Here is a 56,807-nt window from a genome sequence, read left to right as displayed (position 1 = left end):
GGCCCCTGCCGAGCGCTGGCTGGGGCGCCTGCGATTCCTGATTGCCGGGTTGATCGCCCACATCGTCGCCACCTACGCCAGCGAGGGATACCTGTACTGGCAGATCCAGGAGGCGATGATCTCACCGCGCTACCTCAACGCCCGCGACATCGGCGTCAGCTACTTCGCCGCCGGCATCGTCGGCCTGCTGAGCTATCACATCGCGCGGCCGTGGCGCTGGATGTATGTGTTCATCGCTCTCGTTTATTGCGTGGGCGCAGTGGTGATCACGCCGGAGTTCACCCCGGTCGGGCACCTGGTCGCACTGTTCGTCGGGTTCGCCTGTTACCCGCTGGCCCGTGGCCGCCCCGGGTCCCCGGTGGATCCGATGCGGCTACTGGACCTTTGGCGCTTCCGCCATCCGCCGACACCGGTTGCGTAAGGTGAGGACGTGGCGCTCGACGACCAGGACATCCGCCGGCTCGGCCGCTGCGTCGAGCTGGCCCGCACCGCATTGAACGCCGGTGACGAGCCGTTCGGCTCGATCCTGGTCGACGAAGACGGCACGGTCTTGTTCGAGGATCACAACCACGTCGCAGGCGGAGATGCCACCGCTCATCCCGAACTCGCGATCGCACAGTGGTCAGCCGCCAACCTCTCCCCCGACCAGCGGGCCCGCGCCACCGTCTACACCTCCGGCGAGCACTGCCCGATGTGCGCCGCTGCACATGCCTGGGTTGGCTTGGGCCGCATCGTGTTTGCCGTCGCGGGCGCGCAGCTGGGCCAGTGGCTCGCCACGTGGCAGGCGCCGCTGCCGCCCGTGGCGACGCTGCCGATCACGACGATTGCCCCACATTTGACGGTGGATGGCCCCGCATCTGGGTATCAGGACGAGATGAAGTCTCTGTACAAGGCGAAGTTCGCGCCATGATCGACTGGGTGCGCCACGCGATCTGGTGGCACGTCTACCCGCTCGGTTTCGTCGGCGCCTTCCCAGCCGCCGAACCGCCCGGTCCTGGCGAACACCGGCTCCGCCGCATTGTCGACTGGCTCGACCATGCCGTCGAACTCGGCACATCGGGAATCGCGCTGGGTCCCGTCTTCGCCTCCCGCACGCACGGGTACGACACCACCGATCACTTCCGCATTGATCCGCGACTCGGTGACGACGCCGACTTCGATCACCTTGTCGCCGAAGCACATCGGCGTGGACTGCGGGTCCTCCTCGACGGTGTGTTCAACCACGTGGGAACGGAATTCGAGCATTACCGGCGCGCCGTCGAGGGCACCGACCCCGACGCACGGTCGTGGTTTCGCGGCCGCCCCGGCCACTTCCACACCTTCGAGGGCCACGGCGAGCTCATCACTCTCAACCACAAGAGCCCGGCCGTCGTCGACTACACAGTCGACGTGATGAGCCACTGGCTGGCCCGGGGCGCCGACGGCTGGCGACTCGATGCCGCGTACGCGGTGCCGGAGACATTCTGGGCCCAGGTGCTCCCGCGGGTCCGCGAAGCCCATCCCGACGCCTGGTTCGTCGCCGAGGTGATCCACGGCGATTACGCCGCGTTCGTCGACGGTTCCGGTGTCGACTCGGTGACTCAGTACGAACTGTGGAAGGCGATCTGGAGCAGCCTCAACGACGGCAACTTCCACGAGCTGGATTGGGCGTTGCAGCGCCACAACGATTTCCTGGCCCGGTTCGCGCCGCTGACGTTCGTCGGCAACCACGACGTCACCCGGATCGCCAGCAAGCTGGACCGGCCCGAGCAGGTGGCCCACGCCCTGGTCCTGCTGTTCACCACCGGCGGTGTCCCCAGCATCTACGCCGGTGACGAACTCGGCTATCGCGGTGTCAAGGAAGAACGGGCCGGCGGCGACGACGCGGTCCGTCCCGAGTTCGGGTCGCCACCCGTCCCGTTGGATCCCGCCGGGCGCGAGACCTGGAACCTGCACCAGTACCTGATCGGCCTGCGCCGACGCAATCCGTGGCTGCACGAAGCGAAAACCACTGCGCTGCAACTGGACAACCGCGGCTATGCCTACGAAACCCGCAACGGTGACGACGCCTTGATCGTTGCACTCAACATCGACGACTCGCCGATGGAGCTGCCGGTCGCCACACTCATCGGCGGGCAGGCCCGGCTGGTGGGCGGCACCGCGGCACCGCCCGAAGAGCTCGTCGACGCTGTGGTGATCCCGCCCCAGGGCTGGCTGGTGCTGCGCCCGCTATAGCAGCTCCAGCGTCCGGTCGTCCCGCTCCCCGCCGTAGAACGCGTCAAGCACCGCCACGAAATCAGCGTTGTCGTCGGTGGCGTGGGCGAACAGCGTCATCGAGGAGCGCACCTTGAGGTTGTCCGGCCAGCCGAAGATGTCCTCGATCGAGCGGCCTTCGATCGCCACGGCCAGGCGCGCACACTCATGTAATCGCGGGCCGAGCACCGGGTGCGCCAGGTAGGCCTGCGCTTCGGCAAGCGAATTGATGCCGAAACGCTTTGCGGTGGAACTACTTCCGAGCGCAGCGAGCTGCGGAAAGATGAACCAGATCCAGTGGCTGCGCTTGGCACCGGCCCGCAACTCGGCAAGCACCTGGTCATACACGCGATCCTGGGCGTCGACGAAGCGCTGCAGTTCGAAGGGGGCCATGCCTCCACTGTATCGTTGCCGCGGCGTGACCTTAGCGTTATCGGCGTCGGTTCAAAGCCGTTGCGGTACTGACGATCCCGAGTCCCGCGCGTCGCCTGATCGTTAGCGAACCGCGATATGCCACACCGCCGCGCGTGCCGAGTTCGCACTACGCACCGTGATTAGCTGCCAGAGCACAGCACTTCTCCACTGTGATACACGTACGAAAGGTGATGGTTTCCGTCATGAAGATCGTCGATAAGTTGCGAGGCACTTGGTTGCGCCGCGTGGCCGCAGCCTTCGTGGCCGCACTCGCTCTGCCCGGCCTGATCGGTGTCGTCGGCGGGTCGGCGACCTCGGCCGCCTTCTCCAAGCCCGGACTCCCGGTTCTCTACCTCGATGTCCCGTCCGCCGCAATGGGACGCAATATCCGCATCCAGTTCCAGGGCGGCGGCCCGCACGCGGTGTACCTCCTCGACGGCCTGCGTGCGCAGGACGACTACAACGGCTGGGACATCAACACCCCGGCGTTCGAGTGGCTGTACGGCTCGGGCCTGTCGACCGTCATGCCGGTCGGTGGACAGTCCAGCTTCTACACCGACTGGTACCAGCCGTCGCAGGGCAACGGGCAGAACTACACCTACAAGTGGGAAACGTTCATGACCCAGGAGCTGCCGGCCTACCTGGCCGCCAACTACGGCGTGGACCCGAACGGCAACGCCGTCGTCGGTCTGTCGATGGCCGGTAGCGCCTCGCTGACCTACTCGATCTACTACCCGCAGAAGTACACCTACGCCGCATCGCTGTCCGGCTTCCTGAACCCCTCCGAGGGCTGGTGGCCGATGCTGATCGGTCTGGCGATGAACGACGCGGGCGGGTTCAACGCACAAAGCATGTGGGGTCCGTCGTCTGACCCGGCGTGGCGTCGCAACGACCCGATGGTCAACATCAACCAGCTGGTCGCCAACAACACCCGGATCTGGATCTACTGCGGCACCGGTACGCCGTCCGATCTCGACACCTCCGGTGGCGGCGGCAACCTGATGGCTGCCCAGTTCCTCGAAGGCTTCACGTTGCGCACCAACAAGACCTTCATGGACAACTACCTCGCGGCTGGTGGACGCAACGGCGTGTTCAACTTCCCCGCGAACGGCACGCACAGCTGGGGCTACTGGGGACAGCAGCTGCAGCAGATGATCCCGGACATGCAGCGGGTTCTGGGGGCAACTCCTTCCGCCGGCTGATCCACCCCGAACAACAGCGAGCCTGTCGCCACCCCCCCGGCGGCAGGCTCGCTGCTTTGTGTGCGTGGTCTGCCATCCACCGAGCGTCACTCCAGAGTCGCGGTCGACGCCCAACGTGACGCTGGGTGACGTTGGGCGCAGGACCCGGGGGAACAAACTGGAACCAGTCAAGGTTGAGTCGGTCAGACTGAACTTTGGAGGATTGATGGCTGAAGCCAAATCTGTGCCGGTCCTGTTTGTCAGCGAGCCGATCGTGCTGCCGGGAATGGTGGTGCCGATCGAACTCGACGACGCCGCGCGCGCCGCGGTGGACGCGGCGCAAGCCACCCCGACCGGCAAACTGTTGATCGCGCCACGACTGGACGATCGCTACCCCACCCACGGCGTCATCGCGTCGATCGTTCAGGTGGGCCGCATTCCCGGCGGTGGCGCCGCTGCCGTCGTGCGCGGTGAGAGCCGCGCCCACATCGGATCCGGAACCACCGGGCCGGGCGCCGCGCTCTGGGTCGAGGTCGACGAGATAACCGCGGCCGAGGCAGACGAGGACACCAAGACACTCGCCGCGGAGTACAAGAAACTGCTGCTGGCCATGCTGCAACGCCGTGAGGCGTGGCAGATCGTCGACGTGGTCAACAAGATCACCGACCCGTCGGCGCTGGCCGACACGGCCGGCTACGCGTCGTACCTCTCCGACGTCCAGAAGCGTCAGCTGCTGGAGACCGAAGACGTGGCCGCCCGCCTCCAGGTCCTGATCGACTGGACGTCAGAGCATCTGGCCGAGGTCGAGGTCAGCGACAAGATCTCGCAGGACGTCCGCGAGGGCATGGAGAAGACGCAGAAGGAGTTCCTGCTGCGCCAACAGCTCAACGCGATCCGCAAGGAACTAGGCGAAGGTGAGCCCGACGGATCCGATGACTACCGCGGGCGCATCGAGGCGGCCGACCTGCCGGAGAAGGTCCGGGAGGCGGCGTTGCGCGAGGTCGGCAAGCTGGAACGCTCCAGCGAGCAGAGCCCGGAGGGCGGTTGGATCCGCACCTGGCTGGACACCGTCCTGGACCTGCCGTGGAACACCCGCACCGAGGATTCGACCGACCTGAAGGCGGCACGGGAGATCCTGGATGCCGACCACCACGGGCTGGATGACGTCAAGGACCGCATCGTGGAGTACCTGGCCGTGCGCTCCCGTCGCGCCCAGCGCGGTCTGCAGGTCGTCGGCGGCCGGGGCTCCGGCGCGGTGATGGTGCTGGCCGGGCCTCCCGGTGTCGGCAAGACGTCGCTGGGTGAATCGGTGGCACGGGCGTTGGGCCGCAAGTTCGTTCGCGTCGCCTTGGGTGGCGTGCGCGACGAGGCCGAGATCCGCGGGCACCGGCGCACCTACGTCGGCGCGCTGCCGGGCCGGATCGTCCGGGCGATCGGTGAGGCCGGTTCGATGAATCCGGTCGTGCTGCTGGACGAGATCGACAAGGTCGGCTCCGATTACCGGGGCGATCCGTCGGCCGCGCTGCTGGAGGTCTTGGACCCCGCGCAGAACCACACCTTCCGCGACCACTACCTGGACCTGGATCTGGACCTGTCCGACGTGGTGTTCCTGGCCACCGCCAACGTGATCGAGAACATCCCGTCGGCCCTGCTGGACCGCATGGAGTTGGTGCAGATCGACGGCTACACCGAGGACGACAAGGTGGCCATCGCCCGCGAGTACCTGCTGCCCAGGCAGCGCGACCGCGCGGCGCTGACCCCCGAGGAGGTCACGGTCACCGACGAGGCGCTGCGCAAGATCGCGGCGGACTACACCCGGGAGCCCGGTGTGCGGCAGTTCGAGCGGCTGTTGGCCAAGGCCCTGCGCAAGGCGACCACCAAGCTGGCCGCCGACGACACCGCCTTGACCATCGATGAGCCGGATCTGGTTGGCTACCTTGGCCGTCCGCGGTTCACCCCGGAATCGGCGGAACGCACCGCCGTGCCGGGCGTGGCGACCGGACTGGCGGTGACGGGCCTGGGCGGCGATGTGCTCTACATCGAAGCCGGGTCGACCGACGGTGAGCCGAGCGTTCAGCTGACCGGTCAGCTGGGCGATGTGATGAAGGAGTCCGCGCAGATCGCGCTGTCCTATGTCCGCAGCCACGCCGAGCAACTCGGCGTCGATCCCGCGGCGCTGAACCGCAAGATCCACGTGCACGTGCCGGCCGGCGCGGTGCCCAAGGACGGTCCGTCCGCGGGTGTCACGATGGTGACCGCGCTGGTCTCGATGGCCACCGGACGACAGGTCCGTTCGGACGTCGGGATGACCGGCGAGGTCACCCTCAACGGCCGGGTACTGCCCATCGGCGGCGTCAAGCAGAAGCTGCTGGCCGCGCAACGGGCAGGCCTGTCAACGGTTTTCATCCCGCAACGCAACGAGGCAGACCTGGACGACGTCCCGGCCGAGGTGCTCGAGGCGCTGACGGTGAAGCCGATGACGGATGTCGCCGACATCGTCGCGCAGGCCTTGGAGCCGGCCACCGAGGCGGCCACCGCCGCGGCCTGACCGCGACAAGACACAAACTCGGGCTGATTCGCCAGAATCAGCCCGAGTTTGTGTCTGCTCGGCGTGGTAGGAAAGCGCATGGCCTACGACGAAGATCTCGCGAACCGCCTGCGGGAACTGCTCGCCATCGAACACGGAGTCGACGAGAAGCGCATGTTCGGCGGGGTGGCGTTCCTGATCAACGGCAACATGGCCGTGTGCGCCAGCGGGCAGGGCGGCCTGATGGTCCGGGTATCGCCGGACGACACCGCCACCCTGCTGCAACGGGCGCACACCGCACCGATGATCATGGCGGGGCGGGAAACTCGCGGCTGGATCCGCATCGGAGACGCCGGCGTGCGGACGAAGCGTCAGCTCCAGACCTGGACGGCCCGCGGCGTCGACTACGCGAAATCCCTGCCCTCGAAATAGTGCCGGAATAAATCCCGGCGAGCCGGGCTTGTCGCGTGCATGACCCATCCCGTGCGCGTCGCCGTGCAGATTCAGCCCGCCGATACCCCTGACTACGCCACCTGGCGGCGTGCCGTCCTACACGCCGAGGACATCGGCGTCGACGTCATCTTCGGCTACGACCACTTCCACGCGCCGTTCATCGAATCGATCGCCGACGCGAAACCGGTGCTGGCGGCCACGCAGCCGGACGTCAACAACTTCGAGGGCTGGACCGCGCTGGCCTCCTGGGGCGAGATCACCACCCGGGCCGAGCTCGAACTGTTGGTGTCGGGGATGGGTTACCGCAATCCGGACCTGCTCGCGGACATGGCACGCACCGTCGATCACATCAGCGGCGGCCGTGCCATCCTCGGCGTCGGCGCGGGGTGGTACGAGAAGGATTACACCACATACGGTTTCGATTTCGGGACGGTCAAATCCCGGGCCGACGCCTTCGACGAGGGTCTGCTGCGCATCGAGCGACGGTTCGGCCTGCTGCAGCCGGCGCCGCTGCGCAAGATCCCGATCCTGATCGGCGGATCCGGCCCCAAGCGCACCCTGCCCGCCGTCGCACGCCACGCCGATATCTGGCACACCTTCCTTCCCCTCGACTCGTATCGAGAGGCCAGCGCCCGCGTCGCCGAGCTGGCCGCCGGCTTCGGACGCTCCGACAGTGACATCGAGCGCTCGACCTTCTGGACCGATCCGCAGTCGGCAGACGACTATCTGGCCGCCGGCGCGACGTTGTTCCACACCGAGGTCCGGGCATCCGACGGCAGGTACGACCTGAGCACGGTCGAGAAGATGATCGCCTGGCGGGACACCAAACGCTGAGAATGTCTGACGCCACAATGACACGTCGTTTCGTCGGCCCACTGGACGGGTATCGCCTGGCAGATGGATGATGCGGAGGCCAGGCGGCTCATTCAGCGTCTGCGTCAGCACGCGGGCAGAACCTATGCCGCTGAAGCGGGAATCACCTTGCGGGACACCCCGATGCCGCTGTTTCAGCTGTTGGTGCTGTGCCTGCTGGCCAGTAAACCGATCGACGCCGCGATTGCGATGCACGCCGCCCGGGAACTGTTCCGGGCCGGATTGCGCACACCACGGGCCGTGATGTCGGCCAACCGGCAGACCATGATCGACGCGTTCGCCCGTGCCCACTACGTGCGCTACGACGAGAGTTCGGCGTCGCGGTTGACCGAACTGGCGACCAGGGTCAATGACGACTACCGCAACGACCTGCGCATCCTCGCCCGCGTGACCAAGCCCGATGTGAAAAGTGCCAAGCAGGCGCTCAAACAGTTCACCGGAATCGGGGACACCGGATCGGACATCTTCCTGCGTGAGGTCCAGGACGTCTGGCCGTGGGTGCGGCCCTACTTCGACAAGCGCTCACTGGACAGCGCCGAACAACTCGGCCTCCCCCGCGATCCCGACAAGCTGGCTTCCCTCACCGGGCGGGCGATCGCCCCGCTCGCCGCGGGGCTGGTGCGGGTGTCTCTGGACGACGACGTGCGGCAGCGCATCGCCGGCTGACGCGTGACGGTCCGGATCGGCACCTCGGGGTGGTCGTACGATCACTGGGACTCGGTGCTGTACCGGCCGGGGCTGCCGGTCGCCAAACGGCTGGCCCGTTACGCCGAAGTGTTCGACACCGTCGAACTCAACGCCAGCTTCTACCGGTGGCCCAAGGACGCGACCTTCGAGGGCTGGCGGACCCGGTTGCCCGACGGGTTCACCATGACGGTCAAGGTGCACCGCGGGCTGAGCCACTACCGCCGCCTGAACAATCCCGAGCCCTGGATCGACCGGCTGGAACGCTGCCAGCAGGCGCTGGGCGACAAGCGGGAGGCGGTGCTGATCCAACTGCATCCCGACCTCGAGCGCGACGATGCCCGCCTGGATCACTTCCTGTCGCTGGTCCCCGACTGGATCCGGGTGGCCATCGAGATGCGTCACCCGTCCTGGGACGACCCGCAGGTCTACGAGCTTCTGGAGCGCCACCACGCCGCCTACGTGGTGATCAGCGGGCCGGGTATGCCGTGTGTGCTGCGCGCCACCACCGATCTGGTCTACGTGCGAATGCACGGCCCCGACACCGCGCCGATCTACGCCGGGGACTACTCCGAGGACGACCTGCACTGGTGGGCCGACCGGATCCGCGAATGGCAGGACCAGGACCGGCGGGTCCTGGTCTATTTCAACAACGACGGCCAGGGGCACGCCGTCCGGAATGCGCTGCGGTTGCGTGAACTACTCGGCGGGTGATTCGAGCAGTCTTCTTCGCGCCGTGGCGAATTCGGTGTCGGTGAGGTCACCGCGGTCGCGCATGGTCTTCAAGGTCTGCAGCCGTTCGGCCAGCTCGGGCGGCAGGTCCTCCGGCTGCGGCGCGGCCCGGACAATGGGCTGGTCCTCGATGATTTCGACGAGCTGCGGGCGGGCCGGATCGATCCGCACCGCCACTCGATCGTCGGCCTCGGGCAACTCACCCAAGGTGAATGTGGCGGCCACGCGGGCCTCGTAAGGTGTTGCGCCGTCGACGCGTTCGACCCGCAGCCGCAGCACGCGGCGGCTGGCATCCTTGTTGACCACCACGTTGAGCGTCGGTCTGATGACCTCCAGCACGACACCGGTGGCGGCCACGCCGGCGCTGCGCAGCTGATCCACCCGAGACACCGAGACAATCAGCCACGCCGCGTAACCGAGGACGACCATGCTCCACAGCACCAGCCACCACACCGACAGCGGGGTCGTCCAGTCGGCCGCCCACGGCACCGTCGATGCGATCACCCAGCCGAGCAGTGCCGGACGCGGTGACCGGCGTGAAATCGCCAGGAACACAACGAACTGCGCGACGTATCCGCCGAGCCAGACACCGAGCACCCAGCCTTTGGCCGAGCCGGCACCAGCATGGTCGAGCAGCCGCGTGGCGATCAGCGCCGGGGCGGCGATCAGCACCCACCACAATGCCGAGAGCGCCGCTATGGTCCGCCACATCACCGGGCCACGGTATACGCCCGTCACACCGGCACCACGTCGCAGGCAGGCTCCAGCACGGTGACCAGCCCCGCCGAGGCGTCGACCCGGACCCTCATGCCGGTGCACAACCCGGTGGCGACCCCGGCGACGAACGGCACACCGAAGTCAGCGGCGAACACGCTCACGTCGGCCAGCGTGGCGCCGCCGTCGGTCAGCACTGCGGCGGGTGTGCCCAGCAGCGCCACCGCGTCGATGTCGGCGCCTGCGACGACGGCGATGTCCTCAGCGCTCAAACCGGCGTCGGCGGCCGAATCGACCACCCGAACGGTGCCTTCCACGACGCCGGGGCACAGTCCGGTTCCGTGCAGTTCGTCGCCGACCTGCGCGGGTTCTGCCGCCGGGACCGTCGTCCAGGCACCGTCGATGACGGCAGGCAGTCGCACGGCCTGCAACCGCTCACGTTCGGCGATGCGACGTTTTATACGCAACCTGGCGTCCGCGGGTACGGCCAGCGCCTCATCGACGGTCAGCGCGAAGACGTCGTCGAGCACCGCGATCTTGTCCGCCGCAACCAGTCTGCGGCCCAATTCCCGTGCGGAAAGCCGAAATTGGTGGGTGTAGCGAAGGGTGGTGTCATAGGCCAGCACCCGGCAGGCCTGCGCAGCAGGCACCGTCACGTGGTCGTCGGCTCCCGTGTCGTTCACTCGAGCGGCCGCCGCCAGCAGTGCGTCGGGACGATCGCCGAGCACCGGCGTCGCGAGCTCAACGGCCCCCGGTCCGCGGTGCCCGAGATGAGCCAGCGCCGAGGCGAACGCACTCGCCAACATCGGCGCGCCGGTGCGGGTGGCCGCCATATCGCCTGCCTCCAACGCGGCGCGGGCGTACGGATGTGCGCGCATCACCCGCGCCAGCGACGCGATCTCGGCGCGGATGCTCGTCGGCTGATCCGCCCCGCCCAGCTGCGCCGGGGCCGCTTCGGCGAGCACGACCGCAAGTGCACTCAGCGTCCATCCCTCATGAACTCGGCTGCGCAGCAACCGTATTCGCGCGTCCAGTTGGGCATCGCGCAGCAACTCGAGCTTGGCGGTGTCCCTCCGTTCGGCGTCGGCGGCGTCGCGGTAGGCCCGCAGGTGGCGGCCGTACATGCGGGCGCCGGCCTGCAGACGGGTCGCCGATATGGCGCCGGTCACCGTGGCGAACGCGCCGGGGCCCCGCGTCGGGACGTCGGCGGCGGCGCGCAACCGTCGCGACAGACTGGCCGCACGGCCCGGAAGTCGCGGCTCGGCGGCCGTGAGAGCCGAGGCGCCCAGATAGATCCGGTGGCCGAACGACGCGACCAGACGGCTCTCCCATTCGCCGGCGACCGGACCTCGCAGATCCAGGAGCTGAGCCAGCGACCGGCCGGCCAGCCGCAACCCGCCCAGATGAAGATCCAGCGACATCGGTGTGAGCGGACCTGCGCCTGCTTCACTCAGCGGCCCGGCCACGAACACCGGGAAGCGCGGATCGATCCGGTCGTCGAATTCGCCGTCGGCGCCGTCGGGCGCGGCTCCGGTGCCGGTCGCCCGCGGAACTGTGGTGACCGGCAGCGGGACTCGCCCGGGGACGGCGCGCGCGCCGGCCACGCCGACCTTTCGGCCCTGCAACCCACGCACCGTGTCGGCGACGGCATCGCTTGCGCCCCAGCCGCATTCGAATGCCCACTCGCTTCGCAAGGGGCCCAGGTCCAGTTGCGGACACAGCTGCGGCCAGCCAGGCACACCGCGCACCCGCGGATGCGGGTCCGCGCCGCCGAGAAGCCGGGCCGCCGAGACGACGGTGGTGGTGTCGAAGCCGGCCAGGTCGACAACGCCGGTACGGTCAGTGCCGACGGCGAGAACCAGAAACCGGATCAAATCATCGACGTGCAGTACATGGACCGATCCGATGGCGTCGGCGTCCAGCAGCGCAGCGACCGAGCGGCACACCAGGGCGTCGGTCTGCCGGCCCATCGGCGCGGCGATGCGCACCACCAGGTTCGGCGCCCAGCAGGTGCTGACCAGATCCTCCACCTGCGCAGCGCCGCGCGGACCGAGCAGAGACAGCGACGGGAACACGATCCGCGCCCCGCCGCGCGCGGCGGCGTCACAGACCCGGGCCACATCAGCCGGGCGAGCCAGATCGCGCCCTTCGGCGGGCAACTGGACGACCACGTCGGCCAGTTCGGCCAACCGGTACAGCATCGGGTGGCTGAGCGCCGCGGCGACAAACGCGACCCCCGCATCGAGGTCGCGGTGCGGACGCTCGGCGATGCCGTACACGTCATGGCCCGCCGCCAGCAGGCTCTGGGCGAGGGCACGACCTAGCTCACCGGTGACTTCCGTGAGCAAGATCCGCATGCCACGCCCCCAGTTCCCCCGCGGACTTCGACTCTAAGCAGGTCGCGGCGAAAAAATCGCCGTTTTCTCCCGTCGGGAGAAGCGGATCAGGACAGGCTGGCCCGGCCGTCGGCGTGCACCCGGACCTTGGCACCGGCGATGTCTTCGGCCACGGTGACCGCCGCCGCGTCGGCGTCGTCGATCACTGCCATCGCGCGGGCGTCGTCGGGGGTCCGCACCGCCAGGAACGCTTTTTCCGGCCGACCGTCGCGATCGAACGGGGTGGTCCAGGACTCGACCGTTCCCTCGCCCTCCCATTCGACCACCGCGGTGCGGGTGGGTTCGCGGTCGACCTCGGACTGGACGTCCTCCCAGCGGAAGGCCGCCTGCGGCGGAGTCGCGCTGTACACACCGAAGCTGTGCTTGGTGAGGAACCCGCCGTTGGCGGTGATCAGGCCGTAGGCGGCGGGGTCGTCGCGCAGCAACCCGGCCATGGTGGCGATGGAGTGCATGACGTAGTTGTTCCACGGGCCGCCTGCGAAGGTCAGGCCGCCGGTGACGGTCAGCGGCCGCCGCGGGTCGTCGGTGGCCAGGCCGAGCTCGCCGGCGGCCACCTGCACGGCCGACGGGAAGCACGAGTAGACGTCGATGTGCGCCAGGTCGTCGGTGCCGACTCCGGCGAGTTCGAGCGCGCGGCGCCCGGCGATCCGGATGGCTGGTGACCGGTGCAGTTCGTGGCGTTCGGCCACCGAGTAGGTGTCATGCGAGTCGGTGCCCGCATAGGGGAAGACCCACTGATCGCGCGGGATCTGCAGCTCGGTGGCCTTCTCGGCCGAACACAGGATGACCACGGCGGCTTGGTTGACCATGTTGTTGGAGTTCATCAGCTTCGGATACGGCCAGCTGATCATCCGGTTGTCCGGACCGGCCTGCCCGATCTCCTCGGCGCTGCGCGCTTCACGGCTCCAGGCCTGCGGGTTGTCCGCGGCCACCGCGCTGAACCGCGACCACAGCTCCGCGACGCGGCGCTGATGATCGGCCACGCTCTCACCGCGCGCGATCCGCAGCGCCTGTTCGAAGAGCGGGTAGACGTGCGACGGCAACAGCAGCCCGATGCGCTCTTCGGCGGGGCTGGACATCGGCACCTCGTCCTCGGCGCCCGGCGGCACTGCGACGTCCTCCCCCTGGCGAGTCCAGCCAGGCTTGATTCCGTTGGCCTGCATACGCTTTCGGTTCCGCCACGTCTCTCCGCCGGCGAGCAGGACGACATCGGCGCGCCCCTGCTGGATGTCCAGGCAGGCCTGATTGACCAAAGACTGCGGCGTGTTCCCGCCCACCCCGGTGTAGTAGGTCGAGGGATTGCGGGCGCCGATGCGCTGGCCCAGCAGCAGACCCGGGTCGCGGTAGCGCCACGACAGCAGGTTGACCACCCGGATGGCGTCGACGGCCTGCAGCACCTTGGAATCGGCGGCCTCCCGCGCGGCCGCGGCCATCAGGTCGACGGGTTCGATCTGCGCGTCGTCGCGCTGGTTGATCTGTCCCGCCGCGACCAACACCGGCGTCCGAGGATCCATCGACGGCCCCTATCTGTAGTCGTGACGGCGTTTGACGCCTGTCAAAACCTAGCACCGGCCGGCGGACCGCCAGAGGGGCGGTTCTCCTCGGCCGACGGGCGTGCCAGGATGACGCCATGACGGTCGTTCTGGTGCATGGCAATCCGGAAACCGACGTGATCTGGGGCCCGCTGGTCGAGGCACTCGGTCGCGACGACGTGGTGCGGTTGTCGCCGCCCGGGTTCGGTGCGCCGCTGCCCGACGACTTCCCGGCGACGATGGTCGCCTATCGCGACTGGCTCATCGGCGAGTTGGAGGGCTTCGACGAGCCCGTGGACCTCGTCGGTCATGACTGGGGCGGCGGTCATGTGCTCAATCTCGTCATGAATCGGCCCGAGCTGGTGCGCAGCTGGGCCAGCGACATCATCGGCGTCATGCATCCCGACTACGTCTGGCATGACATGGCGCAGGTGTGGCAGGCGCCCGGTGCCGGAGAACAAGCCATCGAAGCGATGGCAGGCAGCTCGCACGACGATCGGGTCGCACTGCTGACAGGGATGGGCATCCCGGCCGCCGTCGCCACCGAGTTGGCGCTCGCGCAGGGACCCGAGATGGGCCGGGCGATCCTGGCGCTGTACCGCTCGGCCGCCCAGCCCGCGGTATCCGAAGCCGGCCGATTCCTGGTCAACGCCGCCGCCCGACCGGGACTGTCGCTGTTGGCCACCGAGGACACCTACGTCGGCACCGAAGAGCAGCGGCGCGCGGCGGCCGAGCAGGCCGGTGCCCGCACCGAGGTGCTCGAGGGGCTCGGGCACTGGTGGATGCTGCAGGATCCGGTGCGCGGCGCCTCCGCGCTGACGCAGTTCTGGGATTCGCTGGACTAGGGCTAGGGCCTGATGGCCACGCGGATGCAGCCGTCGTCCTTGTTTTTGAACATGTCGTAGGCCTGCACACCTTGCTCCAGCGGCAGGTCGTGGGTGATGAGCTTGGCCGGGTCGAGGTCACCCTGCTGCACGTAGTCGAACAACCGCGCCATGTAGCGCTGGCCGTGCTGCTGGGCCGACTTGATGGTCAGGGCCTTGTTGGTGACGACGCCCATCGGGAACTTGTCGGTGACGCCGTAGACGCCGAGTACCGATACCACCCCGCCCTTGCGGCACGCCAAAATCGCTTGCCGCAGCGCGCTGGCGCGGTCGGTCTCCAGGTGCAGTAGCTGCTTGGCCTTGTCGTAGAGCTGTTGGACACCGGTGCCGTGCCCCTCCATACCGACCGCGTCGATGCATGCGTCCGGGCCGCGGCCGCCGGTCATCTCACGCAACGTCTCGTGCACACTGTCGACGGCCGTGTAATCGATTGTCTCCAAACCGTATCCGTGGCGAGCCAGCGAAAGCCGCTCGGGGATGCGGTCGATCACGATGGCTCGCTCGGCTCCCAGCAGCTGCGCGCTCTTGGCGGCCATCAACCCGACTCCGCCTGCGCCGAAGACCGCGACGGTGTCCCCTGCGGAGACCTCGCAGAAGTCGGCGCCCATGAAGCCGGTCGGTGCGGCGTCGGACAGGAACAGCGCTTGTTCGTCGCTGACCCCCTCCGGGATCGGGAAGCAGTTGACGTCGCCAAACGGCACCCGGATGTACTCGGCATGTGAGCCGGCGTAGCCGCCGAAGGGATGGGTGTAGCCGTAGATCCCGCCGGACGGATAGCCGAGCAGCGGTTGTTGCAGTTGGGCGTTGGGATTGGTGGTGTCGCAACAGGAGTAGAGCTCGTGGTCGCAATACCAGCAGCGGTCGCAGGCGATGAACGACGGCACGACCACCCGCTCACCGATCCGGCGGACTGACACCTCCGAACCGATGTCGACGATCTCGCCCATGAACTCGTGGCCGAAGACGTCGCCCTCACGCATACCCGGCAGATAGCCGTCGATGAAGTGCAGATCCGATCCGCAGGTGGTGGTCAACCGCACCCGCAGGATGATGTCGTGGGGGTTGAGGATCGTCGGATCGTCGACGGTTTCGACCGCCAGATCATTGACGCCGTTCCAACACAGTGCACGCATGGGTGGCCTTTCTGCTCAGCGCGCGGACGCGCGCGAACTCGGATTACGCCGGATGGTGGGAATCTCGCCGGTCTGCAGCAGGGCGCGAACGCGGTAGAGGACCGTGAACGCGGCCGCACCGGAAAGCAGTTCCGGCGCAGGGGTTTTGGTCCGCAACATCAGCTCGGTGCCCAAGTTGTTGGGAGCGGGCCGGTACTCGACGATGATCTCGTTGCCGTCGCTGCCGACGAAGCGCAGCGCGTCCGTGTCGCTGACGAGCCGCGACTCCCACGCCAGGTCGACGCCTGCCGCGTGCAGATGCCAGTGGTAGCGGTTGGGTTCGGTGAAGCGCACCTCCCCGAGTTCGCCGAGCACCTCCGACAGTCGGCGCGCGTCGCGCCAGAGCTCTTCAGCCTCGATCACCGTGCAGGCGACCGTGACGGTCTGCTGCGCCGTGGTGTGCGGCGCGTTGTCCGCGATCTTGTCGACCAGTCCGGCGATCTGGCCCTTCGCGTTATCGAGGACGCTCACTGTCCTGCTCCCTTCGTCGAGAACAGCCGATACCCCGGTCCGAAGCGGTCAAACGGGGACCGGTGCCACAAGCCAGGGTTTGTTTGAGCTCGCGGCGGGTACGCCTAAGCGTCCCCTAACAAGGAAGTGAGGGCCGTATGGCTGTGCGATCGGGAGTGATTTCAAGGGCCGCTATGACATTCGTCGGCGGTGCCGCGGTATTGACGCTTGCCGTCGGCTGTGGCGGAGGCGACGACAGCTCCAAGACGAGCACGTCGACCACGACGACGTCGCCCACCTCGTCGGTGGTCGTAACGACCAGTCCGGCGGGCGGTGACACCACCGCACCTGGCGGCGCGACCGGCACCGCACCCGGTGGCGTGACGGGCACGGCGCCCGGTGTGAACGGCGGCGCGGGCCCCGGTGGCGTGACGGGCACAGCGCCCGGCGTCGAGGGCGGCGCCGGACCGGGCGGTGTCAGCGGATCGGCTCCTGGCGTCCAGGGCGGCGCCGGACCGGGCGGTGTCAGCGGATCGGCTCCTGGCGTCCAGGGCGGCGCCGGACCAGGCGGTGCCGGTGGCTGCGTCAACGGCGTGGGCTGCCTGGGCACCGGCTAGCACCGGCTGGACAGAACCCCCAGCTGAGTGGCCATTCGTGACGCGGACCGCGTCGCGGGTGGCCACTCAGTCGTCTGCTGGTCCGACCCGGTAAATCGACTTGAGAGCAAAGAACGCGTCCAGCCCCTCCGGGCCCAGCTCGCGGCCGATACCGCTGGCCTTCACTCCCCCGAACGGCGCACGGAAGTCCAGTTGGTAGTCGTTGATTCCGACGGTGCCGGTGCGCACCGCACGGGCGATCTCGATGGCCCGCTCGTCGTCGGTCGACCACACCGTGCCGGCCAGACCGAACTCGCTGTCGTTGGCCAACGCAACGGCCTCGTCGTCACCGTCGTACGGGATCACCGCGAGCACCGGACCGAAGATCTCCTCCTGGGCGATCCGATCGGAGTTGTCCACGTCGGCGAACACCGTCGGCGAGACGAACCAGCCGCGCGGCTGGCCGGCCGGAACCGAGCCGCCCGCAACCAGTTTCGCCGAACTTGCTTTCCCGGACCCGATGTAGCCCAGCACCCGTTCGCGCTGGCGCTCACTGACCAGCGGGCCGATATCGGTCGACTTGTCCAGCGGATCGCCGACATTGAGCTCACCGACCATGCCGACAAGCGCGTCGAGCACCTCGCCGTAGCGCGATCGAGGTGCCAGGATCCGCGAGCTGAGGTGGCAGGTCTGGCCATTGTTGACGAATGAGGCGTTCCGCAGGCCTGCGACAGTGGCGTCCAAGTCCGCGTCGTCGAGGATGATCGCCGCCGATTTTCCACCCAACTCCAGGGTGACCGGGCGCAGCAGCCGGCCGCACACCTCGCCGATCGCGCGCCCTGCGACCGTCGACCCGGTGAACGTGACCTTGTCCACGCCGGGATGCGATACCAGGTAGGCGCCGGCGGCCGCACCGCCGGGAACGATGTTGAGCACGCCCGCAGGCAGCCCGGCCTCCTCGGCGGCCTGGGCGAACACCAAAGCGTCCAGCGCGGTTTCGGGAGCGGCCTTGAGCACTACGGTGCAGCCGGCCGCCAGCGCGGGCGCCAGCTTGAACGCGGCGAGGGCCTGCGGATAGTTCCACGGCACGATCGCGGCCACCACACCGACGGCCTCCCGGCGCACGACGGTGTGCCCGATCATGCTCGGGCGGATCTCCTCGATCGGTGTTTCGGTGATCAGCTGCGCGTAGTAGCGCACCAGGGCGGCCGGGAAGCGCCCGTTGGCACCGCGCGACAGCGACATCGGCATGCCGTTCTCGCGGCTCACCAGTTCGTCGGTGGATCGGGCTCGGCGCTCCAGGGCGGCAGCGAACGCGGTGAGCAACTCGGCCCGATGATCGGGCGAGGCGGACTGCCACTGCGCAAGCGCGCCCCGTGCGGCGGCCACCGCGGCGTCGATTTCGGCCTCGGTGGCGCTGGCGCCGTCGCCCAGCGGCTCACCGGTCGCCGCTTCGATCACCGGCTGCACCCGATCGGCCTTGAGGAACTTTCCGTCGACGAAAATCTCTGCGCCGGTGCTCATCTCATCGCTCCTGGGTCTCGGCGTCCGCGGCGAACAACACGCCGTCGGCGATCAGCTGGTCTATCTCACCGGCCGTCATGTTCAGCACGTCACGGCAGATCTTGCGGGTGTCTGCGCCGGGCAGCGGCGCGGGACGCTGCGGCGCGGGCGGGATGTGGCGATAGGGCGCCGGGCCGGCCTCGGTCGGCAGCGGGTGCTCGAGCAGCGGATGGACCATGTCGCTGAACACTTTCCGCAACGTCAGCTGCGGATCGTCGGCCAGGTCAGCGACCCGGTTCATCGGGCCTGCGGCCACCCCGGCGGCCTGCAGCGCCTCGGCAACCTGCAGCGGCGAGCGTTGCCTGGTCCAGTCGGCCAGTTCCGTGTCGCCGACGACGCCGGCCACCGCCTCGCGGTCGGCATCGGAACGAAGAGACACCACGCACCATTCGTCATCCCCGGCGCACGCGAGCACCAGATGCGCGGCGGGGTCCGGCTCGACGTGCCCGACTCCGGCCGTGGCAGCCGCCAGCGTGACATACAGGGTGTCGAGTTGGTTGATCGCGGCTTCGGCCTGCGAGACGTGCGTTCGGGCGCCGATCCCGTCCCGCTCTCGGCGGATCAATCCCGCGAGTGCACCGATCGCGCTGATCCGCCCCACGACATGGTCGGGGAAGATCGTCGTCGCGTCGTAGAACGCGTGCCGCGCGGTGGGCGCGGGCGGCTCCTGCGACGTCCAGAGCCGGGTCACACCGATCGTCGCGCGTACCAGCGGGCCGTACCCCAGCCGTTTGCTCCACGGTCCGGTGTCACCGAAGGCGCTGCTTTCGGCCAGTATCAGGCCGGGATTCAGTTCCCGCAGTCGCTCGGGGGAAAAGCCAAGGGAGGCCAGTGTTCCCGGCTTGAAGTTGGCGAACACCGCGTCAGAGGCGGCCACCAGCCTGCCGAACACCTCGGAACCGGCGGGGCTGCGCAACTCCAGACCCAGACCGAGCTGGTTGCGATGGGCACGGGCGAACGACTCGCTGATCTGCTGATCGGGACGCTTCTGGCGCAAGCCATCGGGGTAGCCGGCACTCTCGATTTTGATCACTTCGGCGCCGAGGTCGCCGAACAGCCTGCTGAGTTCACCGCCGGCGACGATCACACCGAGATCCAGCACGCGGACCCCGGCCAGCGGCCGGGCGCCCACCGCCTGGTTGGCATCCGGCGCGAATTGTGTTGATGTCCAACGGGTATCGCTGTCAGCAAGGCCAGGTGCCGGTGCGCGATATCCGGCGTGGCTGCCGTCGACCACCCAGTAGCCGGCAGGCACCCGAGCTGTAACGCCGGGCGCCAACTCGGCGTCCAGCAGCGCACCGACCTCGGTGAGATGCTCGGACTCCAGAGCTTGCGACGGAGTCAGCACCGCGGCGATCGGCACGCCGTGCGCCTGCCCCTCGGCAACCAGCTGAGCCATCGTCTTATCGGCGAACAGCGCGGCCATCAACCGACCGAGCTCACCGAAGGCTTTGGTACGGGCGGCAATCGAGTCGAAGATCGGATCCTGGAACTGTTCCGGCTCCCCCAGCCACGCCCGCATGCCGCGCCACTGCCGGGGCGCCAGCACACAGATCCGCACGTAGCCGTCGCGGCACGCGAAGATCGGATACGAATCCTGATTCCGCGGCCTGCCGCGCCACCGCTCGGCCGCGTTGCGGGCGGTCGCCGCCTGACCCTGCGTCCCGAACGGCGGGTCCAATGTCAGCACCACCGCGTCGAAACGGGAGAAGTCGATGTAATCGCCTGTCCCGCAGCGCAACCGGTTGAAGTACGCCACCAGGACCGCCCACGCCGCCTGCACGGCCGCGGTGGTCGAGGCGATACCGTCCGGGGGCAGCACCGGGGTGCCCGTCATCGGTCCCGACCGCGACAGTGCGGTGGACATCGCGTAGAGCACCGCGTCGCTGGCGCGCCAGGACGCCCGTGGACCCTCGGTGCCGAAGTCGGTGACCGTCATCGCGACCAGCTGGCCGAACTGGTCGGCCAGTGCGGCGCAGGAGGTGCCGAACGCCGCCACCGCACCGGGGATGCCGCTGTCGACGAGGATGTCGGCCTCGCCGGTCATCTCGACAAACCGACGCCGGTCGGCAGCGACGGCGGGATCGAGCACGAGGCTGCGCTTGTTCGCGTTGTGCAGTGCGAACGGGATACTGACGCCGTCCAGGGTGGGCAGCGCCCGGCGGGCGGGGCTACCTCCGGGTGCCTCGACCTTGACGACGTCCGCTCCGAGGTCGGCCAGCAGCCGGGTGACCGAGTCGCCGGTCTGGTCGCACAGGTCGAGCACTCGCACACCGGCGAGCAGCGCGGGAGCGGTCACGAGTCCATCGCCAAGCCGAGCACGTCGGACAGCGTAGTAGTGAACAATCGGTGCCCCGGCAGCGCGGTCGGCGCGATCAGGGTTTGATGGACTCATGGACTCGATAAGCGAAGAGACCATTGACCAACTCGACGGCTGGTGGCGGGCAGCCAATTACCTCTCGGTCGGGCAGATCTATTTGTTGGACAATCCGCTGCTGCGCACCCCGCTGAGCCGCGAGGACGTCAAACCCCGGCTGCTCGGGCACTGGGGCACCACCCCGGGGCTGAACTTCCTCTACGCGCACCTCAACCGCACCATCAAGGCGCGCGAGCAGCCGACGGTGTACATCACCGGACCGGGTCACGGCGGCCCGGGCCTGGTGGCCAATGCCTACCTGGACGGCACCTACACCGAGACCTACCCCGACATCACCCGGGACGCCGAGGGCCTGCGCCGGCTGTTCCGCCAGTTCTCCTTTCCCGGTGGCATCCCCTCACACGTCGCCCCGGAGACCCCCGGCTCGATCCACGAGGGCGGGGAACTCGGCTACGCGCTGTCGCACGCCTACGGCGCAGCCTTCGACAATCCTGACCTGCTGGTGGTCGCGGTGGTCGGCGACGGCGAGGCCGAGACCGGCGCGCTGGCGACCAGCTGGCATTCCAACAAGTTCGTCAACACCGCCCGTGACGGTGTGGTGCTGCCGATCCTGCACCTCAACGGATACAAGATCGCCAACCCCACCGTGTTGGCGCGCATCCCGGACGACGAATTACGCAGCCTCATGGTCGGATTGGGCCACGAGCCCTACTTCTTCGAGGTGACCGAGGACGCGGCGGCGGACCACGCCGACGCGCATCGGCGATTCGCCGCACTGCTCGACGAGGTGCTGGACCGGATCGCCGAGATCAAGGCTTCGCCCTCCGATGACCGACCGGCCTGGCCGATGATCGTGTTCCGCACCCCCAAGGGATGGACCGGCCCGGCCTACATCGACGGCAAGAAGACCACCGGATCGTGGCGTGCGCACCAGGTCCCGCTGGCCAGCGCCCGGGACACCCCCGAGCATCTGCAGGTGCTGGCCGACTGGCTGGCGTCCTATCGCGCCGAGGAACTCTTCGACGCCGACGGCACGCTGGACCCGCACATCGCCGCGCTGGCGCCGGAGGGTCAGCTGCGGATGAGCGACAACCCGCACACCAACGGCGGATTGTTGCTCAAAGACCTTCGGCTGCCCGACTTTCGGACGTTCGGGGTGGACGTGCCCGCACCCGGTGCCACGGTCGCCGAGGCCACCCGGGTGCTCGGCCAGTGGCTGACCGAGGTGATCCGGCTCAACCCCGACAACTTCCGGATCTTCGGGCCCGACGAGACCGCGTCCAACCGGTTGCAGGCGGTCTTCGATGTAACCGACAAGCAGTGGAGTGCCGAACTGCTCGGACCCGAGGTCGACGAACACCTGGCCCGCGCAGGTCGCGTGATGGAGATGCTCTCCGAGCATCAGTGCCAGGGCTGGCTCGAGGGTTACCTGCTGACCGGCAGGCACGGGCTGTTCAACTGCTACGAGGCGTTCATCCACATCATCGACTCGATGTTCAACCAGCACGCCAAATGGCTGAAGGTGACCAACCACATCCCGTGGCGCCGGCCGATCGCCAGCCTCAATTACCTTCTGTCCAGCCATGTTTGGCGCCAAGACCACAACGGCTTCAGTCATCAGGACCCCGGGTTCATCGACCACGTCGTCAACAAGCGGGCCGAAGTGGTGCGGGTGTACCTCCCCCCGGATGCCAACACGCTGCTGTCCACCTACGACCACTGCCTACGCTCGCGCCAGTACGTCAACGTCGTCGTGGCGGGCAAGCAGCCACACCCCAACTTCCTCACCATGGAAGAGGCGATCGCGCACTGCACCCGCGGCCTCGGCATCTGGGAGTGGGCAGGCAACGAGACGATCGGGGAAGATCCCGACGTGGTGATCGCCGCGGCCGGGGACGTCCCGACACTCGAGGCCCTGGCCGCCGTCGACCTGCTGCGCCAGCACCTGCCGGAGCTGCGGGTCCGATTCGTCAACGTCGTCGACCTCATGCGGCTGCAGGACGACACCGAGCATCCGCACGGACTGTCGAACCGGGCGTTCGACGGAGTCTTCACCGCGGACAAGCCGGTGATCTTCGCCTATCACGGCTATCCCTGGCTGATCCACCGGCTGACCTACCGCCGCAGCAACGACAGCCGCATCCATGTTCGCGGCTACAAAGAAGAGGGCACCACTACGACGCCGTTCGACATGGTGATGCTCAACGACCTGGACCGCTACCACCTCGTCATCGACGTCATCGACCGCGTTCCGCACCTGCAGTCGAGCTGCGCAACACTGCGCCAGCAGATGGTCGACAAGCGCCTCGCCGCCCGCGAATACACCCGGACCCACGGCGACGACATCCCTGAGGTACGCGACTGGGTGTGGCCGGATGCGCGCGGCGAGCAGACCGGTGCGGCCGTCGACGCCACCGCCGCGACCGGCGGGGACAACGAGTAGAACTTTGCTGGCGCATCGCTGAGCGCGGGTACACTCGGGCGGGTTATGTCTGAGCACAGCGCGGTGGCCGCGCCTCCCCATCCGCATGCATTGCAGCTGGCCGCCCTGCATCACTTCCGCGTCTACGTCGACATCGGCGTCGTCGTCGTCGTGCTCGCCATGAGCAACCTGCTCGCGCACTTCACCACGCCGTGGGCCAACATCGCTGTGGTGCCCGCCGCCGCCGCCGGCCTGCTGTTGCTGGTGCGCTCCCGCGGATTGGGCTGGGCCGAACTGGGACTGGGCCGCGAGCACTGGAAATCCGGCGCGCTTTACGCGCTGGGCGCGGTGCTGCTGGTGCTGACCGTGATCGCCGTCGGTGCGCTGCTGCCCTGGACCCGGCCGATGTTCCTGAACAACCACTACGCGACGCTGTCCGGCGCTCTGGTCGCCTCGATGATCATCATTCCGCTGCAGACCGTCATCCCCGAGGAGCTGGCCTTCCGAGGTGTGCTGCACGGGGCGCTGGACCGGGCCTGGGGTTTTCGGGGCGTGGCTGCTGCGGGGTCGTTGCTGTTCGGGTTGTGGCACGTCGCCAGTTCCCTGGGGTTGACCAGCAGCAATGTCGGCTTCACCCGGCTGTTCGGCGGCGGGTTCCTGGGCATGCTCGCGGGTGTGGTGATGGCTGTGCTGGCCACCGGTGCAGCCGGCTTCGTGTTCACCTGGCTGCGGCGGCGCAGCGGCAGCCTGATCGCGCCCATCGCGTTGCACTGGTCGCTCAACGGCCTCGGCGCGCTGGCCGCGGCGCTGGTCTGGCACCTGTCGACTTAGGCCCGGCTGCGCCTGGCCCGGAACTCCCGGTTCTTGAGCTTGTTGCCGCAGGTCGCCATATCGCACCAGGTGCCGCCGTGGTTGCGGGAGCGGTCGTAGAACGCCCATCGGCAGTTCGCGTTGCCGCACGCCTTCAGCTGCGCCCAGGTTCCGTCGCGCTGGGCCTCCGAAACAATCAGGAGCAGCGACAACAGCCGCCCCGGCAGGGAATCGGCGTCGGCTGCCACGTCGAGCGCGCCGTCGGGGCGCAGGTGCACCCGCGCGGTGGCGGTGTCGGCGATCCGGCTCAGTGGGCGCAGGTCCTCGGGGGTCGGCGCCGGGCCGCCCGCGTTGTGTACCAGCAGTGCGCGCAGCGCCTCTCGCACCTCGCGGATCGCGTCCAGCTCCTGCGGCGTGACAGTGCCGTCGGCCGGGAGCAGACCGTGGGATCGCAACCAGGGCTCGGCGTCGTCGGCGCCGGCCAGCCGGTCGGCACCGGATTCGAGGTCGGCGGTGTTGACCAGCGCCTGAACCCGCGAGAGCGGCTCGGGCGCCGGCTTGCTCTCGGGGTCTGCCAGCCAGTCGGCCATGGCGTCGAGCGTAGCCATCGGTGACCATCAAAACAACTTGACTGGTCACGAGTGACCGGTGTAACGTCCGTGGTGGTCATTTAGAGTGAGGCAACGAGGCCTGCTCGGAACAGGAAACGCCCATGGGGCTCAACCAATTTCACGGTAACTTCGGCGAGATTAACACCCAACTGACGGGTGGCCTCGGCGCCCCTGCGCCGACCGTGCCGTATCAGGGCGCGACGGTCACCGCCCGCTTGCGGGCCCGGGTGTTCGCCGGCCGGCTCGACCGCGACGTCGACGACGGCATCGCACCACTACCCGGCAGCCCGCTGGCGATCCACATGGCGCGACTGACGTCGATCTCCGAACGCGAAGCGCTCGCCCGCAGCCTGCGTCAAGCCCTCGCCGACCTGCACCGCGAACGGCCGGCCTACTCGTCACACATCCCGGTCCACCCGCAGCGGTTGGCCACCTGCCGCGACGTGGTCGACGACATCACCCTGCGGCTGCATGCCCCGCAACCGGTGCGGGCGCGCGGCATGGCCCGGCTGCGGATCCTGCTGTCCGACGGAACCGGTCCGCTGTACTGCAGCGGGCGGGGCAGCCTAGCCGCCGGATTGCGCGGAGTCCTCGCCGCGCTCTGAGTCACGGCAACAGAACCGCGGCCCCCGCGATCCGACCCTCGACCAGGTCGGTCAGGGCCCGGTCTGCTTGTCCGAGCGGATATTCCGGCGTGGTGACCTCGATGTGATGGCGAGCCGCAAAGGCAAGGAACTCGCGGGCATCGGCGCGGGTGTTCGACGACACCGACCGGACCTGGCGTTCCTGGAACAGGTGTCGCTGATAGTTCAACGTCGGGATGTCGCTGAGGTGAATGCCCGCGATCGCCAGCGTCCCGCCGCGATCGAGCGCCTCGAGGGCAGGTAGCACCAGGTCACCGACCGGGGCGAACAGGATCGCCGCGTCCAGCGGGACCGGCGGCCGGTCGGCCGCTCCCTGCGCAGACGCCACCCCAAGACTGCGCGCCAGCTCCTGCGCCTCGCTGCCCCGCGTCATCACATGAACCTCGGCGCCCTGCGCCAGCGCCACCTGCGCGGTGATGTGGGCACTGCCGCCGAACCCGTAAAGCCCCAGCCGTCCCCCGGGCGGAAGCTCGGCGCGCAGCAGCGACCGGTAGCCGATGATCCCGGCACACAGCAGCGGCGCCAGCTCGCTGTCGGTATAGCCGTCCGGCAGTCGATGGGCGAAATCAGCAGGCACAGTGGCGAAGTCGGCATAGCCACCGTCGGCGTCCCACCCGGTGTAGCGCGAGTTCGGGCACAAATTCTCCGCGCCGCGGCGGCAGTACTGGCACACCCCGCAGGTGTGGCGCAGCCACGCGATGCCGACCCGGTCGCCGGTGGCGAATTCCGCACCGACGTCGGAGCCGACGGCGACCACCTCGCCGACCACCTCGTGCCCGGGTGTGACGTGCGGGCGGTGCACGGCCAGGTCGCCCTCGGTGACGTGCAGGTCGGTGCGGCAGACGCCGCAGGCCAGCACGGCCACCAGCAGTTCGCCCGGCGCGGGCCGCGGGACCTCTGCGGCACTGTCCAGTTCCAGCGGATGGGTGCGCATCGGCCCGGGGCGGCGCACCCGCCAAGCGCGCATCGTGGTCGCCTGCGTCGTCATCCCTCTATGGTGCAACGCCCGGCGGAGGTTGGCGGGTTAGGTCTTGCGGACCATGCCGACGATCCAGAGCAGTATCACCGAGCCCAGGACCGCGGTGAACAGGGTGAACCACCAACCGCCCGCAGCGGTGTCCAGGAAGAAGCTCAGGAGGAACCCGCCGATGAGCGCGCCCACGATCCCGATGACGATGTTCATCAGGATGCCCGAGCCGCCGCCCTTGACGATCTTGCCGGCGATCCAGCCCGCCAGCGCACCGATGATGATGTAGCCGATCCAGCCGACGCTGGTCAGCGTCGTCGAACGGGCGAGGAATTCAGTCGCTGCAACCATGTCCATGACGGTCTCCTCCGGATCGCCGGCCAGCGTGATTGCCGACCGCTATCCCTTGGTATACGCCTGGCAGGTAACGATTGGCCGCATCAAACGGCCACGATCACCTATTGGCCGGGGGTCATCCCGGGGACCGGCGTCTCCACCGGGACGGGTACACCGAGCGGGATACGCCCACCCGCGGCGGGCGGCGGCGCGTTCGGATCGGCCACCGGCGCGTTGGGATCTCCCGCCGGCGGAGGCGGCGGGGTGTACGGCCGGATCGACTCGGCGAGCGCCTTGGCGGCGGCCGGATCGATCGGATCTTTGGCGGTGCCCAGCCACACCACGAACCAGCGCTGATTGCGCTGATCGCGCGGCGCGTTCGGGACAGACGTGCCGACCACACCGGCCCAGATCTGGCCGTTGGGCTTGGTGGTGTCGGTGAACTTCACCTCGTAGGACGAGAAGTAGCCCGGCATGTCACCGGCCTGCAGCGCGCCACTCTGCTGGTTGATCCGGACGCCCGGGAACGGCATGAAGAACTCGCCCATGTCCGATGCCAACCGGATCGCGGCCTTGTTGTTGTCCTGCTCGGCGCCGGCGAACAGCTTCAGGTCCAGCCGGCCGAGGATGACGCTGGTGTCGTTGGCGGTCGGGGCGGGTTGCCCGTTCTCCGCCGGGGCCGTGGTCTTGCTCAGCAGCGCCTGCCCGTAGTTGAGCCGCGACGCGTCCGACACCACCCAGCCTGCGGGAAGCAGATAACTGAAGCCACCCGACGCGTTCGGGACCCGACCCGGCTCCAGCGGTGCGGGCGGCGGCGGAGCGTTCGGATCGGCCGGAGGCGGCGGCGGAGCGTTGGGATCGGCCGGAGGCGGCGGCGGAGCGTTGGGATCCGCGGGCGGCGGGGGCGCGACCGGCGGTGCGTTCGGATCGGCCGGAGGCGGCGGCGGAGCGTTGGGATCCGCAGGCGGCGGCGGCACGGCGGGTGCCGCCGTGGTGGGTGTCGGCGCCGCGGGATCCGCGAGAGCGGTCGACGACGGCAGGGCGATCGTGACGGCGGTGGCAGCGGTCACCGCGGTGAGTGCGACCGCCGTCCACAGGCCTGGCCATCGCGAAATCGAGTCCGGCTGCGTCATGGCGATGAACCTACCGTGTTACGGCCGTGACGCAAGTGTGGCCTGCTCACGATGTGACGCCCTGTAACGCTGTTGCGAGCTTACAAAATCGGCCGACGATGCAGGTCGCGGACGCGTCGTCACCGCGCTGCCGGGTGCAACGCGACCTCCTGTGCCTTCACTGTGAACCACACCGCGTCCCCCGCCGCCAGCCGCAAGGCGGCTGCCGACTCCGCGGTGATGTCGGCCGCCAAGCCGGGCGCGCCGTCGGCCTGTTCCTGGCCGCGCACCCGCACCCGCGCGCCGTCCGCATCGAGTTCCGCGACCCGGATCTGGACGCTGTTGCGCGGGCTGCCGTGCGGCAGTTCGCGGTAGACCGCGACCGCGGCCGGGGTGAACACCGCGACCTGTGCGCCGTCGCCGGACGACGCAGCGGCGTGCCTGCCGTGCCACAGCGTCCCGTCGGCGGCACGCACGGCCTCCGGACCGGCCGCCATCCCCCGCACGACGTTCACGCCGGCGATACGGGCACCGAAGGTGCTGCGCGGCGCCGCCAACACGTCGCCGACCGCACCGATCTCGGCGACGCCGCCGGCGTCGAGCACCATCACGCGGTCCGCCAGCGTCAGCACGTCGAGCAGGTCGTGGGTGATCAACACCGTCGCGCGGCCTGCTGAGGACACCCGCCGCAGCAGCGCCCGCACCGAGGCGGCCACCGCGACGTCGAGGCCTGCCAACGGCTCGTCGAGCAGCAGCACCTCCGGTTCCGCGGCCAGCGCCCGCGCGATCGCCACCCGCTGCGCCTGCCCCCCGGAGAGCTGATCCGGCGTGCGGTCGGCGAGTTCGGCGAGTCCCACCTCGGCAAGCCACTGCGCGGCGCCGTGCCGGGCCGCCGCACGGCCCTCGCCACGACTGCGCGGCGCGAACGCCACGTTGGCCTGCACATTCAGATGCGGAAACAACAGCGGATCCTGCAGCAGCAGGCCGACGCGACGGTCGTGGGTGGGCACCGATATCCCCGCCGCGGTGTCGGTCAGCGTGCGACCGCCGACGCGTACCCGGCCCGAGTCCGGCTGCAGCAGACCGGCGATCACGTGCAGCGTGGTGGACTTGCCGGCACCATTCGGCCCCAGGATGGCCAGCACTTCCCCGGCGGCCACGTCGAACGCCACCTCATACGAGCGGTCGGCCACCGCGGCGGCGAACTGCAGCTCAGCCACTGCCGGTCCAGCCGGACAGCCGTCGGGCACCGAGGCCCAACACCACCACTGCCGCGACGACGACCAGCAGCAGCGACAACGCCACCGCCGCATCGGCGTCGCTCTCCCGTTGCAGATAGATCTCCAGCGGCAACGTCCTGGTCACCCCCTGCCGCGAGCCGGCGAAGGTCAGCGTGGCCCCGAACTCGCCGAGCGAGCGGGCGAAGGCCAGCACCGCCCCGGAGACCAGCCCGGGCATCAGGAGCGGCAACGTCACCCGCCACCACACAGTTGCCGGCCTCGCCCCGAGCGTCGCGGCGACGATGTCGTAGTCGGCGCCCGCGGTGCGGGCCGCGCCCTCCAGCGCGATCACCAGGAAGGGCAGCGAGACGAACGTCTGCGCCAGCACCACAGCGGTGGTGGTGAATGCGATCCGGATGCCCGCCGCCTCCAGATAGCTGCCCAGCAGGCCGAGCCTGCCGAAGGCGTACAACAACGCGATACCGCCCACCACCGGCGGCAGCACCAGCGGCAACAGGATCAGCGGTCGCAACGCCCGCACGATCCGGCCGTCGTTGCGGGCCAGCACCAGTGCCATCGGCACACCCAGGATCAGGCACATCGCCGTGCTGGCCGCCGCGGTGCGCAGGCTCAGCAGCAGCGCGGCCTGGGACGCATGACTGCTGATCAGGGACCAGAAGTCGGCCCAGTCGACCTTGACCGCCATCGCCGCCAGGGGCAGCACCACGAAGGCCGCGCCGAGCACTGCGGGCACATAGACCCACCGCGGCAGCGGCGGCTGCGTCCGGTGCGCCCGGCTGCGCTTCACCCGACACACCCTAGGGCGAAACGCGATGTCGTGTCCGGATCGTGTCGGCGCGGCATTGGCCTCTTTAGCTACCGTCCAGTAACATTTCGCCGTAATCCAACAAGGAGGTTGACGGGATGGACGTGCTGGTCACCGGAGGTGACACCGAACTGGGTCGGACGATTGCGGAAGGTTTTCGCGACGCCGGCCACAAGGTCGTCATCAGCGGGGCACGCCGCGATGATCTCGAGGTGGCCGCCAAGGAACTCGACGTCGACGCGATCGTGTGCGACGCCACCGACGCGGAGACCCTCGGTGGACTGCGCAGCGAGTTCCCGCACCACCTGGACACCATCGTCCACGTGCCCGCACCCGCCTGGGTCGGCGGCGACCCCCGCACCTTCAGCTTGAGCGACACCGCGAAGGCCTGGCGGGCCGCACTGGACGCCACCGTCCTGTCCGCGGTGCTGCTGGTGCAGAACATCGGCGATCACCTGCGTTCGGGCGGTTCGATCGTCACCGTGGTGCCCGACAATCCCCGCGACGGCGGCGCCGATGCCGCAGTCAAGGCCGCGCTGTCGAATTGGACTGCGGGACAAGCGGATTACTTCGGTACCCGCGGCATCACCGTCAACACCGTGGCGTGCGGCCGCAGCGCCGAGCCGTCCTACGACGGGCGGTCCAGCACCCCGCCGTCGGTGGCAGCCGAGATCGCCCGCCTCGCACTGTTCCTGACCACGCCCGCGGCCCGGCACATCACCGGCCAGACCGTGCACGTCGGCCGGGGCGCGCTCGCCAACTTCGGCTGATCGGTTCGGTTCACCTGAAGTTCGCCGGCGGGGACTAACGTCGAGTCCGTGACGATTCGACTCGGGATCCAGATCCCCAATTTCTCGTACGGCACCGGGATTCCGGAGTTGTTCCCGACGGTCATCGCGCAGGCCCAGGAGGCGGAAGCGGCCGGCGCCGACGCGGTGTTCGTGATGGACCACCTCTATCAACTCCCCAACCTCGGCGCTCCCGAGGAGCCCATGCTGGAGGCCTACACCACGCTGGGTGCGCTGGCGAACGCCACGCAGCGGGTGCAATTGGGCACGCTGGTGACCGGCAACACCTACCGCAACCCCACGCTGCTGGCCAAGGCCATCACCACCCTCGACGTGATCAGCCAGGGCCGGGCGATCCTGGGCATCGGCACCGGCTGGTTCGAACTCGAACACGACTCGCTGGGTTATGAGTTCGGCACCTTCACCGACCGGTTCAACAAGCTCCACGAGGCGTTGGAGATCATCCTGCCGATGCTCGAGGGCGAGCGGGTCACGGTGGACGGCACGTACTACCGCACCAAGGAGGCGTTCGCCAACCCCCGCTTCCGCGACCACATCCCGCTGATGATCGGCGGGACCGGTGAGAAGAAGACAATTCCGTTGGCGGCCAAGCACTTCGACCACCTCAATCTGGTCTGCGGCTTCGACGAGCTCGCCCGCAAGATCCAGGTGAAGAACGAGGAGTGCGAGAAGATCGGCCGCGACCCGAGCACGCTCGAGACCAGCATGCTCGTCTTCGGGCTGATCGACGAGAACGTCACCGAAGACTTCGTCCCCGCCGACGTCAAACAGCGCGCGGTCTGGGGACCGCCCGAGCAGATCGCCGACCAGATCAAGACCAAGGTGCTCGACGCCGGCGTCGACGGCGTCATCCTCAGCCCGGTCACCCACCTGGACGGTTACCACCCCGGCCGAATCACCGCCGTCGCGGAGGCCGTGCGCCCGCTGCTCGGCGGGTAGCCCCCATAGGTGGTCCACATCACCCGATTGGCCCGGGTATGGGTGCGAAACCCGTTGCCCGGGCGACTACCGTAGTAGGTGTCCTGTGCAAGTCGTTGAGGAGCAGAAATGACCCACCCCGGTGCCACCCCATCGGATAAGCACAAGGTCGTCATCATCGGTTCGGGATTCGGCGGCCTGAATGCCGCCAAGCAGCTGAAACGCGCCGACGTCGACATCAAGCTCATCGCCAAGACCACCCACCACCTGTTCCAGCCGCTGCTGTACCAGGTGGCGACGGGCATCATCTCGGAAGGCGAGATCGCCCCGCCGACCCGCGTGGTGCTGCGCGATCAGCAGAATTGCCAGGTTCTGCTCGGCGAGGTCACCAACGTCGACCTGGCCAACAAGACCGTCGACTCGATCCTGCTCGGCCACACCTACCGCACCCCGTACGACACCCTGATCGTCGCCGCCGGGGCGGGCCAGTCCTACTTCGGCAATGACCACTTCGCCGAGTGGGCGCCCGGCATGAAGACCATCGACGACGCCCTGGAACTGCGCGGACGCATTTTGGGCGCTTTCGAGCAGGCCGAGCGGTCGAGCGACCCGGTGCGCCGGGAGAAGCTGTTGACCTTCGTCGTCGTCGGCGCCGGCCCCACGGGTGTGGAGATGGCCGGGCAGATCGCCGAACTCGCCGACCACACCCTCAAGGGTGCGTTCCGCCACATCGACTCCACCCGGGCCCGGGTCATCCTGCTGGACGCCGCCCCGGCGGTGCTGCCGCCGATGGGCGAGAAGCTCGGCAAGAAGGCCGCCGACCGGCTGGAGAAGCTGGGCGTGGAAATCCAGCTCGGCGCGATGGTCACCGACGTCGACCGCAACGGCATCACCGTCAAGCGCGGTGACGGCAGCCTCGACCGCATCGAATGCGCGACCAAGGTGTGGTCGGCCGGCGTGTCGGCCAGCCCGCTGGGCAAGATCATCGCCGACCAGTCCGGCGCCGAGATCGACCGGGCCGGCCGGGTCAAGGTGCTGCCCGACCTCACCGTTCCGGGCAACCCGAACGTGTTCGTGGTCGGCGACATGGCGTTCGTCGAGGGTGTTCCCGGTATGGCGCAGGGCGCCATCCAGGGCGCCAAGTACGCAGCCAAGCTGATCAAGGCCGAACTGAAGGGCGCCGACCCGGCGGCCCGTGAGCCGTTCCAGTACTTCGACAAGGGCTCGATGGCCACGGTGTCGCGGTACTCGGCGGTGGCCAAGGTCGGCAAGATCGAATTCGGCGGTTTCATCGCCTGGCTGGCGTGGCTGTTCCTGCACCTGATCTACCTGGTCGGGTTCAAGGCACGGCTCACCACGTCGTTGTCGTGGATCAGCACGTTCATCGGAAGCCACCGCGGGCAGCTGACGATCACCGAGCAGCAGGCCTACGCGCGCACCAGGATCGAGCAACTCGAGGAGATCGCGGCCACCGTCGAGGACGAGAAAGCCGCCAGCTGACCGCGCCTGCGCTACTGGGAGTTGCCCGTGAGCGCAGGCGAAATGAGCGTGTTCAGGCACCGGCTGCCTTAGCATGATCGGCGACGACAGTCTGACTACAAGGGGGCTCGATGACATCCAATCGTTCCGTGCGTCGCGCGGCTGCGGCAGCGATCGGCGCCGGCGCGGTGTTGCTCAGCGTGGCCGGCCCGGCTTCGGTGATCTTGGCAGGCCCGGCCGCGGCGGACCCGCCGCCCAACTGCACCACCGCGGACATGACCGGAATCATGGCGGGAGTGTCGGCGGCGATGTCGAACTACCTGTTCACGCACCCGGACGTCAACGGTTTCTTCACCGGCCTGCAGGGCCTGCCGAAGGATCAGGTCAAGACGCAGACGCAGCAGTATCTCGACGCCAACCCGCAGATCCGCGCCGAGCTCGATGGCATCCGCCAGCCGTCGACCGATTTCCGCAACCGCTGCGGTCTGATTCAGCGCCCGCTGGCACCCGGCGTGGTCTAGCCGCGCCCCGGCGCGGTCCCACGTTCGTCGCACGCTGCACCCTAAGGTGGTCGGCGTGGTCGTGAAGCCCGACGAGATCGTCTACCGCGTGCTGCAGCGGCTCCCTACCCGGATGCTGTCGCTGCGCACGATCGTGATCGTCGCGGCGTTCTCCGTCGTGATCCTGGTACTCACACTGGGCACATGGGTGTGGCTGGGTGTCACCAACGACCAGTACAGCCAGCTGGACCGCCGGCTGGACTCGGTCAGCAGCCTCGGCGACGTCAGCTCGCTGCTGAACACCTCCGCGCCCGGCGGGGTCGGGACACCCACGCCCGACGGCAATCTGGTGCGCACGATCCGGGTCGGCGCGATGGCGATGTCGGTACCGCCCGACGTGGTGCTGCCCGAGCTGGGCAACGGTTACGCCAACACCACGATCGACGGCGTCGAGTACCGGGTGCGGACGTTCGCCGTCGGCGGTGCCACGATCGCGCTGGGCGCTCCCCTGGCCGAGACCCAGCGGCGGATCGCCGAACTGCATCTGCGCGTGCTGTTGATCTGTGCGGGGGTCATCGCAGGCACCATCGTGGTGGGCTGGCTGATCTCGCTGATCATGATCAACCCGTTCCGGGTGCTCGCCCAGCAGGCCCGCGCGATCAACGCCCAGTCCAACCCCGACGAGGTCCAGGTGCGCGGCGTCAAGGAAGCCGTGGAGATCGCCGAGGCGGTCGAAGGCATGCTGGCCCGCATCGGCGACGAGCAGGATCGCACCAGGGCGGCACTGGAATCCGCCAGGGACTTCGCGGCCGTCGCCTCCCACGAGTTGCGCACCCCGCTGACAGCCATGCGCACCAACCTCGAGGTGCTCTCCACCCTCGACCTCGCACCCGAACAGCGCAATGAGGTCATCAGCGACGTCATCCGGACCCAGAGTCGCATCGAGGCCACGCTGACCGCGCTGGAGCGGCTGGCCCAGGGCGAGCTGACCACGGCCGCGGACTTCGTGCCGTTCGACGTGACCGAACTGCTCGACCGCGCCGCACACGACGCCGAACGCATCTACCGCGACCTGAAGGTGTCGCTGGTGCCGTCGCCCGCGGTGCTGATGGTCGGACTGCCGGTAGGCCTGCGACTGGTGATCGACAACGCGATCGCGAACGCGGTCAAGCACGGCGGGGCCACCGAGGTTCAGCTGTCGGTGTCCAGTTCGGCCGACGGCGTCCAGATCACCGTCGACGACGACGGCAGCGGGGTTCCCGAAGACGAACGGACCGCGGTGTTCGAGCGGTTCTCCCGCGGCTCGACCGCGTCGCGGTCCGGGTCCGGACTCGGACTGGCGCTGGTGGCCCAGCAGGCGGAATTGCACGGCGGCACAGCGTCATTGACCACCAGCCCGCTGGGTGGCGCCCGCCTCGTCCTCACCCTGGCCGGGCGTCATGAGTAGAGTCGCTGCCCCTGCCACGTCGACAGACTGCCGCCGGCCGCCAGCGCGAGGGTGACTCCCGCGGCGTCGGTGGCGGGCTCTGGGTAGCGCAACTCGCTCACACAGGCCAACGGAGTGCCGAGCGCATCGTCGGCCACCGACGACGGCCCGAGTTCCACACGGTGCCTCAGCAGCGGCGCGCCTGCCACGTCTGCCCGCATGGCGCCGCTCCAAAACCCTTCGCGCTCACCGGTTCTACCGATCTGCACGCGTTCCCGGATCCGCAGTCGGCTCGCATCACCCAGGCCGACCGTGAGCTCGCTGACATGTCTGGCGTTGGCGGCCACAATCGTCGGCTCCGGGTCGATGTCGAGCTCACCGCAGGCCTCTATCTGCCAGCACGCATGTGAATCGGTGGTGGCGGCCCCGGGCAGCGCGACGGTCGCGGCGGCACTGCGCAGCCGCAGCAGCGCACCAGGTTCGACGACGATGCGGATCGAGATGACGTCCCCGCCCAGCGGAGTCGCCGCCGCGGACACCAGGTGCACGGTGTCGGGTTCGGTGTGCCGGGCCGCCAGGGCCCCACGGCATTCGATGCGAGGCAGCCGTCCCGGCTGCGCCACCACCACGACATCAGAACGCATTGCGGCTCAGGTGAGTTGGTTGACGCGCAGCTGCTCGCGCACCCAATCGAGGACCCGGGACGCTGCTGGATCTTCGGTCAGCGAGATCAACTCCGTGGGCCGGCCCTCGCGGACCTTGGCCGCATCGCGGCGCATCACCTCCAAGTCGGCGCCCACCAGCGGAGCCAGGTCGGTCTTGTTGACCACCAACAGATCCGAGAACGTCACCCCCGGCCCGCCTTTGCGCGGCACCTTGTCTCCCCCGGCCACGTCGACGACGAAGATCTGAACGTCCACCAGACCGGAGGAGAACGTCGCCGTCAGGTTGTCGCCCCCGGATTCCACCAGGATCAGGTCCAGGTCGTCGTGCCCGGCGATCAAGTCGTCGATGGCGTCGAGGTTGGCGGTGATGTCGTCGCGGATCGCGGTGTGCGGGCAGCCGCCGGTCTGCACGGCGGCGATCCGGTCGTCGGGCAGCACCGCGTGGCGGCGCAGGAAGTCGGCGTCCTCGGTGGTGTAGATGTCGTTGGTCAACACCGCGAGCGACAGTTCGTCGCGCAGCTGGCGGCACAGCGCGGCCACCAGCGCGGTCTTGCCCGAACCGACCGGTCCGCCGATGCCGATCCGCAGCGGCTCCCCCGGTTGCCGGGTCCGCCTGGGCCGGTCCGGATGGGCGTGCGGTTGACCATCAATGAAATGTGGAGGCATACAGCAACTTTCAGGAGACGAACAGCGGGCGTTCGCGTTGGGCATGCCGCTGCGCGAGCTCGTCGAGCAGCGGATCGGACAGATCGGCCGGTCCCGCAGCGGCCAGGTCGGCGGTGTCTTCGCACAGCTGCGCGAGGCCGAAGGTCAGCGCCGCGACGTCGGCGGGGTCGAGCGCGAGCAGCCGCTGCGCGGCGGTGGCCGTGCCGGTCATCGTGGTGTACACCAACGACAGTGCGGTCTGCTGGGGGGCGAGCCCGCTGACCGCCCCGACCCGGCCCGCAGTCACGGCCAGGTGCGGGCGGGCGCCCAGCTCTTCCCAGTCATGTGCGGGCCAGACCCGCCGCGCCAGTCGCAGCAGTCCGCGGCCCTGCGCGCGGGAGGCCTGCCGCGCTGCGGGTGCCGGTGTGCGCGCATCGGTTTCGGCGTCCGCGTCGGCCACGGTGAGATCGTCACGGTGCACGGCGGCCGCGATCGACGCCGTCACCAGCCCGCTGGTACGGATCCGGCGGCGCAGATAGGCCTCCAGCGTGTCCAAGTCGATAACCAACCGGCTTGCGACCGCTTCTTCGACTCCGCCGGAATGTACGTGGCCCCCGGTCGGCAGCCGCGAGTCGGCCAGGGTCAGCAGCGTGGTGAGAGACGACATCAGAACAGGAAATACCGTTGCGCCATCGGCAGTTCCGTGGCGGGCTGCTCGGCCCACACCTCGCCGTCGATGCGGACGGTGAACGTGTCGGGATCGACCTCGATGCGAGGCTGCGCATCGTTGAGCGGCATCTGCGCCTTGCCGATCGCGCGCACATTGCCGACCGGCACCAGCTTTCGGTTGACCGCGATGCGGTCGGCCAGCCCGTCTTCGATGGCCTGCGGGGCGACGAAGTGCACCGAGGTGGCGGCTGCAGCGGCGGGTGCGGCGCCGAACATCGAGCGGGGCAGCACCGGCTGCGGAGTCGGGATGGACGCGTTGGCGTCGCCCATCGCCGCCCAGGCGATCATGCCGCCCTTGAGCACCGCGTGCGGGCGCACCCCGAAGAACGCCGGCTCCCACAGCACCAGGTCGGCAAGCTTCCCCACCTCCACGGAGCCGACCTCATGGTCGATTCCGGTGGCCAGCGCCGGGCAGATGGTGTACTTCGCGACGTAGCGGCGCACCCGGTTATTGTCGGCGGCCCCATCGCCTTCCAGCGCGCCGCGGCGGCGCTTCATCACATGGGCGGTCTGCCAGGTACGCAGCACCACCTCACCGATACGACCCATCGCCTGGGAGTCGCTGCCGATCATCGAGATGGCGCCCAGGTCGTGCAGCAGGTCCTCAGCGGCGATGGTCGACGGCCGGATGCGGCTCTCCGCGAACGCCAGATCCTCGGGGACGCTGGGGTTCAGGTGATGGCAGACCATCAGCATGTCGAGGTGCTCGTCGAGGGTGTTGACGGTGTGCGGCCTCGTCGGATTGGTCGAGCTGGGCAGCACATTGGACTCGGCCGCAACGGTGATGATGTCCGGTGCGTGTCCGCCGCCGGCGCCCTCGGTGTGATACGCGTGGATGTTGCGACCCTTGATCGCAGCAAGGGTGTTCTCGACGAAGCCCATCTCGTTGAGGGTGTCGGTATGGATGTTGACCTGCACCCCGGCGGCCTCGGCCACCGTCAGGCAGGCGTCGATCGCCGCCGGGGTCGTCCCCCAGTCCTCGTGTAGCTTGAAACCCGCTGCACCCGAACGCAACTGCTCCCACATCGCCTCGTGGCTGACGGTGTTGCCTTTGCCCAGCAGGGCGATGTTGAGCGGCCAGTGGTCCAGCGACTCCAGCATGCGGGCCAGATGCCAGGCGCCGGGGGTGACGGTGGTGGCTTTCGAGCCCTCCGCGGGCCCGGTGCCGCCTGCCACGAGCGTGGTGATGCCGCTGCCGATGGCCTCGTCCATGATCTGCGGGCAGATCAGGTGGACGTGACAGTCGATCGCCCCGGCGGTGACGATGCGCCCGTTGCCTGCGATGATCTCCGTGGACGGGCCGACCACCAGGTCGGGGTGCACACCCGACATGATGTCGGGGTTGCCGGCCTTGCCGATGCCGACGATGCGCCCGTCACGAATCCCGATGTCGGCCTTGACGATTCCCCAGTAATCGATGATCACCGCGCCGGTGATCACGGTGTCCGGCGCACCGTCCGCGCGGGTGGCGCGCCCTTGGCCCATCGACTCACGCAGCACCTTGCCCCCGCCGAACACCGCCTCGTCGCCGGCCAGGCCGGGGCCGCCGCTGCGATCCTCGGTGATCTCGATGAGAAGGTCGGTGTCGGCGAGCCGGATCCGGTCACCGGTGGTGGGTCCGAACAGCGCCGCGTAGCGGGCCCTGGACAGCTCGGTCATGCATCCAGCCTTCCGGGTGGGGTGAGGCTCAGTCCGTGAACCTCGCGCAGTCCTTGCAGTGGCACCAACCGGACCCGTTGCGGCACACCGGGTTCGAACCGAACCGCGGTCCCCGCCGGGATGTCGAACCGGTGTCCATGCGCGGCCGCCCGGTCGAAGGACAGCGCCGCGTTGGCCTGCGGCAGGTGGACGTGGCTGCCGACCTGCACCGGACGGTCGCCGGTGTTGACGATCTCCAGCTCGATCCGCGCGGCGCCGGCGTTGATCTCGATGTCACCGTCGCCGAGGAAAATCTCACCGGGAATCATGGTGTCCTCTCTGCCTCACGGGATCGGATGGTGGACGGTGACCAGCTTGGTGCCGTCCGGGAAGGTGGCTTCGACCTGCACGTCGTGCAGCATCTCGGGCACACCCTCCATCACGTCGTCCCGGCCGAGCACCTCACGCCCGGTGACCATCAGCTCGGCCACGGTCCGACCGTCGCGGGCGCCCTCCAGCACGTGATCGGTGATCAGCGCGACCGCTTCGGGGTAGTTGAGCTTCAGCCCGCGCGCCTGCCTGCGCCGGGCGAGTTCGGCGGCATAGGACAGCAGCAACCGGTCGGTCTCGTGCGGTGTCAGTTGCATAGTGCGCGATCCTGCCACGCCCACACGGGATCAGCAGGGCGGCGAGGTCGCTCAGGCCTCAGGCTCGAGGTTCTGCAGGCGCACCTGTCCGCGGGCGACGAGGCGATCCTTGTCGTCGCGGATGGTCACCAGCCACAGCTGTTGGCGACGGCCGCGATGCACGGGCTCGGTCACCCCGTAGACGGTGCCGCCGGAGATCGCCCGCAGGAAATCGGTGTTGTTGTTGACGCCGACGACGTTGCCTCCGCCGTTGGCCGACAGCCACACGAACGCCGAGGTGCTCGCCATCGACTCGATCATCGAGCAGTACACCCCACCGTGGACGATGCCCATCGGTTGCAGGAGCTTGGACTGCACGTCCAGCTGCGCCTTGGCGCCGTCGACGGTCAGTTCGGTGAACACCAGCCCGAGTTCGTTGTCGAACGGGGCGGAGAAAGCGATCTGCTCGCTCGGCGACTGCTCTGATTGCACGCATCTGTGTCTACACCAGCCGCCCCAAGACGAGGGACGGGCCCCGCGCGTGAACACGGGGCCCGTCCTCGGCATGGACCGGGGGTTTCTGCAGCCCTCAGAAACTCCGGCTCGGTCCGTTGGTCCGGCCTTCATAGACTAGGCAAGGCTTGCCTAAGTTACAAGAGCTACCCCACGCGGCGCAGTGCGCGCACCGGCAGCCCGAATCCGCTCAGCGCGTCGAGCACCGCCTGGCCGCGCCGCATGCAGGTGACTTCGCCGGAGCCGGTGAGCATGGGCACCTGGGTGGCGGTGATGACCACTGCCGATCCGACCATCTGCCACATGGCAGCCGGCGTGAGCGAACCCCGGCTGAGGCGGTGGACGCCGTCGAAGATGGGCTCCAGCGAGCGATGGCAGCGGTGCGCGGTCCAGGTGGCCAAGGCGAGTTCGTTGGGCAGCCGGACCACGCCGGCGGTCGCGGGATCCTCGGGCAGCACCCGCAGCGTCGGGTCCACCACGGCGGCCCAGTCGATCGCCCCCTCCGAATCGATGTGCATCCAGAGATTTCCCGGCCCAGCATCCCAGGCCCGGCCCTCCAGGACGAACAACGTGACCACCCGGCCCAGAACCGCGTGGGTGAACGTGGCGGCGAGCTGCTGGGCAGCGGCCCGCCGATCACCCAGCTCGTCGGCCGCCGACTCGAACATGGCAGTGAGCCGCCCGGAGGTCGCGGAATCCAGCGGCCACCAGCGACGGCGGGACACATCGGCCATCACCGCCACGCCGTGCACCCGGGGCGAATCCGGGCTCAACGCGCGCAATCTGCGGCTGGATTCGTGCAATGGCAGGACCCGGCGAATGGTCATCCCGTCGATCAGCGGGTCAAGCACGGCTGCGGTCACGACACCTCCTCATCTATGGTTAGGTAAGCCTAACCATAAGAAGGGAGGGCAACCCTACGCGGCGACTGTGAGTGCTGTCACAACAGCGACTCATTTTTGCCGGGTGGCCTGCGCCGACCCGGCGGCGGACGGCGCCGCGGGAACACCACCGTCCGCAGCGGAGTTGATCGACTTGTTGGATACGACGCGCGGTAGTAATCGGGAGTACTCTGATTTGACTGCCTACGGAGATGAACGGAAATGGCCAAGTTGACTCGTCTCGGCGAACTTGAACGCGCGGTGATGGACCACCTGTGGGCCGCCGGCGAGCCGCTGACGGTTCGTCAGGTCCACGAGGCACTCTGCACCGAACGGGACCTGGCCTACACCACGGTGATGACCGTCCTGCAGCGGCTCGCCCGCAAGAACCTGGTCTCCCAGATCCGGGATGACCGCGCCCACCAGTACGCCCCGGTCCATGGCCGCGACGAACTGGTCGCCGGCCTGATGGTCGACGCACTGGATCAGGCATCCGACTCCGGCGGCCGGCAGGCCGCCCTGGTGCACTTCGTCGAGCGGGTCGGCGCCGACGAGGCCGACGCCCTGCGTCGGGCCTTGGCGGAATTGGAGTCCAAGCACCGTTCCACCTGGCCCGCTGGCGGCATGCCCAGCGCCTGAGGGACAATTTCAGCGTGTCCGCGCTGGCCTTCACCTTCCTCGCCTTGATGCTGGTCGGTCCTGTGCCCGCGCTGCTGGCCCGGGCCTCGTGGCCGATGCGCGCACCGCGTGCCGCGATCGTGCTCTGGCAGTCCATCGCGGTGGCCGCGGTGCTCTCCGCGTTCAGCGCCGGACTGGCCATCGCCAGCCGGTTGTTCGCCCCCGGCCCCGACGGCCGTCCCACCGCGACGATCACCAGCGAGATCGAAGTGCTGGGCTGGCCGCTGTGGTCGGCATATGTCGTGGTCTTCGCAATCACCCTGCTCATCGGCGCCCGGCTGGTGGTCGCGGCCGTGCAGGTCGCGGTCGCCACCCGGCGGCGCCGGGCTCACCACCGGATGGTCGTCGACCTGCTGGGCGACTGCCGGCACGGCATGCACGGGCTGCGGGTGCTCGACGTGTCCGAACCGCTGGCCTACTGCCTGCCCGGAGTGCGCAGCCGGGTGGTGCTCAGCCAGGGCACCCTGTCGGCCCTGAGCGACACCGAACTCACCGCGATCCTCAGCCATGAGCGGGCGCATCTACGGGCCCGCCACGATCTGGTGCTCGAGGCGTTCATCGCCGTGCACACCGCCTTCCCCCGCTTCGTCCGCAGCGGCAGCGCGCTCAACGCGGTGCGGCTGCTCGTGGAGATGCTCGCCGACGATGCCGCGGTGCGCACGGCGGGACCCGGTCCCCTGGCCCGCGCGCTGGTGGCCTGTGCCGCGGCCCGCACCCCGAAGGGCGCGCTGGCCGGCGGCGGCCCGACCACGCTGATCCGGGTGCGCCGGCTGGCAGGCGAGCCCAACAGCCTCGTGCTGTCGCTGGCCGCCTACGTCACCGCCGCCGCGGTGCTGGTGGTCCCGACGGTCGCGGTCGCGATGCCGTGGCTGACCGAGCTGCACCGACTGTTTCTTTCCTGAAACTGTTCTGCCACAACAAAATTCACACAATCGAAAGGCGCGAGATGAGCTCACCGCAGACGGACGGTACTGCACAGATCGGTGTTACCGGAATGGCGGTGATGGGGTCGAACATCGCGCGGAACTTCGCCCACCACGGCTATACCGTCGCCCTGCACAACCGGTCGGTCGCCAAGACCGATGCCGTGCTCGCCGAGCACGGTTCCGAGGGCAACTTCGTGCGCACCGAGACGATGGCCGAATTCGCCGCCGCGCTGGAGAAGCCGCGCCGCGCGCTGATCATGGTCAAGGCAGGCGACCCGACCGACGCGGTGATCAACGAACTGTGCGAGGTCTTCGAGCCGGGCGACATCATCATCGACGGCGGCAACGCGCTCTACACCGACACCATCCGGCGCGAGAAGGCGGTGCGCGAGCGCGGCCTGCACTTCGTCGGCGCCGGCATCTCCGGCGGCGAGGAAGGCGCACTGAAAGGACCGTCGATCATGCCGGGCGGGCCTGCCGAGTCCTACAAGTCGCTGGGCCCGCTGCTCGAGGAGATCTCCGCGCACGTCGACGGCGTCCCGTGCTGTACCCACATCGGTCCCGACGGTGCCGGACACTTCGTCAAGATGGTGCACAACGGCATCGAGTACTCCGACATGCAGCTCATCGGCGAGGCGTACCAGCTGCTGCGCGACGGGCTCGGCAAGACCGCACCCGAGATCGCCGAGATCTTCGCGGAGTGGAACAAAGGCGATCTGGACAGCTACCTGATCGAGATCACCGCCGAGGTGTTGCGCCAGACCGACGCCAAGACCGGCAAGCCGCTGGTCGACGTCATCGTCGACGAGGCCGAGCAGAAAGGCACCGGCCGCTGGACGGTCAAGTCGGCGCTGGACCTCGGGGTGCCGGTGACGGGTATCGCCGAAGCGGTCTTCGCCCGTGCACTGTCCGGCTCGGTCCCCCAGCGCAAGGCCACCACCGGCTTGGCCTCCGGCGATCTGGGCGAACGGCCCACGGACGCAGCGCAATTCATCGATGACGTCAGCAAGGCGCTGTACGCCTCGAAGATCATCGCCTACGCGCAGGGCTTCAACCAGATCCAGGCGGGCAGCGCCGAATACGACTGGGGCATCACCCTCGGCGACATGGCCACGATCTGGCGGGGCGGCTGCATCATCCGGGCCAAGTTCCTCAACCGGATCAAAGAGGCCTACGACGAGAACGCCGAGCTGGCCACGCTGATCGCCGCGCCGTACTTCCGGGACGCGGTCGAGGCGGGTATCGACAGCTGGCGTCGCGTCGTGGTGAAGGCCACCGAGCTGGGCATCCCGGTCCCTGGCTTCGCCTCGGCGCTGTCCTACTACGACGCGCTGCGCACCGAGCGGCTGCCCGCAGCACTGACCCAGGGCCTGCGTGACTTCTTCGGCGCGCATACCTACGGCCGGACCGACGCCGACCCGGCCGCCCGATTCCACACCCTGTGGAGCGGTGACCGCAGCGAAGTCGAGGCATAACGCCGTTAGGCTGATCGGGTGCGCTTTCTCGACGGCCAGCAACCTCCGTACGACCTGACCTACAACGACGTCTTCGTCGTGCCCAGCCGATCCGACGTCGCGTCCCGGTTCGACGTCGACCTGTCGACCTCCGACGGCACCGGCACGACCATCCCGGTGGTGGTGGCAAACATGACCGCGGTGGCGGGCCGTCGGATGGCCGAGACGGTGGCCCGCCGCGGCGGCATCGTGGTGCTGCCGCAGGACCTGCCGATCGACGCGGTCAAGCAGACCGTCGACTTCGTCAAGAGCCGCGACCTGGTGGCCGACACCCCGGTGGTGCTGGCGCCCGACGACTCGGTGTCCGACGCCGTCGCGCTGATCCACAAGCGGGCCCACGGGGTGGCCGTGGTGGTGTTCGAGGGCAGGCCCATCGGCCTGGTCACCGAGGCCGCCACCGTCGGCGTCGACCGGTTCGCGCGCGTGCGCGACATCGCCGTCACCGACTTCGTCACCGCGCCGGTGCACACCGAACCACGACAGGTGTTCGAGTTGCTCGAGCACGCCCCGGTCGACGTGGCCGTCCTCACCGATGCCGACGGCGCTCTGGCCGGCGTGCTGACCCGCATCGGGGCCATCCGCGCGGGCATCTACACCCCGGCCGTCGACGCATCGGGCCGGCTGCGGATCGCCGCCGCCGTGGGCATCAACGGCGATGTGGCCGCCAAGGCGCGCGCGCTGGCCGAGGCCGGCGTCGACGTCCTGGTGGTCGACACCGCACACGGTCACCAACTCAAGATGCTCGACGCGATCAAGGCCGTTTCGTCGCTGGACCTCGGCGTCCCGCTGGCCGCGGGCAACGTCGTCTCCGCCGAGGGGACGCGCGACCTGATCGGGGCCGGCGCCTCGATCGTCAAGGTGGGGGTCGGCCCCGGCGCCATGTGCACCACCAGGATGATGACCGGCGTCGGTCGCCCGCAATTCTCTGCCGTGGTCGAATGTTCCTCTGCTGCACGGGAACTCGGCGCGCATGTGTGGGCCGACGGCGGCGTGCGGCATCCGCGCGACGTGGCGCTCGCACTGGCGGCGGGCGCGTCGAATGTGATGATCGGGTCTTGGTTCGCCGGCACCTACGAATCCCCGGGCGACCTGATGCGCGACCGCGACGGCCGCCCCTACAAGGAGAGCTACGGCATGGCCTCCAAGCGGGCCGTGGCCGCCCGAACCAGCGCCGACAGTGCCTTCGACCGGGCCCGCAAGGCGTTGTTCGAAGAAGGCATCTCGACTTCGCGGATGGCGCTGGACCCCGAACGCGGTGGGGTCGAGGACCTGCTCGACCACATCACCTCCGGGGTCCGCAGTACCTGCACCTACGTCGGCGCCACCACCATCGCCGAGCTGCACGACCGGGTGGTGCTGGGAGTCCAGTCGGCGGCCGGGTTCGCCGAGGGGCATCCGCTGCCGACCGGCTGGTGAGCCGGTCACCGTCGGCCAAGCCGCTAACATAGGGAGTTGTTCTGCTCCCCGAGGAAAGGGAACCTGTGCCGCAGGCACCTATCGAGGTCCCCGCGGATCGGGCTGCCTGGGGCGAGCGCCCCGCAGACGAGGCCGAGGCCGAACCTTCTTCTAGCCGGCCGGGCATGTGGCCCGGCTGCCCCACCCGCGCATGACGGCCATGTACACCGTGTTGAGCCTGTTGGCGATCGTCGTGCTGACCCTCGGGACAGCGTTGTTCGTCGCGGCCGAGTTCTCGCTGACCGCATTGGAACGCAGCACCGTCGACGCGAACGCGCGCACCGGTGACCGCAGCGACCAATTCGTTCAGCGGGCGCACCGCACGTTGTCCTTCCAGCTGTCCGGTGCGCAATTGGGTATCTCGATCACCACCCTGGCCACCGGGTACCTGGCCGAGCCGGTCCTGGCCCGGTTGCTCGATCCGGTCCTTGGCCTGCTGCACGTGCCGCAGCGGGCGGCCGCCGGGATCGCACTGGCCCTGGCGATCCTGATCGCCACCTCCCTGTCGATGGTGTTCGGCGAACTGGTGCCCAAGAACCTCGCGGTGGCGCGGCCGGTGCCGACCGCCCGGGCCACGGCCGGATTCCAGCTCCTGTTCTCGAAAATGATGACCCCCGTCATCAAGCTCACCAACGGCACCGCGAACTGGATTCTGCGCCGGATGGGCATCGAACCGGCCGAGGAACTGCGCTCGGCGCGCTCCCCGGAAGAACTCGGCTCGCTGGTCCGCAGCTCGGCCGAGCACGGTTCGCTCGACGAGGCCACCGCAGCGCTGGTGAACCGGTCGCTGCAGTTCGGGTCGCGGATCGCCGAGGAATTCATGACGCCGCGCACCGAAATCGAGGCGCTGGATGCCGACAGCACCGTCGCCGACCTGGTCACGGCCTCGGCGAGTACCGGCTTCTCGCGCTTCCCCATCGTCCGCGGCGACCTGGACGAGACCATCGGCCTGGTCCACGTCAAGCAGGTGTTCGGGGTGCCCGCGGCGGAGCGCTCGAGCACCCGGCTGGTGTCGCTGGCGATCCCGGTTCCCACTGTGCCGTCCTCGCTGGACGGCGACGCGCTGATGGCCCAGCTCCGCGCCCACGGTCTGCAGACCGCGATGGTGGTCGACGAGTACGGCGGCACCGCGGGCATGGTGACCGTCGAGGATCTGATCGAGGAGATCGTCGGCGATGTCCGCGACGAGCACGACGACTCCACGCCCGACTTCCAGAAGGCCGGGCAGGGCTGGCGGGTATCCGGGCTGCTCCGAATCGACGAGGTTGCCGAAGCCACCGGATTCCGGGCCCCTGAAGGCGAATACGAGACGATCGGCGGCCTGGTGCTGGAGAAGCTGGGCCACATCCCCGAGCCCGGCGAATCGGTCGAGCTGTCGGCCTTCGACCCGGACGGCCTGTTCGACGACCCGGTCCATTGGCGGGCCACCGTCGCCGAGATGGACGGCCGTCGGATCGATCAGCTCGTGCTGACCGAATTGGGGCGCCGCGGCGACACCGGGCGGGAGGGCTGATGGGCGACTTCCTGGGCGTCCTGCTGACCATCGCGCTGCTGGGCGCCAACGCCTTCTTCGTCGGGTCCGAATTCGCGCTGATCTCGGCCCGCCGCGACCGACTCGAAGCCCTTGCCGAACAAGGTAAACGGAGCGCAGTGACCGTGCTGCGCGCCGGTGAGCAACTATCGCTGATGCTGGCCGGTGCCCAGCTGGGCATCACCGTGTGTTCGATCCTGCTCGGCCGGGTCGGTGAGCCGGCGGTGGCCCACCTGTTGGAGAAGCCGTTCGATCTGGTTGGGGTGCCCGACGCCGTTCTGCACACCGTGTCGTTCGTGGTGGCGCTGGGCTTCGTGGTGACGTTGCACGTGCTGCTCGGCGAGATGGTGCCCAAGAACATCGCGATCGCCGGTCCGGAGAAAACCGCGATGCTCGTGATCCCGGTCTATCTGGTCTACGTGCGGTTCGCCCGGCCGTTCATCGGGTTCTACAACTGGGCGGCCAACACCACGCTGCGCGCGTTCGGCGTCGAAGCCAAGGACGAACTCGACGTCACGGTGTCCACCGTGGAGCTCGCGGAGATGATCGCCGAATCGCGATCCGAAGGGCTGCTCGACCCCGAGGAGCACATGCGGCTGACCAGGGCGCTACAGATCCGCAACCGGGTGGTCAACGATGTGGCCGTGCCGGTGCGCGATATCCGTGCCGTTCCGGTCGCACGGCCTGGTAGCGGCCCGACGGTCAGCGCGATCGAGCAGGCGCTCAACGAGACGGGCTACTCCCGGTTCCCGGTCACCGATGCGGGCGGCGACTTCGTCGGCTTCGTGCACATCAAGGACATCCTCGACCAGATCGACGAGCGCGACGCGGTGGTCGACGGGACCGTGGTGCGACCGCTGCCGCGGGTGCCCGCCGACATGCCGCTGCCGGACGCGCTGTCACTGTTGCGCCGCGACAACAGCCACCTGGCGCTGGTCACCGACGGCGACGGGTCCGTCTGCGCGATGGTCGCCCTTGAAGACCTGGTTGAGGACCTGATCGGCACGGTGCGCGACGGGATGCACCGTGCGTGACGGCACCCGCCGCGGCTAGCGACTACGTCGCGACCCCTCGGGCCGGTAGGACCTGGCCCCGTGAGACGGCGGCCGCCGGTCGCCGGTGACGGCCAGCGCCTCGCTCAACTGCCGGACCTCGTCGCGCAGCGCCTCGATCTGGTCTGCCGTGGCGGTGTTGGACGCGGTGTTGTCCTCCGATACGCGCTGCACGATCCACGATGCGACGGTGGCGGTGATGACACCGATCAGGCTGATCCCACCGACCATCAGCAGCGCGGCGATGAGCCGGCCGACCACCGTCACCGGATATTGGTCGCCGTATCCCACGGTGGTGATCGTGGCCAGCGCCCACCACAGGGCATCGCCGAAGCTGACGATGTTGGCGCCGGGAGCACCCCGTTCGACGTCGAGAACCGCCAGGGACGAGGCGTAGACCAACAAGGTCGCGACGGCCGTGGCATAGACCACCACCCTGCCGCGCAGAGCGTTGCCGAAGGCGCGTTGCAGGGTGAACACCAGCACGACCAGCCGTAGTACCCGAAGCGGCCGCAGGAACGGCAGTGCGACAGTGGCCAGGTCGAACAGGTGCCGGACAAACCACCGCGCCCGCGCTTCCGCGAGCGCGAAGCGGACCACATAGTCGACGACGAACGTCACCCACAGCACGGTCATCACGGTGTTCAGCACGGCCCCCGCCACACCGCGCGGCTCGACGAGCACCTGCAGCGAATAGGTCACCAGGAACACCACCGCAGCCAGCGGCCACTCGCTGTGGTGTTCCCAGCGGGTCAGCCGCGGGTTCGGCTGGGAGGTCGTCATCAATTCATCCTTCGGCCTTGGCTACGTGGGGCGGATAGTGCTTTCCCGTTCTGCGGCCCGGTCATGTGTCGTATGTGACCTCGGTAAACTGACCGAGGCACGGCGACCTGAGCCGCGGCCCAGGAGGAGAGACCATGCCGCACCGGCTCCGCGAAGCGGAGTGGACCGCGCGGGCGGCTTCGTATCGACGACGCATCGACTCGTTCACCGCCCCGCACCTGGAGCGCGCCCGCCGCGGCGAGGCGCACCCGGTGTGGGATTTCCTGTTCACCTACTACAGCCTGCGCCCCCGCCAGCTGCGGGTGTGGCATCCCGGCTACGGCACCTCGCTGGCCGGCGCGGCGGCTTCGGAATATCTCGATCGAGCGGGCTACCAGGCCACGCCCGACGGTGTGACGGTCGGCGCCGGCTTTCTGCATTCCCGCCTGTCCACGGTCGGTTTCGTGGCCGACTTGCTGCGCAGCACTGCTGCGCGTCCGCCGCAGTTCGGCTGCTTCGGATTGCACGAATGGGCGATGGTCTACCGCGCCGACACGGTTCGCCATGGCACGGTCCCACTGCGACTGGGCGGCGCGGGTACCGACGCAGTGGTCGAGTCGATACCGTTGCGCTGCACACATTTCGACGCCTACCGGTTCTTCACGGCCGCGGCAGCGCCGCGCAACCGCGGGGTGCCGACCCGGGCCGCGCAGCGCGACTGGGAGCAGCCGGGCTGCCTGCACGCGAACATGGACCTGTACAAGTGGTGCTTCAAGCTCGGGCCGCTGGTGAACTCGGAATTGCTGGTGGACTGTCTGGAGCTGGCAGCCGACGCGCGCGAGCTCGACATGCGGGCCAGCCCGTACGACCTGTCGGGCTTCGGGTTTGAGCCCATCACCGTCGAGGAACCCGCCGGGCGGGCGGAATACGTGCGGTGCCAGGGAGTTATAGCCGAGCGCGCAGCGCCGTTGCGCGCGGAGCTGCTGGCGTGGTGTGAGCGGCTACTGGGTGCGGAGGTGGCCTACGACACTCTGTCGGAGGGGTTCCTACCTGCGGGTAAGATGAATTGATTGTCGTGAGGGAGGACAGATGAGCGATCGCGTGCCCGTGGGCAACCTGCGTGTGGCGCAGGTGTTGTACGACTTCATCACCAACGAGGCGCTGCCCGGCACCGGGATTGATGCCGACAGCTTCTGGGCCGGCGTGGACAAGGTCGTCACCGACCTGACGCCGCAGAATCAGGATCTGCTCGCCCGCCGCGACGATCTGCAGGCGCAGATCGACAGGTGGCATCGGCAGCGGATCATCGGCGGTATCGACGCCGGTGAGTACCAGCAGTTCCTCACCGATATCGGCTACCTGCAGCCCGATCCGGGTGACTTCAGCATCACCACCTCCGGCGTCGACGACGAGATCACCACCACCGCCGGCCCGCAGCTGGTGGTTCCGATCCTGAACGCCCGCTTCGCGCTCAACGCCGCGAACGCCCGCTGGGGTTCGCTGTACGACGCCCTCTACGGGACCGACGTCATCAGCACCGAGGGTGGCGCCGAACCGGGCACCAGCTACAACCGGGTCCGCGGCGACAAGGTGATCGCCTACGCCCGGGACTTCCTCGACAAGGCCGTTCCGCTGGCGTCGGGCTCCTGGGCCGACGCGACCGGCATCAGCGTCGCCGACGGAGTCCTGGAGATCGCGCTGGGCGACGAGTCCACCGGGCTGGCCGGCCCGGAGAAGTTCGTCGGCTACACCGGCGAGCTCGGCGAACCCGCCTGGTCGGTGCTGTTGGTCAACAACGGCCTGCATATCGAGATCCTGATCGACCCCGAATCACCTGTCGGCAAGACCGACAAGGCCGGCGTCAAGGACGTCGTGCTGGAGTCCGCGATCACCACGATCATGGACTTCGAGGATTCGGTGGCCGCCGTCGACGCCGACGACAAGGTGCTCGGATACCGCAATTGGCTCGGCCTGAACAAGGGCGACCTGGCCGAAGAGGTCAGCAAGGGCGGCAAGAGCTTCACCCGTGTGCTCAACGACGACCGGACCTACAAGACGCCCGGCGATGGAGAGCTGACGCTGCCCGGACGCAGCCTGCTGTTCGTCCGCAACGTCGGTCACCTGATGACCAACGACGCGATTGTGGATGCCGAAGGGAATGAGATCCCCGAAGGCATCCAGGACGCGCTGTTCACCAGCTTGATCGCGGTGCACGGTCTCAAGGCCGAGGACGGCAGCCCGCGCCAGAACAGCCGCACCGGATCGATCTACATCGTGAAGCCCAAGATGCACGGCCCCGACGAGGTCGCGTTCACCTGCGAACTGTTCAGCCGCGTCGAGGATGTGCTTGGCCTGCCGCAGAACACCATCAAGGTCGGCATCATGGACGAGGAGCGCCGCACCTCGGCCAACCTCAAGGCGTGCATCAAGGCCGCCGCCGACCGGGTGGCATTCATCAACACCGGCTTCCTGGACCGCACCGGCGACGAGATCCACACGTCGATGGAAGCCGGCCCGATGATCCGCAAGGGCGCCATGAAGTCCCAGCCGTGGATCACGGCCTACGAGGACCAGAACGTCGACATCGGCCTGGCGACCGGGTTCTCCGGCAAGGCGCAGATCGGCAAGGGCATGTGGGCCATGACCGATCTAATGGCCGACATGGTCGAACAGAAGATCGGCCAGCCCCGCTCCGGCGCCACCACCGCGTGGGTGCCGTCGCCGACGGCGGCCACGCTGCACGCGATGCACTACCACTACGTCGACGTCTACGAGGTGCACAAGGAGCTGGCAGGCAAGACCCGCACCAGCATCGACGAGTTGCTGACGATCCCCCTCGCCAAGGAGCTGGCGTGGTCGCCGGAGGAGATCCACGAAGAGGTGGACAACAACTGCCAGTCGATCCTGGGATACGTGGTGCGCTGGATCGACGCCGGTGTCGGGTGCTCGAAGGTGCCCGACATCCATGACGTCGCGTTGATGGAAGACCGTGCGACGCTGCGTATTTCGAGCCAGCTGTTGGCGAACTGGCTGCGGCACGGGGTGATCACCGAGGACGCCGTCCGGGAGAGCCTGCGCCGGATGGCGGCGGTGGTCGACGAGCAGAATGCGTCCGATCCCGACTTCAAGCCGATGGCGACGGATCCGGACAACAGCATCGCCTTCCAGGCCGCCCAGGAACTGATCCTGGCCGGCGCCGCACAGCCCAACGGCTACACGGAGCCGATCCTGCATCGGCGTCGCCGGGAGTACAAGGCCAGCACCGGCGCCTGACAAGCACGTCCGCACCGCATCACCGTTGACAGGGAAGAGGATCAAGCACCGCCATGGGCAGGCACAGTAGACCGGGTCCCGGGGGTTCATTCGGTGACGAGCCTGCCGACGACAATCCGACCGGTCGCTTCGCCCGTCGCGGTGAGTCCGACGGCCCCGAGCCCAATGACGCACCCGACGACACCGACTCGTCGGCGCTGACCGACACCGCCCGCCGCAGAATCGCTTTCGAAGGCGGACACCGCAACGAGAGCAGCCGCCGGGGAGTGAGCCTGGGCGTGATCGTCGCACTGATCACGGTCGTGGTGGTGGTCGGTGCGGTGATTCTGTGGCGGTTCTTCGGTGACGCGCTGTCCCATCGGTCGACCGACGCCGCCCAGAAGTGTCTCGGCGGCACCCTCAACGTCGGAGTGGTCGCGGACCCATCGATCGTCGACAATGTCAGCAAGTTCGCACAGGGCTTCAACTCCACGGTCACCCCGGTCGGGGATCGCTGCGTGAAAATGGTTGTCACCGGGGCCAACTCGGATCGGGTGATCGACGGATTCGTGTCCAACTGGCCCGGCGATCTCGGCGAGCGCCCGGCGCTGTGGATTCCGGCCAGTTCCATCGGCGCGGCGCGGCTGCAGTCCGCCGCGGGCAAGGAAGTTGTCAGCGATGCCCGCTCACTGGTCACCTCGCCGGTGGTTCTTGCGGTTCGACCGCAGCTCAAAGACGCCTTGGGACAACAGGGTTGGGCGGCACTACCGGGCTTGCAGTCCAATCCGACCGCGCTCGACGGCTTGAACCTGCCCGGGTGGGGATCGCTGCGCCTGGCCCTGCCCACCGTCGGCGATGCCGACGCCACCTATCTGGCCGCCGAAGCGGTGGCCTCGACATCGGCGCCGCCCAACTCGCCTGCCACGGCCGGCCTCGGCGCGGTCAACGGCCTGGTCGCCGGCCAGCCCAAGCTCGCCGACGATACCGCCGACACGGCGTGGAAGTCTCTGCTGGGTTCCGGTGATCCCGGTGCACCGGTGCACGCGGTGGCGACCACCGAGCAGCAGTTGTTCGCCCGCACATCGTCGACGCCGGACGCCAAAAACAATGTCGCCGAATGGTTGCCGTCGGGACCGGTGGCCGTGGCCGACTACCCCACCGTCTTGCTGTCCGGAACCTGGTTGTCCGAGGAGCAGGTCAGTGCGGCCAGCGAGTTCGCCCGGTTCATGCGTAAGCCCGAACAGCTCAGCGCGCTGGCGAAGGCCGGCTTCCGGGCCGAGGGCACCAACCCGACCGGTAATGACGTAGTGAGCTTCCCGCAACTGGGTTCGCCGCTGACCATCGACGACGAGTCGGTGCGGGCCACGCTGGCCGCGGCGGTATCCACCCCGGCCACCGGGTCGGCCACCACGATCATGCTCAACCAGGCGATGGGCACCGACGAGGGCGGCAAGTCGAGGCTGGCCAATGTGGTGACCGCACTGACCAACCGGATCGGCGCGCTGCCGTCGAACGCGGCGGTCGGGTTGTGGACGTTCAACGGCGTCGAGGGCAAGTCGGCGGTGCCGCTCGGCCCGGTGTCGGATCAGGCCGCGGCGCTCACCAACACGCTCGGCGGGTTGTCGCCGTCGGGCAGCGGTGCCGTGTCGTTCACCACGTTGCGGTTGGCCTACGCCGAGGCGCTGGCGAACTTCCGTCAGGGCCAGACCAATTCGATGCTGGTGATCACCCAGGGCCCGCACACCGATCAGTCGTTGGACGGCCCCGGCTTGGTGCAGTACGTGAAGTCGGCAGCCGATCCGGCCAAGCCGGTGGCGATCAACGTCATCGACTTCGGTGACGACTCCGACCGGGCGACGTGGGAAGCGGTCGCCCAGGCCTCGGGCGGCACGTATCAGAATGTCGCGACCTCCGATTCGCCGGATCTCGCGACGGCCGTGTCGACGCTGTTGTCCTAAATCTGCAGCAGCCGTCGGACGCCCGCGGTGAATTCGTCGGGCACCTCGATCTGCGGGTAGTGGCCGATGCCGGCCAGTTCGATCACCTCAGCCGCGGGCCGTAGCTCCCGCAGGCCGGCCAGGACGTTCGTGGTGGCCACGGGATCACCGGTGGCCCAGAGGAATCCAAGCGGCTTGTCCCAGTCGCGAACGGCCCCGTGCCATCGGTCGGCGAAACGCACCCGCTCGTTGAGGTAGGCGCACAGCAGGTTCAGGATGCGGTGGCCGTCGCCGCGTGCCAGCAGCGCCCATTGGGCCTGGGCCTCCTCGTCCGACAACGGATGGGCGGCGCTGAACAGCTTGGCGAAGCCGCGCAGGAAGCCCCGCTCGTTGGTCAGCCGGGCGAACAGCGGACCCAACGGGCCGCGCAGGATCTTCTGGCTGGGCCGCAGGCTGGCGCGCTCGATGATGACGCTGCCGTTGGTGAGGACGGCGCGCTGGATCTCGAAGGGCAGCGTGCCCGCGACGTCGCGGGCCAGCAGCTCGGTAACCACCGAAGTGCCCATGTCATGGGCGAGCAGCACCACCGGCCCCGGTGCGGCGTCGGCGACGACCTGCTGCACGATGTCGGCCTGCTCGAGCAGGCTGTAGCGGTGCGGGCGGGGCTTGTCCGACAGTCCGAAGCCGAGGAAGTCCAGCGTCAGCCAGGCCTGATCCCCGAGCCGCTCGACGACGCCGCGGAAGTCGTAGGAACTCGACGGGAAGCCGTGCAGCAGAAGCAGGGTCGGGCGTTGAGAGGAGGCGGACAGGCCGCTCGATCGCACGAAGACGTCGCCGGCGGTGGTGGACAGCATCCGGCCGCCCTCTTGCCACTGGCGAACACCGGCAGGCAGCATCCGCTGACGCTATCAGGCGAACGCCTCCACCGGCGGGCACGAGCACACCAGGTTGCGGTCGCCGTACGCCCCGTCGATGCGGCGCACCGGCGGCCACACCTTCGGCCGTTTGCCCTTGCCGAGCGGGTAGGCCGCCTGCTCCCGGGTGTACGGATGGGTCCACTCGTCGACCAGTAGGCATTCGGCGGTGTGCGGCGAATTACGCAGCGGATTGTCCTCGGCGGGCCACTCCCCCGAGCCGACCTTGTCGATCTCGGCGCGGATCGCGATCATCGCCTCGCAGAACGCGTCCACCTCGGCCAGGCTCTCGCTCTCGGTGGGCTCCACCATCAGCGTGCCCGCCACCGGGAAACTCATGGTCGGCGCGTGGAAACCGAAGTCCGCCAACCGCTTTGCCACATCGTCGACGGTCACGCCGGTGGACTTGGTGATGCCCCGCAGGTCGAGGATGCACTCGTGGGCGACCATGCCGTTCTCGCCGGTGTAGAGCACCGGGTAGTACTCGTCGAGGCGGCGCGCGATGTAGTTGGCCGAGGCGATCGCGGTCAGCGTGGCATCGCGCAGGCCGCCCGCACCCATCATCCGGATGTAGGCCCACGTGATCGGCAGGATCGACGCCGATCCGTACGGGGCCCCCGACACCGGGTGTCCCTTCGGCAGTTCCTCGGCCATCGGGTGGCCGGGCAGGAACGCCGCCAGGTGCGACCGCACCGCCACCGGGCCGACGCCGGGGCCGCCGCCGCCGTGCGGGATGCAGAACGTCTTGTGCAGGTTCAGGTGGCTGACATCGCCGCCGAACTTGCCCGGCCGGGCCAGGCCGACAAGGGCGTTGAGGTTGGCACCGTCGACGTACACCTGCCCGCCGGCGTCGTGCACCGCGGCGCAGATGTTGGCGATGTCGTGCTCGTAGACGCCGTGGGTGGACGGGTAGGTGATCATCAACGCGGCCAGCCGCTCGGCATGCTCGCCGACCTTGGCGCGCAGATCGTCGAGGTCGACGTCGCCGTTCTCCCGGCACGCCACCACGACCACCCGCATACCGACCATCGCCGCGGATGCGGCGTTGGTGCCGTGCGCGCTGGACGGGATCAGGCAGACGTCGCGCCCGGTGTCGCCGTTGGCCAGGTGATAGTCGCGGATGGCCAGCAGACCGGCGTACTCACCCTGCGATCCGGCGTTGGGCTGCAACGAGATTGCGTCGTACCCGGTCAGCCCGGTCAGCCAGCCCTCCAGGTCGGCGATCAGCTTGCGCATCCCCGGGGTGTCACCGGCCGGGGCGAACGGATGCTGCCTGCCGAACTCCGGCCAGGTGATCGACTCCATCTCGGCGGCGGCGTTGAGCTTCATCGTGCACGACCCCAGCGGGATCATGCTGCGGTCCAGCGCGATGTCCTTGTCGGCCAGCGTGCGCAGGTAGCGCATCATCTCGGTTTCGGTGCGGTACCGATGGAAGGCCGGGTGGGTCAGGAATTCGCTTGTCCGCGAATCGATTTCAGGACCGGCGTAGTCACTGGCCACAGAAGCGCCGAACGACTCCAACACCAGGGCGACGTGCGCGGAAGTGGTGGCCTCGTCACACGTGACCGACACGTGGTCGGCGTCCACCCGCCAGATGTTGATGCCGCGACCCTTGGCCTCGGCCTGCACGGCGGCAGCGCGGTTCGGGACGTGCACCAGCACGGTGTCGAAGAAGGTGTCGTGCACCACCTCGACGCCGGCAGCACTCAGCCCGGCGGCCAGTGAGCGGGCGTGCGAGTGCACGCGCCGGGCGATCCCGGTCAGGCCCTGCGGCCCGTGGTAGCTGGCGTAGGAGGCGGCCATCACCGCCAGCAGCACCTGGGCGGTACAGATGTTGGACGTCGCCTTGTCGCGGCGGATGTGCTGTTCGCGCGTCTGCAGCGACAACCGGTACGCCGGTGCGCCGTCACTGTCGACCGACACCCCGACGAGGCGGCCGGGCAGCTGGCGGGCGTGCTTGTTGTGCACCGCAAGGAAACCGGCGTGCGGTCCGCCGAATCCCATTGGCACACCGAATCTCTGCGCGCTTCCGAACGCGACGTCGGCGCCCAGCTCACCCGGCGGGGCGATCAGCGTCATCGCCAACAGGTCGGCGCCGAGTGCCACCAGTGCGCCGCGCTCGTGGGCCTGCTCGACCAGCTTGGACCAGTCGGTCACCCGACCGCTGGCGCCGGGCAGCTGCGCGATGACGCCGAAGAACTCACCCTCGGGCAGCCCGCCCCGCAGGTC

General features: G+C 68.7%; 53 protein-coding genes (2 of these 53 cut by a window edge). 28 read left to right on the top strand and 25 right to left on the bottom strand.

Features of this window, described 5'->3' with window-relative positions; all coding sequences use genetic code 11:
- The 3 genes in view from BST42_RS13040 to BST42_RS13030 are tightly spaced (at most 9 nt apart) and all read left to right on the top strand, a layout consistent with a single transcriptional unit that may run on beyond the window.
- On the top strand, positions 1-421 hold the 3' portion of the coding sequence (locus BST42_RS13040) for a rhomboid-like protein (protein ID WP_237159400.1). The gene continues 296 nt to the left of window position 1, outside the view; the window shows 421 of its 717 coding nt (coding positions 297-717); the start codon falls outside the window, past its left edge; its stop codon occupies positions 419-421.
- A 9-nt stretch (positions 422-430) separates the two neighbouring features.
- Entirely contained in the window at positions 431-910 is a 480-nt protein-coding gene (locus BST42_RS13035; protein WP_083119134.1) for a nucleoside deaminase, read from the top strand.
- Positions 907-2,214 (top strand): alpha-amylase family glycosyl hydrolase, encoded by a 1,308-nt coding sequence (locus BST42_RS13030; protein WP_083119132.1) that lies wholly within the window; start codon positions 907-909, stop codon positions 2,212-2,214. Before BST42_RS13035 ends, BST42_RS13030 begins: the two co-directional genes overlap by 4 nt.
- Here the strand turns inward: BST42_RS13030 and BST42_RS13025 are convergent.
- The gene (locus tag BST42_RS13025; RefSeq protein WP_083119130.1) at positions 2,209-2,625 is read right to left on the bottom strand and encodes a DUF1810 domain-containing protein; all 417 of its coding nucleotides are present in this window, start codon (positions 2,623-2,625) and stop codon (positions 2,209-2,211) included. The genes BST42_RS13030 and BST42_RS13025 overlap by 6 nt on opposite strands.
- A 224-nt stretch (positions 2,626-2,849) precedes the next feature.
- Here BST42_RS13025 and BST42_RS13020 point away from each other — a divergent pair, with 224 nt between their 5' ends.
- From BST42_RS13020 to BST42_RS12995, 6 genes are all read left to right on the top strand, one after another.
- Complete coding sequence (locus BST42_RS13020) at positions 2,850-3,848, top strand: esterase family protein (protein WP_083119650.1); 999 nt, start codon at positions 2,850-2,852, stop codon at positions 3,846-3,848.
- A 205-nt stretch (positions 3,849-4,053) separates the two neighbouring features.
- Positions 4,054-6,375, top strand: a complete 2,322-nt coding sequence (lon, locus tag BST42_RS13015) for an endopeptidase La (protein WP_083119128.1) — start codon at positions 4,054-4,056, stop codon at positions 6,373-6,375.
- Positions 6,376-6,453: 78 nt separating this feature from the next.
- Positions 6,454-6,786: a TfoX/Sxy family protein gene (locus BST42_RS13010; RefSeq protein ID WP_083119127.1), complete on the top strand. Its 333-nt coding sequence runs from the start codon at positions 6,454-6,456 to the stop codon at positions 6,784-6,786.
- Positions 6,787-6,825: 39 nt separating this feature from the next.
- Positions 6,826-7,641: an LLM class F420-dependent oxidoreductase gene (locus tag BST42_RS13005; RefSeq protein ID WP_083119125.1), complete on the top strand. Its 816-nt coding sequence runs from the start codon at positions 6,826-6,828 to the stop codon at positions 7,639-7,641.
- A gap of 63 nt (positions 7,642-7,704) precedes the next feature.
- Positions 7,705-8,346, top strand: a complete 642-nt coding sequence (locus tag BST42_RS13000; RefSeq protein WP_083119123.1) for an endonuclease — start codon at positions 7,705-7,707, stop codon at positions 8,344-8,346.
- A 3-nt stretch (positions 8,347-8,349) separates the two neighbouring features.
- Entirely contained in the window at positions 8,350-9,078 is a 729-nt protein-coding gene (locus tag BST42_RS12995; RefSeq protein ID WP_083119121.1) for a DUF72 domain-containing protein, read from the top strand.
- Here BST42_RS12995 and BST42_RS12990 read toward each other — a convergent pair.
- The 3 genes from BST42_RS12990 to BST42_RS12980 all read right to left on the bottom strand — a co-directional run bounded on the left by BST42_RS12990 (position 9,064) and on the right by BST42_RS12980 (position 13,720).
- On the bottom strand, positions 9,064-9,834 hold the full coding sequence (locus BST42_RS12990; RefSeq protein ID WP_133057452.1) for an SHOCT domain-containing protein: 771 nt from the start codon (positions 9,832-9,834) through the stop codon (positions 9,064-9,066). The genes BST42_RS12995 and BST42_RS12990 overlap by 15 nt on opposite strands.
- Positions 9,831-12,167 (bottom strand): hypothetical protein, encoded by a 2,337-nt coding sequence (locus BST42_RS12985; protein WP_110918587.1) that lies wholly within the window; start codon positions 12,165-12,167, stop codon positions 9,831-9,833. The genes BST42_RS12990 and BST42_RS12985 overlap by 4 nt, the downstream gene beginning before the upstream one ends.
- Positions 12,168-12,253: 86 nt before the next feature.
- The gene (locus tag BST42_RS12980; protein ID WP_083119117.1) at positions 12,254-13,720 is read right to left on the bottom strand and encodes an acetyl-CoA acetyltransferase; all 1,467 of its coding nucleotides are present in this window, start codon (positions 13,718-13,720) and stop codon (positions 12,254-12,256) included.
- Between the two features lie 116 nt (positions 13,721-13,836).
- Between BST42_RS12980 and BST42_RS12975 the strand changes: the two genes are divergently transcribed.
- A complete protein-coding gene (locus BST42_RS12975) occupies positions 13,837-14,583 on the top strand; it encodes an alpha/beta fold hydrolase (protein WP_083119115.1) in 747 nt (248 codons plus the stop codon).
- A 2-nt stretch (positions 14,584-14,585) separates the two neighbouring features.
- Here BST42_RS12975 and BST42_RS12970 read toward each other — a convergent pair whose 3' ends face one another.
- Both BST42_RS12970 and BST42_RS12965 read right to left on the bottom strand, forming a co-directional pair.
- The gene (locus tag BST42_RS12970; RefSeq protein WP_083119114.1) at positions 14,586-15,755 is read right to left on the bottom strand and encodes a zinc-dependent alcohol dehydrogenase; all 1,170 of its coding nucleotides are present in this window, start codon (positions 15,753-15,755) and stop codon (positions 14,586-14,588) included.
- Positions 15,756-15,770: 15 nt separating this feature from the next.
- On the bottom strand, positions 15,771-16,265 hold the full coding sequence (locus tag BST42_RS12965) for an SRPBCC family protein (RefSeq protein WP_083119112.1): 495 nt from the start codon (positions 16,263-16,265) through the stop codon (positions 15,771-15,773).
- 173 nt (positions 16,266-16,438) lie between these two features.
- On the opposite strand from BST42_RS12965, the gene BST42_RS12960 reads away from it, so the two are divergent.
- Positions 16,439-16,861, top strand: coding sequence for a hypothetical protein (locus tag BST42_RS12960; RefSeq protein ID WP_110918586.1), 423 nt, complete (start codon positions 16,439-16,441; stop codon positions 16,859-16,861).
- Positions 16,862-16,927: 66 nt separating this feature from the next.
- On the opposite strand, the gene BST42_RS12955 is transcribed toward BST42_RS12960, so the two are convergent.
- Both BST42_RS12955 and BST42_RS12950 read right to left on the bottom strand, forming a co-directional pair.
- The gene (locus BST42_RS12955; RefSeq protein ID WP_083119110.1) at positions 16,928-18,364 is read right to left on the bottom strand and encodes an aldehyde dehydrogenase; all 1,437 of its coding nucleotides are present in this window, start codon (positions 18,362-18,364) and stop codon (positions 16,928-16,930) included.
- A 1-nt stretch (position 18,365) separates the two neighbouring features.
- The gene (locus BST42_RS12950) at positions 18,366-20,702 is read right to left on the bottom strand and encodes a CaiB/BaiF CoA transferase family protein (RefSeq protein ID WP_237159398.1); all 2,337 of its coding nucleotides are present in this window, start codon (positions 20,700-20,702) and stop codon (positions 18,366-18,368) included.
- Between the two features lie 94 nt (positions 20,703-20,796).
- On the opposite strand from BST42_RS12950, the gene BST42_RS12945 reads away from it, so the two are divergent.
- On the top strand, positions 20,797-23,223 hold the full coding sequence (locus BST42_RS12945; RefSeq protein WP_083119106.1) for a phosphoketolase family protein: 2,427 nt from the start codon (positions 20,797-20,799) through the stop codon (positions 23,221-23,223).
- A gap of 45 nt (positions 23,224-23,268) precedes the next feature.
- Positions 23,269-24,033, top strand: coding sequence for a CPBP family intramembrane glutamic endopeptidase (locus BST42_RS12940; protein WP_083119104.1), 765 nt, complete (start codon positions 23,269-23,271; stop codon positions 24,031-24,033).
- On the opposite strand, the gene BST42_RS12935 is transcribed toward BST42_RS12940, so the two are convergent.
- Entirely contained in the window at positions 24,030-24,602 is a 573-nt protein-coding gene (locus BST42_RS12935) for a CGNR zinc finger domain-containing protein (protein WP_083119103.1), read from the bottom strand. The genes BST42_RS12940 and BST42_RS12935 overlap by 4 nt on opposite strands.
- 122 nt (positions 24,603-24,724) lie before the next feature.
- Here BST42_RS12935 and BST42_RS12930 point away from each other — a divergent pair, with 122 nt between their 5' ends.
- Positions 24,725-25,228, top strand: coding sequence for a hypothetical protein (locus BST42_RS12930; RefSeq protein WP_083119102.1), 504 nt, complete (start codon positions 24,725-24,727; stop codon positions 25,226-25,228).
- 1 nt (position 25,229) lies between these two features.
- Here BST42_RS12930 and BST42_RS12925 read toward each other — a convergent pair whose 3' ends face one another.
- The 5 genes from BST42_RS12925 to BST42_RS12905 form a co-directional block, all read right to left on the bottom strand.
- Complete coding sequence (locus BST42_RS12925; protein ID WP_083119100.1) at positions 25,230-26,255, bottom strand: zinc-binding alcohol dehydrogenase family protein; 1,026 nt, start codon at positions 26,253-26,255, stop codon at positions 25,230-25,232.
- 36 nt (positions 26,256-26,291) lie between these two features.
- The gene (locus tag BST42_RS12920; protein WP_083119098.1) at positions 26,292-26,591 is read right to left on the bottom strand and encodes a GlsB/YeaQ/YmgE family stress response membrane protein; all 300 of its coding nucleotides are present in this window, start codon (positions 26,589-26,591) and stop codon (positions 26,292-26,294) included.
- A gap of 101 nt (positions 26,592-26,692) precedes the next feature.
- Positions 26,693-27,703: an APA family fibronectin-binding glycoprotein gene (locus tag BST42_RS12915; RefSeq protein ID WP_083119096.1), complete on the bottom strand. Its 1,011-nt coding sequence runs from the start codon at positions 27,701-27,703 to the stop codon at positions 26,693-26,695.
- Positions 27,704-27,822: 119 nt separating this feature from the next.
- On the bottom strand, positions 27,823-28,902 hold the full coding sequence (locus BST42_RS12910) for a sulfate/molybdate ABC transporter ATP-binding protein (RefSeq protein ID WP_110918604.1): 1,080 nt from the start codon (positions 28,900-28,902) through the stop codon (positions 27,823-27,825).
- Entirely contained in the window at positions 28,895-29,710 is an 816-nt protein-coding gene (locus BST42_RS12905) for an ABC transporter permease (RefSeq protein WP_237159396.1), read from the bottom strand. The genes BST42_RS12910 and BST42_RS12905 overlap by 8 nt, the downstream gene beginning before the upstream one ends.
- A gap of 116 nt (positions 29,711-29,826) precedes the next feature.
- On the opposite strand from BST42_RS12905, the gene BST42_RS12900 reads away from it, so the two are divergent.
- The 5 genes from BST42_RS12900 to BST42_RS12880 all read left to right on the top strand — a co-directional run bounded on the left by BST42_RS12900 (position 29,827) and on the right by BST42_RS12880 (position 34,881).
- On the top strand, positions 29,827-30,498 hold the full coding sequence (locus BST42_RS12900) for an SDR family oxidoreductase (RefSeq protein ID WP_083119092.1): 672 nt from the start codon (positions 29,827-29,829) through the stop codon (positions 30,496-30,498).
- A gap of 48 nt (positions 30,499-30,546) precedes the next feature.
- Positions 30,547-31,476: an LLM class F420-dependent oxidoreductase gene (locus BST42_RS12895; protein ID WP_083119090.1), complete on the top strand. Its 930-nt coding sequence runs from the start codon at positions 30,547-30,549 to the stop codon at positions 31,474-31,476.
- Between the two features lie 108 nt (positions 31,477-31,584).
- Positions 31,585-32,955 (top strand): type II NADH:quinone oxidoreductase Ndh, encoded by a 1,371-nt coding sequence (locus BST42_RS12890; protein ID WP_083119089.1) that lies wholly within the window; start codon positions 31,585-31,587, stop codon positions 32,953-32,955.
- Positions 32,956-33,065: 110 nt separating this feature from the next.
- On the top strand, positions 33,066-33,455 hold the full coding sequence (locus tag BST42_RS12885) for a heme-binding protein (protein ID WP_083119087.1): 390 nt from the start codon (positions 33,066-33,068) through the stop codon (positions 33,453-33,455).
- Positions 33,456-33,567: 112 nt separating this feature from the next.
- Positions 33,568-34,881 (top strand): sensor histidine kinase, encoded by a 1,314-nt coding sequence (locus BST42_RS12880; protein WP_083119642.1) that lies wholly within the window; start codon positions 33,568-33,570, stop codon positions 34,879-34,881.
- Here the strand turns inward: BST42_RS12880 and BST42_RS12875 are convergent.
- The 8 genes from BST42_RS12875 to BST42_RS12840 form a co-directional block, all read right to left on the bottom strand.
- Entirely contained in the window at positions 34,872-35,504 is a 633-nt protein-coding gene (locus BST42_RS12875) for an urease accessory protein UreD (RefSeq protein ID WP_083119085.1), read from the bottom strand. The genes BST42_RS12880 and BST42_RS12875 overlap by 10 nt on opposite strands.
- A 6-nt stretch (positions 35,505-35,510) precedes the next feature.
- Positions 35,511-36,191 carry an urease accessory protein UreG gene (ureG, locus tag BST42_RS12870; RefSeq protein ID WP_083119084.1) on the bottom strand — a complete coding sequence of 227 codons (681 nt, stop codon included), beginning with the start codon at positions 36,189-36,191 and terminating at the stop codon, positions 35,511-35,513.
- 10 nt (positions 36,192-36,201) lie between these two features.
- Positions 36,202-36,837 (bottom strand): urease accessory protein UreF, encoded by a 636-nt coding sequence (locus BST42_RS12865; protein ID WP_083119083.1) that lies wholly within the window; start codon positions 36,835-36,837, stop codon positions 36,202-36,204.
- Positions 36,837-38,558 carry an urease subunit alpha gene (locus BST42_RS12860; RefSeq protein ID WP_083119081.1) on the bottom strand — a complete coding sequence of 574 codons (1,722 nt, stop codon included), beginning with the start codon at positions 38,556-38,558 and terminating at the stop codon, positions 36,837-36,839. Before BST42_RS12860 ends, BST42_RS12865 begins: the two co-directional genes overlap by 1 nt.
- Complete coding sequence (locus BST42_RS12855) at positions 38,555-38,866, bottom strand: urease subunit beta (RefSeq protein ID WP_083119079.1); 312 nt, start codon at positions 38,864-38,866, stop codon at positions 38,555-38,557. Before BST42_RS12855 ends, BST42_RS12860 begins: the two co-directional genes overlap by 4 nt.
- Positions 38,867-38,881: 15 nt before the next feature.
- Positions 38,882-39,184 carry an urease subunit gamma gene (locus BST42_RS12850; RefSeq protein ID WP_083119077.1) on the bottom strand — a complete coding sequence of 101 codons (303 nt, stop codon included), beginning with the start codon at positions 39,182-39,184 and terminating at the stop codon, positions 38,882-38,884.
- A gap of 51 nt (positions 39,185-39,235) precedes the next feature.
- Positions 39,236-39,655 (bottom strand): PaaI family thioesterase, encoded by a 420-nt coding sequence (locus BST42_RS12845; protein WP_083119075.1) that lies wholly within the window; start codon positions 39,653-39,655, stop codon positions 39,236-39,238.
- A 167-nt stretch (positions 39,656-39,822) separates the two neighbouring features.
- Entirely contained in the window at positions 39,823-40,539 is a 717-nt protein-coding gene (locus BST42_RS12840; RefSeq protein ID WP_083119073.1) for an iron reductase, read from the bottom strand.
- Positions 40,540-40,779: 240 nt separating this feature from the next.
- Here BST42_RS12840 and BST42_RS12835 point away from each other — a divergent pair, with 240 nt between their 5' ends.
- From BST42_RS12835 to BST42_RS12810, 6 genes are all read left to right on the top strand, one after another.
- Positions 40,780-41,196, top strand: a complete 417-nt coding sequence (locus BST42_RS12835; RefSeq protein WP_083119071.1) for a BlaI/MecI/CopY family transcriptional regulator — start codon at positions 40,780-40,782, stop codon at positions 41,194-41,196.
- 14 nt (positions 41,197-41,210) lie between these two features.
- Positions 41,211-42,137: a M56 family metallopeptidase gene (locus tag BST42_RS12830; protein WP_083119069.1), complete on the top strand. Its 927-nt coding sequence runs from the start codon at positions 41,211-41,213 to the stop codon at positions 42,135-42,137.
- 44 nt (positions 42,138-42,181) lie between these two features.
- Positions 42,182-43,636: an NADP-dependent phosphogluconate dehydrogenase gene (gnd, locus tag BST42_RS12825; protein ID WP_083119067.1), complete on the top strand. Its 1,455-nt coding sequence runs from the start codon at positions 42,182-42,184 to the stop codon at positions 43,634-43,636.
- Between the two features lie 18 nt (positions 43,637-43,654).
- Positions 43,655-45,091 carry a GuaB1 family IMP dehydrogenase-related protein gene (locus BST42_RS12820; protein ID WP_083119065.1) on the top strand — a complete coding sequence of 479 codons (1,437 nt, stop codon included), beginning with the start codon at positions 43,655-43,657 and terminating at the stop codon, positions 45,089-45,091.
- Between the two features lie 190 nt (positions 45,092-45,281).
- A complete protein-coding gene (locus tag BST42_RS12815; protein ID WP_083119063.1) occupies positions 45,282-46,643 on the top strand; it encodes a hemolysin family protein in 1,362 nt (453 codons plus the stop codon).
- Positions 46,643-47,695: a hemolysin family protein gene (locus tag BST42_RS12810; protein WP_083119062.1), complete on the top strand. Its 1,053-nt coding sequence runs from the start codon at positions 46,643-46,645 to the stop codon at positions 47,693-47,695. Before BST42_RS12815 ends, BST42_RS12810 begins: the two co-directional genes overlap by 1 nt.
- A 15-nt stretch (positions 47,696-47,710) precedes the next feature.
- Here the strand turns inward: BST42_RS12810 and BST42_RS12805 are convergent, their stop codons facing one another.
- Complete coding sequence (locus BST42_RS12805; RefSeq protein ID WP_083119060.1) at positions 47,711-48,496, bottom strand: potassium channel family protein; 786 nt, start codon at positions 48,494-48,496, stop codon at positions 47,711-47,713.
- A gap of 134 nt (positions 48,497-48,630) precedes the next feature.
- On the opposite strand from BST42_RS12805, the gene BST42_RS12800 reads away from it, so the two are divergent.
- From BST42_RS12800 to BST42_RS12790, 3 genes are read left to right on the top strand one after another with little or no spacing between them, the layout of a single operon-like run.
- A complete protein-coding gene (locus BST42_RS12800; protein WP_083119059.1) occupies positions 48,631-49,545 on the top strand; it encodes a 3-methyladenine DNA glycosylase in 915 nt (304 codons plus the stop codon).
- 19 nt (positions 49,546-49,564) lie between these two features.
- Positions 49,565-51,748, top strand: coding sequence for a malate synthase G (locus BST42_RS12795; protein WP_083119057.1), 2,184 nt, complete (start codon positions 49,565-49,567; stop codon positions 51,746-51,748).
- A 53-nt stretch (positions 51,749-51,801) separates the two neighbouring features.
- Positions 51,802-53,685, top strand: coding sequence for a substrate-binding domain-containing protein (locus BST42_RS12790; RefSeq protein WP_083119056.1), 1,884 nt, complete (start codon positions 51,802-51,804; stop codon positions 53,683-53,685).
- On the opposite strand, the gene BST42_RS12785 is transcribed toward BST42_RS12790, so the two are convergent.
- Together BST42_RS12785 and gcvP are read right to left on the bottom strand one after the other, a co-directional pair.
- The gene (locus tag BST42_RS12785; RefSeq protein ID WP_083119055.1) at positions 53,682-54,560 is read right to left on the bottom strand and encodes an alpha/beta fold hydrolase; all 879 of its coding nucleotides are present in this window, start codon (positions 54,558-54,560) and stop codon (positions 53,682-53,684) included. The genes BST42_RS12790 and BST42_RS12785 overlap by 4 nt on opposite strands.
- A gap of 12 nt (positions 54,561-54,572) precedes the next feature.
- Positions 54,573-56,807 carry the 3' portion of an aminomethyl-transferring glycine dehydrogenase gene (gene gcvP, locus BST42_RS12780; protein WP_083119053.1) on the bottom strand. The gene runs 609 nt beyond the window's last position, so only the last 2,235 of its 2,844 coding nucleotides appear in the window; the start codon falls outside the window, past its right edge; it ends in the stop codon at positions 54,573-54,575.

The sequence above is a fragment of the Mycolicibacterium rhodesiae genome (assembly GCF_002086695.1).
GTDB lineage: Bacteria > Actinomycetota > Actinomycetes > Mycobacteriales > Mycobacteriaceae > Mycobacterium > Mycobacterium rhodesiae.
The sequence above is the reverse complement of the archived record's forward strand: the minus strand, read 5'-3'. Positions and strand labels throughout refer to the sequence as shown.

Bases quoted from the DNA above. Each gene is read 5' to 3' on its own strand.
- BST42_RS13030 (WP_083119132.1), top strand. From the start codon at position 907: ATGATCGACTGGGTGCGCCACGCGATCTGGTGGCACGTCTACCCGCTC.
- BST42_RS13025 (WP_083119130.1), bottom strand. From the start codon at position 2,625: ATGGCCCCCTTCGAACTGCAGCGCTTCGTCGACGCCCAGGATCGCGTG.
- BST42_RS13020 (WP_083119650.1), top strand. From the start codon at position 2,850: ATGAAGATCGTCGATAAGTTGCGAGGCACTTGGTTGCGCCGCGTGGCC.
- lon (WP_083119128.1), top strand. From the start codon at position 4,054: ATGGCTGAAGCCAAATCTGTGCCGGTCCTGTTTGTCAGCGAGCCGATC.
- BST42_RS13010 (WP_083119127.1), top strand. From the start codon at position 6,454: ATGGCCTACGACGAAGATCTCGCGAACCGCCTGCGGGAACTGCTCGCC.
- BST42_RS13005 (WP_083119125.1), top strand. From the start codon at position 6,826: ATGACCCATCCCGTGCGCGTCGCCGTGCAGATTCAGCCCGCCGATACC.
- BST42_RS13000 (WP_083119123.1), top strand. From the start codon at position 7,705: ATGGATGATGCGGAGGCCAGGCGGCTCATTCAGCGTCTGCGTCAGCAC.
- BST42_RS12985 (WP_110918587.1), bottom strand. From the start codon at position 12,167: ATGCGGATCTTGCTCACGGAAGTCACCGGTGAGCTAGGTCGTGCCCTC.
- BST42_RS12980 (WP_083119117.1), bottom strand. From the start codon at position 13,720: ATGGATCCTCGGACGCCGGTGTTGGTCGCGGCGGGACAGATCAACCAG.
- BST42_RS12975 (WP_083119115.1), top strand. From the start codon at position 13,837: ATGACGGTCGTTCTGGTGCATGGCAATCCGGAAACCGACGTGATCTGG.
- BST42_RS12970 (WP_083119114.1), bottom strand. From the start codon at position 15,755: ATGCGTGCACTGTGTTGGAACGGCGTCAATGATCTGGCGGTCGAAACC.
- BST42_RS12960 (WP_110918586.1), top strand. From the start codon at position 16,439: ATGACATTCGTCGGCGGTGCCGCGGTATTGACGCTTGCCGTCGGCTGT.
- BST42_RS12955 (WP_083119110.1), bottom strand. From the start codon at position 18,364: ATGAGCACCGGCGCAGAGATTTTCGTCGACGGAAAGTTCCTCAAGGCC.
- BST42_RS12945 (WP_083119106.1), top strand. From the start codon at position 20,797: ATGGACTCGATAAGCGAAGAGACCATTGACCAACTCGACGGCTGGTGG.
- BST42_RS12940 (WP_083119104.1), top strand. From the start codon at position 23,269: ATGTCTGAGCACAGCGCGGTGGCCGCGCCTCCCCATCCGCATGCATTG.
- BST42_RS12935 (WP_083119103.1), bottom strand. From the start codon at position 24,602: ATGGCCGACTGGCTGGCAGACCCCGAGAGCAAGCCGGCGCCCGAGCCG.
- BST42_RS12930 (WP_083119102.1), top strand. From the start codon at position 24,725: ATGGGGCTCAACCAATTTCACGGTAACTTCGGCGAGATTAACACCCAA.
- BST42_RS12925 (WP_083119100.1), bottom strand. From the start codon at position 26,255: ATGACGACGCAGGCGACCACGATGCGCGCTTGGCGGGTGCGCCGCCCC.
- BST42_RS12920 (WP_083119098.1), bottom strand. From the start codon at position 26,591: ATGGACATGGTTGCAGCGACTGAATTCCTCGCCCGTTCGACGACGCTG.
- BST42_RS12915 (WP_083119096.1), bottom strand. From the start codon at position 27,703: ATGACGCAGCCGGACTCGATTTCGCGATGGCCAGGCCTGTGGACGGCG.
- BST42_RS12900 (WP_083119092.1), top strand. From the start codon at position 29,827: ATGGACGTGCTGGTCACCGGAGGTGACACCGAACTGGGTCGGACGATT.
- BST42_RS12890 (WP_083119089.1), top strand. From the start codon at position 31,585: ATGACCCACCCCGGTGCCACCCCATCGGATAAGCACAAGGTCGTCATC.
- BST42_RS12885 (WP_083119087.1), top strand. From the start codon at position 33,066: ATGACATCCAATCGTTCCGTGCGTCGCGCGGCTGCGGCAGCGATCGGC.
- BST42_RS12880 (WP_083119642.1), top strand. From the start codon at position 33,568: ATGCTGTCGCTGCGCACGATCGTGATCGTCGCGGCGTTCTCCGTCGTG.
- BST42_RS12875 (WP_083119085.1), bottom strand. From the start codon at position 35,504: ATGCGTTCTGATGTCGTGGTGGTGGCGCAGCCGGGACGGCTGCCTCGC.
- ureG (WP_083119084.1), bottom strand. From the start codon at position 36,191: ATGCCTCCACATTTCATTGATGGTCAACCGCACGCCCATCCGGACCGG.
- BST42_RS12865 (WP_083119083.1), bottom strand. From the start codon at position 36,837: ATGTCGTCTCTCACCACGCTGCTGACCCTGGCCGACTCGCGGCTGCCG.
- BST42_RS12860 (WP_083119081.1), bottom strand. From the start codon at position 38,558: ATGACCGAGCTGTCCAGGGCCCGCTACGCGGCGCTGTTCGGACCCACC.
- BST42_RS12855 (WP_083119079.1), bottom strand. From the start codon at position 38,866: ATGATTCCCGGTGAGATTTTCCTCGGCGACGGTGACATCGAGATCAAC.
- BST42_RS12850 (WP_083119077.1), bottom strand. From the start codon at position 39,184: ATGCAACTGACACCGCACGAGACCGACCGGTTGCTGCTGTCCTATGCC.
- BST42_RS12835 (WP_083119071.1), top strand. From the start codon at position 40,780: ATGGCCAAGTTGACTCGTCTCGGCGAACTTGAACGCGCGGTGATGGAC.
- gnd (WP_083119067.1), top strand. From the start codon at position 42,182: ATGAGCTCACCGCAGACGGACGGTACTGCACAGATCGGTGTTACCGGA.
- BST42_RS12815 (WP_083119063.1), top strand. From the start codon at position 45,282: ATGACGGCCATGTACACCGTGTTGAGCCTGTTGGCGATCGTCGTGCTG.
- BST42_RS12810 (WP_083119062.1), top strand. From the start codon at position 46,643: ATGGGCGACTTCCTGGGCGTCCTGCTGACCATCGCGCTGCTGGGCGCC.
- BST42_RS12805 (WP_083119060.1), bottom strand. From the start codon at position 48,496: ATGACGACCTCCCAGCCGAACCCGCGGCTGACCCGCTGGGAACACCAC.
- BST42_RS12800 (WP_083119059.1), top strand. From the start codon at position 48,631: ATGCCGCACCGGCTCCGCGAAGCGGAGTGGACCGCGCGGGCGGCTTCG.
- BST42_RS12795 (WP_083119057.1), top strand. From the start codon at position 49,565: ATGAGCGATCGCGTGCCCGTGGGCAACCTGCGTGTGGCGCAGGTGTTG.
- BST42_RS12790 (WP_083119056.1), top strand. From the start codon at position 51,802: ATGGGCAGGCACAGTAGACCGGGTCCCGGGGGTTCATTCGGTGACGAG.
- BST42_RS12785 (WP_083119055.1), bottom strand. From the start codon at position 54,560: ATGCTGCCTGCCGGTGTTCGCCAGTGGCAAGAGGGCGGCCGGATGCTG.